53 protein-coding genes and 2 pseudogenes (1 of these 55 running past the window's edge) are annotated in these 54,704 nt (G+C 62.6%); 20 read left to right on the top strand and 35 right to left on the bottom strand.

Features of this window, described 5'->3' with window-relative positions:
- Positions 1–171: 171 nt before the first annotated feature.
- Positions 172–588, bottom strand: coding sequence for a hypothetical protein (locus VAR608DRAFT_RS02760; protein ID WP_088952679.1), 417 nt, complete (start codon positions 586–588; stop codon positions 172–174).
- A 243-nt stretch (positions 589–831) separates the two neighbouring features.
- Between VAR608DRAFT_RS02760 and VAR608DRAFT_RS36695 the strand changes: the two genes are divergently transcribed.
- Together VAR608DRAFT_RS36695 and VAR608DRAFT_RS02755 are read left to right on the top strand one after the other, a co-directional pair.
- Complete coding sequence (locus tag VAR608DRAFT_RS36695; RefSeq protein WP_157730574.1) at positions 832–996, top strand: hypothetical protein; 165 nt, start codon at positions 832–834, stop codon at positions 994–996.
- A 104-nt stretch (positions 997–1,100) separates the two neighbouring features.
- Entirely contained in the window at positions 1,101–2,243 is a 1,143-nt protein-coding gene (locus VAR608DRAFT_RS02755) for an ABC transporter substrate-binding protein (RefSeq protein ID WP_088952678.1), read from the top strand.
- Between the two features lie 224 nt (positions 2,244–2,467).
- Here VAR608DRAFT_RS02755 and VAR608DRAFT_RS02750 read toward each other — a convergent pair whose 3' ends face one another.
- Positions 2,468–3,232: a ParA family protein gene (locus tag VAR608DRAFT_RS02750; RefSeq protein ID WP_088952677.1), complete on the bottom strand. Its 765-nt coding sequence runs from the start codon at positions 3,230–3,232 to the stop codon at positions 2,468–2,470.
- Between the two features lie 208 nt (positions 3,233–3,440).
- Positions 3,441–4,724, bottom strand: a complete 1,284-nt coding sequence (locus VAR608DRAFT_RS02745; protein WP_088952676.1) for a site-specific integrase — start codon at positions 4,722–4,724, stop codon at positions 3,441–3,443.
- Positions 4,725–5,015: 291 nt separating this feature from the next.
- Here VAR608DRAFT_RS02745 and VAR608DRAFT_RS38440 point away from each other — a divergent pair, with 291 nt between their 5' ends.
- Complete coding sequence (locus tag VAR608DRAFT_RS38440) at positions 5,016–5,363, top strand: DNA-binding protein (protein WP_088952675.1); 348 nt, start codon at positions 5,016–5,018, stop codon at positions 5,361–5,363.
- A gap of 230 nt (positions 5,364–5,593) precedes the next feature.
- Positions 5,594–6,676, top strand: coding sequence for a DNA-binding protein (locus VAR608DRAFT_RS02735; protein WP_088952674.1), 1,083 nt, complete (start codon positions 5,594–5,596; stop codon positions 6,674–6,676).
- A 188-nt stretch (positions 6,677–6,864) separates the two neighbouring features.
- On the opposite strand, the gene VAR608DRAFT_RS02730 is transcribed toward VAR608DRAFT_RS02735, so the two are convergent.
- The 10 genes from VAR608DRAFT_RS02730 to VAR608DRAFT_RS02680 all read right to left on the bottom strand — a co-directional run bounded on the left by VAR608DRAFT_RS02730 (position 6,865) and on the right by VAR608DRAFT_RS02680 (position 12,684).
- The gene (locus VAR608DRAFT_RS02730; protein WP_088952673.1) at positions 6,865–7,392 is read right to left on the bottom strand and encodes a hypothetical protein; all 528 of its coding nucleotides are present in this window, start codon (positions 7,390–7,392) and stop codon (positions 6,865–6,867) included.
- Complete coding sequence (locus VAR608DRAFT_RS02725) at positions 7,389–7,778, bottom strand: nucleotidyltransferase domain-containing protein (RefSeq protein ID WP_157730573.1); 390 nt, start codon at positions 7,776–7,778, stop codon at positions 7,389–7,391. The genes VAR608DRAFT_RS02730 and VAR608DRAFT_RS02725 overlap by 4 nt, the downstream gene beginning before the upstream one ends.
- 38 nt (positions 7,779–7,816) lie before the next feature.
- Complete coding sequence (locus VAR608DRAFT_RS02720; protein WP_088952671.1) at positions 7,817–8,065, bottom strand: hypothetical protein; 249 nt, start codon at positions 8,063–8,065, stop codon at positions 7,817–7,819.
- Between the two features lie 398 nt (positions 8,066–8,463).
- A complete protein-coding gene (locus VAR608DRAFT_RS02710; protein ID WP_088952669.1) occupies positions 8,464–8,868 on the bottom strand; it encodes a metallophosphoesterase in 405 nt (134 codons plus the stop codon).
- A gap of 3 nt (positions 8,869–8,871) precedes the next feature.
- Positions 8,872–9,702 (bottom strand): metallophosphoesterase, encoded by an 831-nt coding sequence (locus VAR608DRAFT_RS02705; protein WP_088952668.1) that lies wholly within the window; start codon positions 9,700–9,702, stop codon positions 8,872–8,874.
- A 14-nt stretch (positions 9,703–9,716) separates the two neighbouring features.
- A complete protein-coding gene (locus VAR608DRAFT_RS02700; protein WP_088952667.1) occupies positions 9,717–10,118 on the bottom strand; it encodes a hypothetical protein in 402 nt (133 codons plus the stop codon).
- Complete coding sequence (locus VAR608DRAFT_RS02695) at positions 10,115–10,981, bottom strand: metallophosphoesterase (protein ID WP_088952666.1); 867 nt, start codon at positions 10,979–10,981, stop codon at positions 10,115–10,117. The genes VAR608DRAFT_RS02700 and VAR608DRAFT_RS02695 overlap by 4 nt, the downstream gene beginning before the upstream one ends.
- 19 nt (positions 10,982–11,000) lie before the next feature.
- Positions 11,001–11,618: an HAD domain-containing protein gene (locus VAR608DRAFT_RS02690; RefSeq protein WP_088952665.1), complete on the bottom strand. Its 618-nt coding sequence runs from the start codon at positions 11,616–11,618 to the stop codon at positions 11,001–11,003.
- A 6-nt stretch (positions 11,619–11,624) separates the two neighbouring features.
- Positions 11,625–12,080, bottom strand: a complete 456-nt coding sequence (locus VAR608DRAFT_RS02685) for an HAD domain-containing protein (RefSeq protein ID WP_088952664.1) — start codon at positions 12,078–12,080, stop codon at positions 11,625–11,627.
- The gene (locus VAR608DRAFT_RS02680; protein WP_088952663.1) at positions 12,064–12,684 is read right to left on the bottom strand and encodes a hypothetical protein; all 621 of its coding nucleotides are present in this window, start codon (positions 12,682–12,684) and stop codon (positions 12,064–12,066) included. Before VAR608DRAFT_RS02680 ends, VAR608DRAFT_RS02685 begins: the two co-directional genes overlap by 17 nt.
- A gap of 276 nt (positions 12,685–12,960) precedes the next feature.
- Here VAR608DRAFT_RS02680 and VAR608DRAFT_RS38435 point away from each other — a divergent pair, with 276 nt between their 5' ends.
- From VAR608DRAFT_RS38435 to VAR608DRAFT_RS02650, 6 genes are all read left to right on the top strand, one after another.
- Positions 12,961–13,179: a Wadjet anti-phage system protein JetD domain-containing protein gene (locus VAR608DRAFT_RS38435; protein WP_088952662.1), complete on the top strand. Its 219-nt coding sequence runs from the start codon at positions 12,961–12,963 to the stop codon at positions 13,177–13,179.
- A 473-nt stretch (positions 13,180–13,652) separates the two neighbouring features.
- Entirely contained in the window at positions 13,653–14,801 is a 1,149-nt protein-coding gene (locus VAR608DRAFT_RS02670) for a hypothetical protein (RefSeq protein ID WP_231973170.1), read from the top strand.
- Positions 14,801–17,065, top strand: coding sequence for a Mov34/MPN/PAD-1 family protein (locus VAR608DRAFT_RS02665; RefSeq protein ID WP_088952660.1), 2,265 nt, complete (start codon positions 14,801–14,803; stop codon positions 17,063–17,065). The genes VAR608DRAFT_RS02670 and VAR608DRAFT_RS02665 overlap by 1 nt, the downstream gene beginning before the upstream one ends.
- Positions 17,062–18,174, top strand: a complete 1,113-nt coding sequence (locus VAR608DRAFT_RS02660) for a patatin-like phospholipase family protein (protein WP_088952659.1) — start codon at positions 17,062–17,064, stop codon at positions 18,172–18,174. The genes VAR608DRAFT_RS02665 and VAR608DRAFT_RS02660 overlap by 4 nt, the downstream gene beginning before the upstream one ends.
- On the top strand, positions 18,171–19,130 hold the full coding sequence (locus VAR608DRAFT_RS37760) for a ComEC/Rec2 family competence protein (protein ID WP_231973168.1): 960 nt from the start codon (positions 18,171–18,173) through the stop codon (positions 19,128–19,130). The genes VAR608DRAFT_RS02660 and VAR608DRAFT_RS37760 overlap by 4 nt, the downstream gene beginning before the upstream one ends.
- 55 nt (positions 19,131–19,185) lie before the next feature.
- Positions 19,186–20,199 (top strand): hypothetical protein, encoded by a 1,014-nt coding sequence (locus VAR608DRAFT_RS02650; protein ID WP_088952657.1) that lies wholly within the window; start codon positions 19,186–19,188, stop codon positions 20,197–20,199.
- Positions 20,200–20,332: 133 nt separating this feature from the next.
- On the opposite strand, the pseudogene VAR608DRAFT_RS38430 reads toward VAR608DRAFT_RS02650, so the two are convergent.
- Positions 20,333–20,530: pseudogene (locus tag VAR608DRAFT_RS38430) on the bottom strand (hypothetical protein); the annotation flags it as partial.
- Positions 20,531–20,682: 152 nt separating this feature from the next.
- On the opposite strand from VAR608DRAFT_RS38430, the gene VAR608DRAFT_RS02640 reads away from it, so the two are divergent.
- From VAR608DRAFT_RS02640 to VAR608DRAFT_RS02630, 3 genes are read left to right on the top strand one after another with little or no spacing between them, the layout of a single operon-like run.
- Complete coding sequence (locus VAR608DRAFT_RS02640) at positions 20,683–21,921, top strand: site-specific integrase (RefSeq protein WP_088952656.1); 1,239 nt, start codon at positions 20,683–20,685, stop codon at positions 21,919–21,921.
- Positions 21,918–22,859, top strand: coding sequence for a tyrosine-type recombinase/integrase (locus tag VAR608DRAFT_RS02635; protein WP_088958558.1), 942 nt, complete (start codon positions 21,918–21,920; stop codon positions 22,857–22,859). Before VAR608DRAFT_RS02640 ends, VAR608DRAFT_RS02635 begins: the two co-directional genes overlap by 4 nt.
- Positions 22,856–23,854 (top strand): site-specific integrase, encoded by a 999-nt coding sequence (locus VAR608DRAFT_RS02630; RefSeq protein ID WP_088952655.1) that lies wholly within the window; start codon positions 22,856–22,858, stop codon positions 23,852–23,854. Before VAR608DRAFT_RS02635 ends, VAR608DRAFT_RS02630 begins: the two co-directional genes overlap by 4 nt.
- Here VAR608DRAFT_RS02630 and VAR608DRAFT_RS02625 read toward each other — a convergent pair.
- The 4 genes from VAR608DRAFT_RS02625 to VAR608DRAFT_RS02610 form a co-directional block, all read right to left on the bottom strand.
- Entirely contained in the window at positions 23,841–25,514 is a 1,674-nt protein-coding gene (locus tag VAR608DRAFT_RS02625) for a phage integrase family protein (protein ID WP_088952654.1), read from the bottom strand. The genes VAR608DRAFT_RS02630 and VAR608DRAFT_RS02625 overlap by 14 nt on opposite strands.
- Positions 25,515–25,572: 58 nt before the next feature.
- Positions 25,573–26,622, bottom strand: coding sequence for an IS1595 family transposase (locus VAR608DRAFT_RS02620; protein ID WP_443082912.1), 1,050 nt, complete (start codon positions 26,620–26,622; stop codon positions 25,573–25,575).
- Positions 26,623–26,937: 315 nt separating this feature from the next.
- The gene (locus VAR608DRAFT_RS02615) at positions 26,938–28,641 is read right to left on the bottom strand and encodes a tannase/feruloyl esterase family alpha/beta hydrolase (protein ID WP_088952653.1); all 1,704 of its coding nucleotides are present in this window, start codon (positions 28,639–28,641) and stop codon (positions 26,938–26,940) included.
- An 876-nt stretch (positions 28,642–29,517) separates the two neighbouring features.
- Entirely contained in the window at positions 29,518–29,976 is a 459-nt protein-coding gene (locus VAR608DRAFT_RS02610; protein ID WP_231973166.1) for a hypothetical protein, read from the bottom strand.
- Positions 29,977–29,982: 6 nt separating this feature from the next.
- Here VAR608DRAFT_RS02610 and VAR608DRAFT_RS02605 point away from each other — a divergent pair, with 6 nt between their 5' ends.
- The 4 genes from VAR608DRAFT_RS02605 to VAR608DRAFT_RS02590 all read left to right on the top strand — a co-directional run bounded on the left by VAR608DRAFT_RS02605 (position 29,983) and on the right by VAR608DRAFT_RS02590 (position 33,001).
- On the top strand, positions 29,983–30,474 hold the full coding sequence (locus VAR608DRAFT_RS02605; RefSeq protein WP_157730572.1) for a hypothetical protein: 492 nt from the start codon (positions 29,983–29,985) through the stop codon (positions 30,472–30,474).
- Complete coding sequence (tnpB, locus tag VAR608DRAFT_RS02600; RefSeq protein WP_088952650.1) at positions 30,471–30,818, top strand: IS66 family insertion sequence element accessory protein TnpB; 348 nt, start codon at positions 30,471–30,473, stop codon at positions 30,816–30,818. Before VAR608DRAFT_RS02605 ends, tnpB (VAR608DRAFT_RS02600) begins: the two co-directional genes overlap by 4 nt.
- A gap of 84 nt (positions 30,819–30,902) precedes the next feature.
- A complete protein-coding gene (tnpC, locus tag VAR608DRAFT_RS02595) occupies positions 30,903–32,471 on the top strand; it encodes an IS66 family transposase (protein ID WP_197700458.1) in 1,569 nt (522 codons plus the stop codon).
- Positions 32,468–33,001, top strand: a complete 534-nt coding sequence (locus VAR608DRAFT_RS02590) for a hypothetical protein (RefSeq protein WP_231973164.1) — start codon at positions 32,468–32,470, stop codon at positions 32,999–33,001. Before tnpC (VAR608DRAFT_RS02595) ends, VAR608DRAFT_RS02590 begins: the two co-directional genes overlap by 4 nt.
- A gap of 152 nt (positions 33,002–33,153) precedes the next feature.
- Here VAR608DRAFT_RS02590 and VAR608DRAFT_RS02585 read toward each other — a convergent pair.
- The 4 genes and pseudogenes from VAR608DRAFT_RS02585 to VAR608DRAFT_RS02570 all read right to left on the bottom strand — a co-directional run.
- Positions 33,154–33,750: pseudogene (locus VAR608DRAFT_RS02585) on the bottom strand (IS66 family transposase); the annotation flags it as partial.
- Between the two features lie 122 nt (positions 33,751–33,872).
- Positions 33,873–34,889, bottom strand: a complete 1,017-nt coding sequence (locus VAR608DRAFT_RS02580) for a site-specific integrase (protein WP_088952648.1) — start codon at positions 34,887–34,889, stop codon at positions 33,873–33,875.
- Entirely contained in the window at positions 34,886–35,845 is a 960-nt protein-coding gene (locus tag VAR608DRAFT_RS02575; protein WP_231973162.1) for a tyrosine-type recombinase/integrase, read from the bottom strand. Before VAR608DRAFT_RS02575 ends, VAR608DRAFT_RS02580 begins: the two co-directional genes overlap by 4 nt.
- 8 nt (positions 35,846–35,853) lie before the next feature.
- Positions 35,854–37,089 (bottom strand): site-specific integrase, encoded by a 1,236-nt coding sequence (locus tag VAR608DRAFT_RS02570; RefSeq protein ID WP_088952646.1) that lies wholly within the window; start codon positions 37,087–37,089, stop codon positions 35,854–35,856.
- Positions 37,090–37,091: 2 nt separating this feature from the next.
- Here VAR608DRAFT_RS02570 and VAR608DRAFT_RS37385 point away from each other — a divergent pair, with 2 nt between their 5' ends.
- On the top strand, positions 37,092–37,277 hold the full coding sequence (locus VAR608DRAFT_RS37385; RefSeq protein WP_231973160.1) for a hypothetical protein: 186 nt from the start codon (positions 37,092–37,094) through the stop codon (positions 37,275–37,277).
- 400 nt (positions 37,278–37,677) lie between these two features.
- On the opposite strand, the gene tnpC (VAR608DRAFT_RS02560) is transcribed toward VAR608DRAFT_RS37385, so the two are convergent.
- From tnpC (VAR608DRAFT_RS02560) to VAR608DRAFT_RS02510, 11 genes are all read right to left on the bottom strand, one after another.
- Positions 37,678–38,913, bottom strand: coding sequence for an IS66 family transposase (tnpC, locus tag VAR608DRAFT_RS02560; protein WP_231973158.1), 1,236 nt, complete (start codon positions 38,911–38,913; stop codon positions 37,678–37,680).
- Between the two features lie 68 nt (positions 38,914–38,981).
- A complete protein-coding gene (gene tnpB, locus VAR608DRAFT_RS02555) occupies positions 38,982–39,329 on the bottom strand; it encodes an IS66 family insertion sequence element accessory protein TnpB (RefSeq protein ID WP_088952644.1) in 348 nt (115 codons plus the stop codon).
- Positions 39,326–39,742: an IS66-like element accessory protein TnpA gene (gene tnpA / locus VAR608DRAFT_RS02550; protein WP_088952643.1), complete on the bottom strand. Its 417-nt coding sequence runs from the start codon at positions 39,740–39,742 to the stop codon at positions 39,326–39,328. The genes tnpB (VAR608DRAFT_RS02555) and tnpA overlap by 4 nt, the downstream gene beginning before the upstream one ends.
- Before the next feature lie 261 nt (positions 39,743–40,003).
- Entirely contained in the window at positions 40,004–41,788 is a 1,785-nt protein-coding gene (locus VAR608DRAFT_RS02545) for an IlvD/Edd family dehydratase (protein ID WP_088952642.1), read from the bottom strand.
- Complete coding sequence (locus VAR608DRAFT_RS02540) at positions 41,785–42,678, bottom strand: SMP-30/gluconolactonase/LRE family protein (protein WP_088952641.1); 894 nt, start codon at positions 42,676–42,678, stop codon at positions 41,785–41,787. Before VAR608DRAFT_RS02540 ends, VAR608DRAFT_RS02545 begins: the two co-directional genes overlap by 4 nt.
- Entirely contained in the window at positions 42,675–43,439 is a 765-nt protein-coding gene (locus VAR608DRAFT_RS02535) for an SDR family NAD(P)-dependent oxidoreductase (protein ID WP_088952640.1), read from the bottom strand. The genes VAR608DRAFT_RS02540 and VAR608DRAFT_RS02535 overlap by 4 nt, the downstream gene beginning before the upstream one ends.
- A gap of 30 nt (positions 43,440–43,469) precedes the next feature.
- Positions 43,470–44,654 carry a fumarylacetoacetate hydrolase family protein gene (locus VAR608DRAFT_RS02530; RefSeq protein WP_088952639.1) on the bottom strand — a complete coding sequence of 395 codons (1,185 nt, stop codon included), beginning with the start codon at positions 44,652–44,654 and terminating at the stop codon, positions 43,470–43,472.
- A gap of 146 nt (positions 44,655–44,800) precedes the next feature.
- Positions 44,801–45,862, bottom strand: coding sequence for an ABC transporter ATP-binding protein (locus VAR608DRAFT_RS02525; protein ID WP_088952638.1), 1,062 nt, complete (start codon positions 45,860–45,862; stop codon positions 44,801–44,803).
- Positions 45,863–45,910: 48 nt separating this feature from the next.
- On the bottom strand, positions 45,911–46,723 hold the full coding sequence (locus VAR608DRAFT_RS02520; protein WP_197700457.1) for a carbohydrate ABC transporter permease: 813 nt from the start codon (positions 46,721–46,723) through the stop codon (positions 45,911–45,913).
- 31 nt (positions 46,724–46,754) lie between these two features.
- Entirely contained in the window at positions 46,755–47,699 is a 945-nt protein-coding gene (locus VAR608DRAFT_RS02515) for a carbohydrate ABC transporter permease (protein WP_088952636.1), read from the bottom strand.
- 29 nt (positions 47,700–47,728) lie between these two features.
- On the bottom strand, positions 47,729–49,006 hold the full coding sequence (locus VAR608DRAFT_RS02510) for an ABC transporter substrate-binding protein (RefSeq protein WP_088952635.1): 1,278 nt from the start codon (positions 49,004–49,006) through the stop codon (positions 47,729–47,731).
- A 147-nt stretch (positions 49,007–49,153) separates the two neighbouring features.
- On the opposite strand from VAR608DRAFT_RS02510, the gene VAR608DRAFT_RS02505 reads away from it, so the two are divergent.
- Both VAR608DRAFT_RS02505 and VAR608DRAFT_RS02500 read left to right on the top strand, forming a co-directional pair.
- On the top strand, positions 49,154–50,473 hold the full coding sequence (locus VAR608DRAFT_RS02505) for an ROK family transcriptional regulator (protein WP_088952634.1): 1,320 nt from the start codon (positions 49,154–49,156) through the stop codon (positions 50,471–50,473).
- A 169-nt stretch (positions 50,474–50,642) separates the two neighbouring features.
- On the top strand, positions 50,643–51,698 hold the full coding sequence (locus VAR608DRAFT_RS02500) for a Gfo/Idh/MocA family protein (RefSeq protein WP_088952633.1): 1,056 nt from the start codon (positions 50,643–50,645) through the stop codon (positions 51,696–51,698).
- Between the two features lie 52 nt (positions 51,699–51,750).
- Here VAR608DRAFT_RS02500 and VAR608DRAFT_RS02495 read toward each other — a convergent pair whose 3' ends face one another.
- Both VAR608DRAFT_RS02495 and VAR608DRAFT_RS02490 read right to left on the bottom strand, forming a co-directional pair.
- Positions 51,751–53,232 (bottom strand): NAD-dependent succinate-semialdehyde dehydrogenase, encoded by a 1,482-nt coding sequence (locus VAR608DRAFT_RS02495; RefSeq protein ID WP_088952632.1) that lies wholly within the window; start codon positions 53,230–53,232, stop codon positions 51,751–51,753.
- Between the two features lie 79 nt (positions 53,233–53,311).
- Positions 53,312–54,704, bottom strand: the 3' portion of a protein-coding gene (locus tag VAR608DRAFT_RS02490; protein ID WP_088952631.1) for a glycoside hydrolase family 5 protein. It continues 71 nt past the right edge of the window; only the last 1,393 of its 1,464 coding nucleotides appear in the window; its start codon lies off the right edge, out of view — the gene reads right to left on this strand; its stop codon occupies positions 53,312–53,314.

The following is a 54,704-nucleotide window of genomic DNA, read 5'->3' as shown; positions in this document are numbered from 1 at the left end:
CGGTCCCCCGCGATTGACGGGCTGGAGGACCGCTTACGCTGCGCGGCGGCCTGAGGCGTCAGGCCGCCGGTAGGCCGCAGTCGGTGGCTCACGCATCGCACCAAAGCTTTGGACAGCAGCAGGCGCGCTCTGTCGCTTCCTTCAGCCGCTCACAGGGCCGCACGCTCCAGGTCAGTCGCGATCGCCCCAACCACGGCGACCCTCGTAGCGCTCATGCTCCCATTCACGACGATACCCATCACGGCGATCCCAGCGATGGCCACCATCCCACTCGGCGCGATAGAACCCTCGCCCCTCTGAGCGGTACGGCTCGTAATACGCGCGGCCCGGTACATAGGCCACGGGCGGGGCAGGGTGGCGGTAGACCGGCGCAGGTTGGTAGTACACGTGGGCCGACGGCGAATAACCCGGTGCTGGCGCGTAATAGATGGGAGGTGCAGGCTCGGCTACTCCGATCGCCACGCCCGGCGCTGCGATGCCGACTGACCAACTTGCTCCAGCGTTCGCGCAGACGGCGACGGTAAGTGCCGACACGGCTACGAGGCCGGCAGCAGCCAGTTTGACAAACGAAGAGCGATCTTGGCGCATGTTTGAAATCTCCTGTTTGAGGCAAGTTGCGCCCCGTGCAGATCAAACGCCCGTGCCAGAAGCCTCGTGCACGGAGTGATTGCAAAGATCGCGTAAACACGAGCAACCGGCTGGAAGAGCCCCCTTACCACACGATCATTGGCAAAAAAGGGAACTGCGTCACAGATCGCGCCGTTCGTTTGGAGGATTCACAAGCCCGACTGCGCCCCGCAAAGTACCGCCTTCACGATTCAGGAGCGGGCAATGGAATCAGCGATCATGAGTCTTGGCGTACTGGCTGTCCTGGTGACGGTCGGCTGGGTCATCGAGCTTCTCGTGCACCGGCAGCCACCAACGCGAATGGAGCGACTAATCGCTTCGCAGATCCAGCGTTCGGCGGCCGTGATTCGTGGCGGTCGGGAAGTCTAACGGGCACATACAACGGAGTGAAGCGCTCCGAATTCAGGAAATGCCGCTGGGTGGGAGGCCAAGGCAGCATCGGCTGATTCACCACCGCGCACAGGGAAATAGACATGACAAACTCCATCGCTCGAGGGCTGCGCGGGCTGCTTCGCCTGTGCATGCTCAGCCTCGGATTGCTGGGCTGTGCCCAAGCCCAGACCATTGTGATCGGGCAGTCAGCACCGCTGTCGGGCGTGCTGGCGGAAACCGGCAAGGACCTGGTCGTGGGCGGACGCATCTATTTCGAGTACATCAACAGCCAGGGCGGTGTCAACGGCCGCAAGATTCAGCATGAGGTGATCGACGATGGTTACGACGTCGAGCGCACCGTCAGCAACACGAAGGAGTTGCTGGACAAGGATGGCGCGGTCGCCTTGTTCGGCTACGCCGGCACCGGCAATATCCAGCGGCTGCTGGCGGACAAGGTGCTCGCCCATGCGGGGGTGGCCATGGTCGGCCCCTACACCGGTGGCGAGTCGCTTCGCACACCCTATAACCCGTACATCTTCCACGTCCGCGCCGGCTATGCCGATGAAGCGGCCGTGATGGTGAAGCTGCTGACCGCCGTCGGCATCAATCGCATCGGCGTGATGTACCAGGACGATGCCTTTGGAATGGCTGGGCTGCAAGGCGTCATTGACGCGCTTAATCCCTTGGGGTTCGAACTCACGGTGTCGGCTTCCTACGCGAAGAATACCGACGATGTCCAGACTGCCGTCCAGACTATCGCGGCCAAGCAGCCGCAGGCGGTGATCCTGATCTCGGTGAACAAGTCATCGGCGGCGTTTTTGAGCAAGTACCGCGTGCTGTCCCCGAGTGCGCAGATCCTCAACGTCTCGGTGGTCAACCCCAAGGTGATCGCCAGCATCGCAGGCAATGTGGACACCCGGGGATTCTCCATAGCCCAAGTGGTGCCCGACCCCATGTCCAACGCTCTGCCGGCGGCGCGCGAATACCGCGCCCTACTGGCACGCTATGGCAATGGTGCCGAGCCGTCTTACACCAGCTTCGAGGCGTTCCTCGCCGCCAAGACGCTCGTGGAAGGCCTGAAGCGCGCCAAGGCTCCAACGCGTGCCGCGCTGATGGCCGCCTTGGAATCCCTCGAGAAACTCGATCTAGGTGGCTACACCGTGAGCTTCGGCCCGAACAACCGGCGCGGCTCGAAACTGGTGGAGATCGTGGCGGTCAGCAAGGATGGCAAAGTGATCCACTGAGACTCTTCTGGTCTGGAGCTTTACGCGCGCCACGTCCCTCCGGCAGCGAGCCGAAGCGGGCTGCATGACACTCATGGTGCGGCCGATCGACTGACCTCTGCCCTGTGCGGCAATGCGTGGCTCGTCCAGGTTCATTCGATGTATCGTCGGCGCCCAGCAGAAGTGATTGCGGAATCGTGGGGCCAAGTGCCGGCTGGCGGTCTATGGCGAGGCCCTCGGCGGGGCTAGGCGTTGAGCTCGTCGTGCAGCGCGACGAATTCCTGCGCCAGCTTGTGGCGTGGCTCCAGATAGATCATCGGCGTGGCGTGTTGATGGCTCTCACGAATCTTTACGGATTGCGAGAGATAGGAATCCAGGACCGGATGCCCCTCCTCGATCAGTTCGTTCACGAGCTGCTGAGGGAGCGCAGCGCGGGACTGGAACTGGTTGATGACGATTCCTTCCACCGTGAGGCCCCGATTGTGGTCGTGCTTGATCTCCTTCACGTTGTCGAGCACTGAATACAGCGCGCGGCGCGAGAAATCGTCGCAGTCGAAGGGGATCAAGCAGCGTGCGGCCGCGATGAGTGCCGAGCGCGTGAAGAAGTTCATGGCCGGCGGTGTATCGATATACACGGCGTCGTACCCGCCGAGCTCCTTAAGTGCATCGCGCAGCTTGTAGATCTTGTGGCGGGACTCGAGCTTGCTCGTCAACGCGTCAAGATCAGCATGCGACGGGACAATGTCGAGGTTCTCAAACTCTGTGGCATGGATGAACGATTCGAACTTCGGCTCCTTGAAGCTGTAGTTCAGGGCCGACTCGAAGAAGGTCGCAATATTGGGCTTTGCATCCTGGGCCTGCGCGCCCAAGAGATACTGGCTTGAATTTCCCTGCGGGTCGAGGTCGACCACGAGCGTGCGCAATCCTTGGGAGGCGCTCACGCCGGCGAGATTGCACACGATCGTGGATTTGCCCACGCCACCCTTTTGGTTGAACACCACGCGCAACATCAGTTTGTCCTTCGGAATGAAGCCCGCAAGTCTATCGGACCCGGGGGTGCGTGCCGTGCGAAAGCGACAGGGACAGATCCGTTCGCCGGAGGGCTACTTCGTATGGGGGAGGGCAAGCCCATACCCGTGAAAGGCGCGCATATCTCGACAACGGGACGTTATCGCGCAAGTCATCGCGCAAGTCATCGCGCAAGAGGCGGCCGATCTCCTAGTCATCCAGCATCCCCCCGGCCTCGCTATCCAGCGGATCCTCGGCGCGGTAGTAGCCCATGAAACTCTCGTAGCTGCGATGGCCCGTGAGCGCCATGGCCTCGGGCGCGGAGACCTTGCGGCGCCCGGCCTCGGTCACGAACCCAGACCTCAGCGAGTGCGCCGAAAATTTCTCCGCATCGAGCCCCGCCTTCAGGCACCGCTCCTTGACGATCAGGCGCACCGCGCGCGGCTCGAGCGCCTCGGCGGTCACGACGCCGCCGCGCAAGAGGCGCCGGAAGATCGGCCCTTCCAGAATGCCGCTCACGGTGAGCCACTCGTCCAGCGCCTGCGCGGCCACGCCCTTGATCGGCTTGTCGCTCGTGTGATCGAGGCGCCCCTCCTGGTTCGACTTGGACCGCCCGAGCGTGTAGAGGTACCCGCGTCCTGGGATCTTGCGCAGGTTCTCCATCGTGGCGCCCGCCACCTCCGAGCGCCGGCGCCCACCGCTGGACCAGGCGAACAGGAGGAGGGCGCGGTCGCGCTTGCCGCGGGGCGACTCGTCGCAGGTGTCCAGGAGGGCCTGCAGCGGCTCCTTGGTGAGCGCGGCCTGCTTGTGGGGGCGCACGTTGCGCTTGGCATGGCCCGCGCGCACGCGTTTCAAGAGTTCGCGCACCTGCGTGTGGCCACAGGGGTTGTCGAGGTCGAGGTTCTGGTGCGCCTTGGAGATGACGGCCACGCGATGCTCGAGCGTCGCGAGCGCCATGGGCCCGAGTTTTCCCTTGTAGCCCTGGGCGTTCAGAAGCTGGTCGATCGCCGGCGGCAGGTCCCAGACGAGTTTCATCTCTTGGGTTCCGGCGCCTGCAGTACGCGATCCATTGCCCGCAGCGGCCATCGGACTGGGCGTCACGGCGTCCTTTTGCGTGGCCGTGCGGTCGACGTCAGCGATGTCAGCGGTGTCCTCGTGCTCGCCGGTGCCCGCGTCATTGTTTTCGTCCTCGATCCGCGCCGCATGGTCGACGATGAACTGGACCACCACCGGCACGGGCACCGGCAGCGCGAAGGCGCTTCCGTAACGCGCCGCATACCAGGCGGCCCAGTAGCGCATCGCCGCCCGGTAGGACGCACGCGTGTTGGCCGATTCGCCCTGGCGCATGAGCGCGCGCGCCGATTCTTCCGTCGCGCGCGAGAGCTGCGCCGGATCGAGCACCGGGAATTCCAGCGGCACGGCCGGCAGGGCCCCGGCCATCGTGGCCGGCGGCTCTTCGGGCGATTCCGGATCGATCTGCGGTTCGACGGCCATCTCAATTCCTTCGAAATCAGATCATCTTATGTATGATGTCTCACGCAATTATAACATCAACTCCCCATAAACTGACTTATCGGCACTAAACAAGAGATCGGAGCAGCGCCCATGGCCACAGAAATCTCTCGCGATACCCAGGCGACATGAATTTCCAACATTCGTGACGTGAACGTCCGACATCCGGGGATTTCGGCCAGGCCAGCAGAAATGTTGGCCACTTACGTCCGGGATTCGGTGTTGGATGCGCCTCGGGACGTTCTCCCGGGGCTTTGAAGGTGTGAGCCCAATATGACTACGACTGACAACACCCAGGTTTCCGTTACTTCACCGGCGGCCGCAAGTTCGACGCAGCGCTTCGCGCGCCGGCCCGGCCCGCGTGGCGTTCAGCTGGAAGACGTGCTCACCGCGGCCGACGAGATCGTGGCCAAGGGCCAGAAGCCCACGATCGAGCGCGTGCGCCAGCATCTGGGCGGCGGGTCACCCAACACCGTGAGCCCCATGCTCGACGTCTGGTTCGAGCGCCTGCCGCAGCGCCTCGTCGGCGTGGCCGCACCCGAATCGCGGAGTTCGGCGACAACTTTCCCTGTCCAATTTGGCTCCAAATTGCGACAGCATTGGCTGCAACTGAGCCCTTGAAGGAAAACACAGCTAATGCTGTCGAGCTACAGAAAGAACAGCCCTTCACGACGTGCCGGACTGAATGAGCCGGAAGGACAAAATTCCCTGCTTAACCGCCACTCCGAAAAGAAAGCGGTTCTTGTCCGTTTCGCGAAAAGACAGACATTTCTGTGTGACGAATTGGCAATTCGCGACAGTGCTTATGCGACCAACATTTGCCAGAATTGCGTAATAGGAGTTCGCAACTGATGACGGAAAACGTTCACCTGATCCGAATCGGCAGGGGCGTCCAAGAGGCGCAAGTCTGGGAAGCGGCCGACGCTCTGTTACAGGAGGGAATGCGTCCGACTATCGAGCGCGTACGACACAGGCTAGGCGGCGGGTCACCGAACACCGTCTCCCCCATGCTTGAGCGCTGGTTCGCTACGCTTGGTAGGCGTTTGGGAAAACCTGACGAAACCTTGGCAGACAGCGAGGCGAGGCAATTGCCGCTGGCAATTGTTCATGCGGCACAGCAAATCTGGGAGGCCGCTCGCCGGGAAGCCGAGCAAGTCCAAATTCAACGATCGGAAGCGAGCAGACGCGAGTTGGAGCTTGAACGAGCAACCCTACTCCAACGAGAGGCCGAACTCCGTCAGCGCGAGGCCTCGCTCGAAGAGTCGCGATCTACACTGGAGGAAGCACTCGCGGCGTCGCGCCGAGCGGTCGAAGCCATGCAGGTTCAGATGCATACACAGCAGCAGGAGTCCGCGCGCCTTTTGAGCGAATCGGCACTGCAGGTGCAGCGACTGCGCTCAGATCTCCACGAAGCTGCGGCCAGTAAGGAGGCCTTGCGAGAAAAGGCACAGACGGACCTAGAGAATAGGCAACGTCAAGTAGAGGAAGCAGAACAGCGCCGCATTACTCATGAGCGCCGACTCCTTTCTGAGATCGATCGTGAGCGCGAGGCTGTCCGACATGCCGCAGAGGAGCTCGCAAAAGAACGTCAGGCGCGGGTGGATGAACGCGAAGTCTCGCTGCGGACTCAAGACGGTTTGAAGCAAGCCCTCGAGGACCTGAGGTCGTCCCATTGGGAGGTGGCTCAGGCAACGGCTCGGGATTACCAAGAAATCAGGATCGAGCTTGCGGCGATGCGCGAGCGTGCCGCTGCGGCGGAATCTCGTGTGAGCGATCTCACCTCTCAACTACAACGACAGAGGGAAATTGAAGGAAGCCAGATTGGGCAGCTCAATGACACTCAAGCCGCTTTGGCACATGCTCTGCATCAGCTGAAGATGCACAGTGAGGAGCGTTCGCGGCCTAGCCGCGCGGGGAAATTCAAAGCTCCGTAGCGGGTTCCGGCGATATGGACTTGAACCCCGCCTGGGCGTTGCGATGGCCGCGGCACAGGTAAGATCCCGCGGTGCACGAAGTGACTAAAAAAGTTGTTACAAATCAACAACTTACGAGATGCAATCTTTCTTATGTCAAATTGACAGCGTTGCGGCGGGTCGCTGGGCGATTGGTGGCCGGCTTGACCCTATTTCGGCGCAGGCTCCGGCGGACGCGAGGCATTGTCGATACCCCAAACCAGACCATTGGCAAATTCGCTCAAGTCGCTGATGGTGCGTCCGATCGCAAGTCTTGTCTCGGGCAAGAACTCCAGAATGCGGGCTGGCTTGAGATCGCCTGCGTAGTTCGATCTGAACATATGGCGCATGCGGAGCATCGACGCTAGGCCCGAGAACGCCTCCTCGCTCAATATGGCGCTGCGAACGCCCGGCACCTCAGCGGCGGCAATCTCCAACAGTTGCTTCTGCCAGGCTTCCGTCTTGCGAAGTGCGTCGCCGAGCTGCTCCATCACTTGCTTCAGGAGGTTCTCTGCTTGCGAGTACAGACCCTGAATATGCGCGGCCATTGCGAGCGCATGGCTACGCTCCGAATAGAAGGACGCCGCTTCAACGCGAGTCCGCTCGAATCCACGATCATCCTCATCCATGGCCTTGAGTCCCGCGTCTAGACGGGCCACGGCTCTTCTGACGATCGCCGCGATGGCCTGCTCGCTCATTGGCGCACTCCGTGCCTCATGAATCCCAGCATCTCCGCGTCCAACGCGTTGGCGAATACGAGGTCCACTTCAGCGTCCCGGATCCATTCTCTTGCGATTCGCCAGATCTCCAGGTCGCTGCGCCCGCCGGAATCTTCCACTAGAAGATCGATGTCCGAGTTCGGATCGAAGTAGGCGTCAGGCTTTGCGAAGGAGCCGATCGCCTGGACTTTCATGCCGCGTGATCGCAACGCGCGAAGCGCCGCCTCAACCTGAGGTCGAAGCAGCGCCTCGCTGCCTTCCCTGCGAATATCTTTCATAGATCGATACAGGCCAAGCATGCTCCTTCGATCGTACGGCCAAGCGCGGGATTCGCGAAGCTCGCGTGCGCTGGTGTCCTCTGGCATTCCCGTCTTCCACCGGGGGTAGTTGTACTTGCTCTGCTTCATTCGTCACCGCGCAACGCGCGCTCGAAGAGAGCATCCTGCACGGGCCGGCGCTTCGGGGCGACCCGCGGCAGCGCCAAGCGACGTTTGCCCAGCTCGATGAGAATCTCGCCATATGCTAGGCCGGTCAAGCGCGAGAGTTCTCGCCAAGTCAGCGACCCCTTCGCATAGAGTTCCAGAAGCCGTGCGAGCTGAAGCCGATTGTGCGACTCAGGCTGCTTGCTGTTTGAGTTCGACGTGGCCGCCATGATTCTGCGCTCCTTGGATCAGACCTTGCAAAGAGTTTGGCTCCGAATATTCAGTGAATCTCGACGACGAGCGCTGGGTCGAAAGAGTCGTTCTCCGGCACTTGAATCCAGAGGCTCGGAACCTCAAAGAACTCCTCCGGTAACTCGCTCACGAAGGCACCCGATAACCAGTCGATCGCGTACGCCGAGGCCAAGGATCCACGGTGCGGACCATGGTGCGTGACGACGACTGTGGGCCCCTCGAACGGGACCCTCAGCTTTTCGGACAGCCAATCGCGATGTGCCCGGTGCAGTGCAACCGTGTCTTCCGGACGCAAGGCACGCTTGAAAGGCTTCTCCTTGGTCGGCGCCCCTTCCCTCCCCGTTCGAGGCTGCAAGATCCTGATCGCACGGTAATCCTACATCACGGTGCCGGCCTCGGCAGCCGCACGCTCGACGTCGCTCTTGGGACCGTCAGGCGTGTCAATGCGCAGCGCGAAGTCCGTCCACAACGTGCAGCCCAGGAAACGCACGCCGCCAATTGCCACCTCGTTGCAATCGAGCGCATGCACGTTCGTCCCCGCCGAGGCCTTCCGCATGTTCACTAAGCCGCTCGACAGTACGTCGGCATAGAACTCGTGGTTCCCCGGAACAAAGATCACAGGCGTGTGCTCGCCAAAGTTCGCATCTCGCCGCGCCCATTGAATCGCCTTCGTTGCCGGCACCGCGATGTCGCCCGCCAAAACCGCGACGTCGAATTCGACGTCGGGCACCTTGAACGCGCCGAACTCCAGATGCAGGTCGGAAAGAATCAGGAGCTTCATCGCTCAGACCTCGATCACCAAGCCGGGATTGAACCGCGCGTTCTCAAACTCCCCATGCCAGTTCATGTAGCCGCGAGGGTTGCTCACGACGCGGCAGCCGTCGACACGGTAGTCGAAGCTGTCATGCGTATGGCCGTGAATCCACAGCACCGGCACCTTGAAGAACTCGGGCGGCATCTCGTTGACGAAGCCGCCTGATGACCAGTCCTCCGCGTACCGGGGCGCCAGTGACTTTCGATGCGGTGCGTGGTGCGTCACGACCACCGTAGGTCCAGCGAAAGGCTCGGCGAGCTTCCTCCGCAGCCATGCGCGGTGCCGCCGGTGGATCAGCAGGGTGTCCATTGGAATGAGGCGCCGCGTGCCGCGCGAGTTCGAGGTACGTGGCTCCTCGATACGGATGGCGGTGTAGTCTGCGAGATACCGCGAGCTTTCCGTCATCGAGCGGTACCGATCAGACAACATCCGCACGGGCTGCCCAGGAAAGCCGGGGTCGTCGATCCGCAACCCGAAGTCGGTCCAGAGCGTGCAGCCCAGGAACCGCACCCCGCCCAGGACGACTTCATCGCAGTCAAGGAAATGCACGCCCTGCTCTTTTGCTTGGAGGCGCATCTCGGCTTCCTCCTGGTTCAGCACAGACTCGTAGTACTCATGGTTGCCAGCAATCTGCACAACCGGCTTGTCGCCAAACCGAACGGGGCTCCGGAGCCAGCTTGCGATCACGCGGCCAGGCGCGACGATGTCGCCGGCGAGGACGGCAACGTCATAGTCCAAGCTCTCAGGTGCCTCGAAAGGCTCGAACTCGGCATGGAGATCCGAAAGAATCAGAAGGCGCATATCTCGCATAGACCTCAGAAATCGTCGTCGAGGTCCGTGGTCACCCTGTACCTCGGATCGCCCTCGCGAAGGGACTCGCGGTAGCGCTGGAGTACCTCCGGCGGCAGACGGAGCCACGAGTCCAACGGGGCGTAGCTTTCGCCGCTTTCGATCATGCTCAGAAGGTCACCGGGTTGGGGAAAATTCGCCAACGCAGACCTTGCGAGTTGCTGGAAATGATCCGACAGGCGCGTGCCGAAGAGCTCATAGTGGTCGTAGGGTCGGAAGCCGATCGCAGCCAGCAGCTCGCCTGCTTCAAGCAATGCTCGATATCGGTCCTCCGGCGCAACTGTCCGACCGTTCAAGCGCACCCATTCACGGAGCTGCTGACGCTCCTCCTCAAGGAAGAATGGCGGGTCGGGTGTCGTTTCGCTCATCTCTTTTCTCCGTTGGGTTGAGGGGCTGGGCGCTTCAAGTCGACTATCAGGCTGGGATTGAAGGCCGGGTTCTCCATGGCACCGCCCCACCGCACGTAGCCGCGCGGGTTCGTGACCACCCGACAGGAGCCGACGCGGTAATCGAGGTTTTGGTGGATGTGCCCGTGAATCCATAGGGCCGGTACCTCGAACAGATCTTCCGCTAGCTCGCTTACGCGTGCGCGGAACACCCAGTCGCTAGCATGCCGAGCGGCAAGCGAACCGCGGTGCGGCGCGTGGTGCGTCACGACAACGGTGGGCCAGCTGAACTCCTCTTGAAGCATCCGGCTCAACCACTCGCGCTGCGAAAGATGGATCTGTCGGGTGTCGGCGGCCTGAAGTCGACGTCCTTGCTTGCTACGCCAGGTATCGGGCTCGGCTTCCTCGTCGGGTGTTCGGATCAAGGTGTAGTCGTTCAACGAGTTCGATGCGAGGCGCAGGGCTCGCTCCAGATCCATCACCGAACCACCGAGGGCCGGCGGTTGGATGTTGAGCTCGAAGTCCGTCCAAAGCGTTGCGCCGAGGAAGCGCACGCCATCGATCAGGACTTGGTCACCATCGAGAAAGTGGACACCGTTGACCCGTGCCGCGGCCCGCATCTCGGCGATCGCATGGTCCATACGTGTGTCATAGAACTCGTGGTTGCCGGGCACGTAGACCACGGGCTTGCCGCCGAACCGCGTGCCCTCACCTGCCCAACGGACGGCCTTCGCTGCAGGCGAGTGGATGTCCCCTGCCAAGACTACGACATCAAACTCCAGTCCTGCTGGCAGTTCGAACGGACTGAACTCCAGATGCGGGTCGGAAAGGATTAGGACTTTCATTTTGGAACTCTGTCGAGGTCTACTTCGGATCGTCCTCGCGAAGGCCCGACGGGACTGCTCGAGCAGCTCCAGGTATCGAGGTCACGGCCAACTTCTCTTTGAGATCAGCAAGGACGAGTGGATCCGACAGGCCCGTCGCTCCATCACAAGCGACCAAATTCGCCCGAAGATGGTCGGGCCAGTCAGCGACGTCATCATCGAGCGCCAGCCAAACACGCGGTTTGCGGCGTTCAACGTCAGCCAAGATTTGCTTCCACCTTGGCGCGGCGCGAAACGACTGAAGAATCCATTCGTCTGCACCGTGATGTCGCCTATGGAATGTGCCACCGATGAATCTCGAACGAAGAGGCTCGGGCAGATGCCGGAGCGCCTTGCCGTAACCCGGCTTGACACACCAGCTGCTGCTGAGAACCAGCGAAACGGCGGGGAACTCCGAGATAGCGGCTTCCAGATGGTGCGCCCATTCAAATAGTAATCGTCCGGGCGCCTCTATGGGGCTCATGTAGATGCCCCGCTTGCGGTGCCACATCACAGCCTGGTGCTGCAGCACTCCGTCGAAGTCCACGTAGAGAACAATGTCAGCGCTGGGCAAAGGCCCGGCAGGTAGATAAGGAGCGGCGAGGCTTTCGGACACCATATTGAGCTAAGGCCAGACGGCCCTTTCGAAGTGGGCGCGCAAGGCGGTCTCGGCCTTGTCGTCGACGCCGATGAACGAACCGCACGCGACAAGTTTGTCCATGTGATCGTCGAACTGCCACTCGGCGTCGTCGAGCGCCACCCATGGTTGCGCAACGCCGCCATTTGCCTCCAGCCAGGCGACGATCTCTCGCTCGCGACGGGCCGGAACGTAGCCGGCGGGGTCTCGACCTGGCCAAGGGGTCGTGCCAATGATCCGATGCCGCAATCCCTCGGAGAAAATCTCGCGTAGCTGCTCGAGGGACAGACGCTCGCGCCAAGCCGAGCTGATCACCACTTGCACGTCCGCGTACTCGCGCAGCAATGCTTCCAGTCGAGGCAAGAAGCAGAAAGGTGCCTCCACAGGGAGGTGGCCCTCCCCTTCCGGGTGCAGCACTCCGTCAAAATCAAGGAACAGGATCATTCGCGCCTCTATCGTCCGCTCGGGCAGACTCCCAAACCGAACCCATCGAGCCGTCCGGACCATCGTCTTCAGCGCGATGCGTGGGGCAGAGCGATGCCCAGGGCCCTCGGTCGTTGTTGATCACGGACGGCGCGCCACAGACGATGCAGCAAGATCTCAATTCGACTTCGAGCTGTAGGACCCGTTCATTGATCGCCAGCGCCACTGGCGCATGGCCCTCCACCGGCTCGCATGCGTGTCGAACCACCTCCGTCGGCCGATGGATGTTGATGGCGACTCGCGCCTTGCCTTCCATCTGATCGCCAAAGCTTGGTGAGCCGAACTTCTCGCGCAGCCGCGTCCAGTGAAAGCCGCGCTTGTCCGTGCCAAGGAGCTTGTCGATATCTTCGCAGGCCTTTGCCAGGGCCGGCATCCAGCCCCGATAGAACGCGTAGGCGCGGCGATGCTCCTGCCCTTCTAACGGGAACATGTAGGGGAAGCGCGCGTGCAGGGCGCTCGGCGTGATGCCCGGCCTGAGTGGAACTAGAGCGCCGACGTCACGGAGCACGTTGGCGTCGACGCCATATCCGCCGCCGGTGTTTATTCTTGAGATTCTGCTGACCATTCTGGGCTCCTGGATGGAGCCGAATCGATCAGCTCCTTAAGACGGGGAAGAGAGGGATTGCGCGTTCGCGGACTCGATCCGCGATGACAACATGCCGCAAATGGGCATGACCTCGCGCACGACCATCGGCACGTCGGTGCCGAAGTGTTTGGTGTTTGCAATCGAGGTGTTCAACATGTCTTAAGGAAAGAGGCGACTCCATATTAGCCTGCACGACGATGGCTGCGCAAGGGCAACTGCGCCCTGCCTCCATCCACGGTACTGGGCGTCGGATCCATGCCCAGTCAGGTGCTGACGATCGAGGACCAGACCACGTTTCATGTCTGGGCGCGGGAGCACTGCGACGCTGACGTTCTGTGCCTCTACACCGCTGGAATGCCCTCCCCTGCCTGGCGAGCTATGTATCTCCGGCTGCTCTCCGAGTTCACGGCCGCAACGCCGGTGCTTCACTGGGGCGACGTCGACGAGGCGGGTTCCGGATCGCAGCCTTCCTGAGCCGGTGTGCGGCCGAGGCCGGCCACGCCCTTCGGCCGTGGAGGATGCGTCCGGCGGACGTTCCTGAGTCGTTGCGCCGAGCGGCGCCGGCCCGCACCGTGGAGCGGATGGTCATGTTCGCCGGCGAGGCGAGGTGGAACGACATTGCGCAGGAGCTGGCGAAAGCCAAGTTCGTCGCCGAGCAAGAGGGCTGAGCTGCCGCATCGGCGAGCTCTGGGTGCGCAGGTGAAGGCTTTGTCGAGGCCTGGATTGAGAGGGAAGCCGACGGGGTTCCGCGAGCGACGGCAGGTGCCGAATGGTGCCGCATGCCGATGCGAGGTCGCAATTACCTGTTCATAGATACAGAACTGGATAAACACTCAGGTATACTGGCACTCGCCACTGATGAGTGCTGAAAAGGGACGCAATCGGCGGCAGCCCGTTCACGGCTTCGGTGGACAAGGTAGTGCTTGAGTCGAAAGGTTCGCGTGCCCATGCTTCACAAAGTTCTTTTCTATCCCGTCGGCAATGGCGACACGTCGCAGGTCGTTCTGAATAACGGCCGCCGAATCCTCTTCGACTTTTGCCATCGGCAGAAGTCCGAGAAGGAAGACACACCCGAGATCGATCTCAAAAAGCGCCTCAAGTCCGAGCTCAAGGACGCCGACAGGGATGACTTTGACGTTGTGGCATTCACCCACGCGGACATGGACCACATCCAGGGAAGCACTGAATTTTTCGAGTTACAGCACGCGGCCAAGTACCAAGGAGATGGCCGAATCAAGATTCGGGAGCTCTGGGTTCCTGCGGCCATGCTGCTCGAAGAAGCATCCAATGACCAGCAGAGCGACGAGTTCGTGCTCTGGCGGCAGGAGGCAAGGCATCGACTGCTTGAGGGCCATGACATCCTGGTGTTTTCACAGCCGCAGTTGCTGATGGATTGGCTGATCCCAAAGCTCAAGGAACGAGGCGAATCTGCGGATGCGCGAGACCACTTGTTCATCGATGCAGGGACACTGGTTCCGGGTTTCACGCTCGCGGTTGATGGCGCGGAGTTCTTCTGCCACTCGCCGTTTATCGAGCACTGTGATGAAGGAGATGTGATCCGCAATCGGGCGGCCCTCGTCTTCAACGTACGCCTGCGCGCTGACGGTTCAGATTTCGACTATCTCGAGGTGGGTGATGCGACATGGGAGGATCTTGAGGACATCGTCCGCACGACCCGCGCGCACAAGAACGACGACCGGCTGGCTTGGGACATCTTCAACATCCCCCACCACTGCAGCTATCTCGCGCTGAGCGATGAGAAGGGAGACAAGGAGACGACACCGAAGCCGTTGGTGAAGGACCTCTTGCTGATGGGCAAGAAAGACGGATACATCGTGAGCTGCAGCAACCCCGTGACCGACGTCAAGGAGTCGTACGAGCAGATTCAACCGCCGCACATCCAGGCCCGCAAGTGCTACGAGCGCTACAAGGATGAGGTCGGCGCTAGAAAGGTCCTCGTGACGATGGAAGAACCGAATGCGTCGAAACCCGAACCCCTGGCCTTCGAGATCCGAGGGAGCGGGCTTTCGTGGAAGCGCTCCACGAGCTTCGGTGCTGCGGCCATTGTGACAAGCCGACCTTCTCGTGCAGGCTAGTGGCTAACGATTTCCACAACCTCTGCAACGTCGTTGAGGTCACTGGCGACGATGGCCTCTTCATCCATCGGGCCCGCGCGCTGCTGGCTGCAATCAAGGTTGATCGAGACTACTCGCTGGTCCAGGTCCTCAAGACCAAGCCCGACGTTGACCCGAGGATGGAAATCCTCATCGTTGATGTCGAATGTGATGGGGTGCCTTCCAAGAACGCCGTTGGCATCGAGTTTCGCGAGCGAATTGCGTTGTGCGTTCCTGCGGACGACGAGAAGCTCGTCGAGATAGCGGCGATGCGCAAGGGCTTCCCAGTGCTCATGCATCAGAATCACGGGTCGCGCGAAGGGCCGGCAAGCCTCTGCTTGTACTTCGAGCCCGTGAAGTCGGTGCTGCGGACATGGACCCCGCAGCGATTCCTGCGCCGAATCCAATGGTGGCTCGAACAGAGCGCCAAGGGCGAGTTGCATGCGGCCGATCAGCCGGTCGAGCAGCTCTTTTTCGTCTCGAAGTACGAACTCGTGCTGCCGTGGAACATCGGTCAGCTTCGAGCCGACCCCAACCTGCGGCCCATCGTCCAACGAGGGCCACAGCGCTCTGATGGTGCGACCTGCTTCCTCCACTTCATCCCGAGGCAGGACAACTCTCCCCGAGGCACGGTGACCCACATCGAAATCGAATTGCCAGCGATCGTCCAGGGTTTCATCGAGCGCGATCCGACCACTTTCGGTGAGCTCGCTGATGCTCTGACCGGCCGTGGCATCGATCTGCTCGCTCCCCTGAAAGAGGCGCTCGCGGCTGGGGTTGGCGCCGGCGGGATTCCGGTGGAGAAGGCTGAATCCCTTCTGGTCGTAGCGTTGAACGTTCCGATAGCGCGCGACGCGACTTCGGAACCCACTCAAGTTTCTCAAAAGGCCTTCGTCATCGACGGCGACGTTCGCGAGCTTGGCGTTGCGACTGGAGCGCTCATGGTTCACGAGAAGCGCTACTTTCGTGATGAAGCCTCGGCAGCGCTCGGGGTGAAACCAAGCGATTCGTGGAGATCCAAAGCGCTCTTCCCGATGGAAGTTCTGCGCACCAATGACGCCGCGGCTTCGCGAAGGCAGTCGAGCGTCGACGATGAGGGGCCCACCGCAGTCTTGGTCGGCGCCGGCTCACTCGGAAGCAGTCTGTTGAACCTATGGGGGCGTTCTGGCTGGGGCCGTTGGACGGCGATCGACAAGGACCACATCAAGCCACACAACCTCGTGCGGCATGTCGCTTTCGCCCAGCATATCGGGCAGCTCAAAGTGGATGTTGTGGCCGAGCTTACCGGCGCCTTCAGCGACGGAGCTCTGGCCGTCAAACCGATTGGCGCCGACGCGACGAACAAGACCGATGAAGCAGTGACCCAAGCCTTGGAAGCGGCAGAGCTGGTCGTCGATGCTTCATCGGCCCTCGACTACCCGCGCCTCTCGAGCAACCTTGAGGGAGTCGGCCGCCACATCTCAGTTTTCTTGACCCCGAGCGGGAATGGCGCAGTCCTAATGGCTGAAGACGCGCAGAGGACGGTGCGGCTTCGCACGCTCGAGGCGCAGTATTACCGAGCGGCAATCCGCCAGCCGTGGGGCGAGCATCATCTCGACGGCAACCTGGCGACATTCTGGAGCGGTGCCAGCTGCCGCGACATCTCCGTGGCGCTGCCGTATTCACGCATTTCTGCGCACGCTGCGACGCTTGCCGAACAGACGATGGTCTCCTCGCGCAAGTCGGCCGCCGGGATTCGGGTGTGGCAGCGCGACGCAGAGTCAGGCGCCGTCACCGTCCATGATGTTGAGCCGATTGCAGAACGAAAGTTTGAGCTCGGCGACATGCCGATATTCTTGGACGAGGGCTTGATCAAGCTGCTGCAGGCCGCTCGCGAAGAGGCCCTCCCTGCCGAGACTGGCGGCGTACTGCTGGGCTATATCGACTTCAACGTCAACGCGATCGTCGTTGTGGACGCCCTGGCTGCTCCGCCAGACAGTGAAGGCACAACAATGTCCTTCGAGCGCGGAGTTGCCGGACTGTCCGCATTAGTCGAGGAAGCCAGCCGTCGAACCGCTGGCATCGTGGGCTACATCGGCGAGTGGCATAGCCACCCCCGCGGACACCCAGCATCGCCGAGCAGGGCCGACCTGATCCAACTGGCCGAACTGGCCTTGCGGATGGATGAAGACGGGCTGCCGGTACTACAACTCATTGTTGGCGACGGTGATGACCTCCAGCTCCTGCAAGGTGAGGTGCACAGATGAGCGAAGCATCGTCCATGCCCATCGCGCTGGCGCTATCCGGGGGGGGCGTCCGAGCAATGGTGTTTCATCTCGGTGTCCTGCGACGCTTGGCAGAGCGGGGGCTGCTCGAGCATGTGACGAAGGTCTCAACCGTTTCGGGCGGTAGCCTCCTCGTCGGTTTGATGCTGCAAGAAACGGAGATGGCCTGGCCCGGATCCGAGCAGTTCCTGCAGCGGACGCTGCCAGCGCTGCGAGAAAAGCTCTGCGCGACCAGTCTTCAGTGGGGTGCCCTTCGACAACTACGAAACCCATTGAACGTCCGGTACGTGCTCTCGCGATCGAACCTGCTCGCCCTGTGCTTGAAGAACGAGTGGGGAATCCATAGGGCCCTCTCGGCGCTTCCGGAGTCGCCCGAGTGGTCGATCAACGGGACCACTGCGGAGAACGGCAAGCGGTTCCGATTCAAGCGCAGTGACATCGGTGACTACAACTTGGGCTACGCAGGCGCTAGCCGGTTTCCCCTGGCAAGCGCGCTCGCCGTCTCCGCTGCGTTCCCCGGTGGGTTTGGCCCGTTGCGCCTTGACGCGAAGCGCTTCGAATGGCGCAAACGTCCTTGGGACGCGCCCGTGGGAAGCGAGCAGCCTGTGAAGATCGAATACGAGAGCCTCCACCTCTACGATGGTGGCGTGTACGACAACCTCGGCCTGGAGCCCTTCTTTGATGCTGGGCGCCAGCGGCCGAAGCTCGAAGGCCACTATCTGATCGCTTCGGACGCTGGTGCGCCGCTCGCGAAGGGATTCGATCACGCACAGCTCAGTGTTTTCCGACTCAAGCGGGTCGCTGACATCATGTCAGATCAGGCGCGCGCGCTACGAGTGCGAGGATTTGCCGGCTACCTTCGGACAACGCCCTCAGGTGGCGCTTACATCTATATCGATACGCCCGTGCGGGACAGCCGAGGCGAGGATTCGGCGCCGTACGTCGCGCGCTTTCCCACGACATTGCGCCGTCTTCAGCACTCCGAGTTCGATCGAATCTTCAATCACGGCTACAACGTGTCGCTTCGCGTCGAGCGAGAGTATGGGCTCTTCGACGCCGGCGTCAGCAACTCGGGAAAGGGATGGAAATGATGGACGCCCTGAAATCGGTTCGCACACGCTTTCGCGCCTACCAACTCGGTCAGGCCGGCGCGTCTTATTCATACTTTGCCAACCAGCACTTCACCCTCGTCGAGGGCATGGCAACAGACATCAATATCACGCAAGTGCGTCGCGAGATGGAGATCTGCGGAAAGGAGAGCGTTGACACGCTTCACATCACGAGTTGGGACAATGATCACTGCAGCAGTTCCGGTCTGAAGTGGATCCTGGAGGCGCTGAGACCGAGCCGCATCGAGTATCCGGGATATCCGCCGCATACCGATTCCGCGCGGAGCTGCCTGCAGGCGATCAGGTCCTACCAAGCAATTCGCCGCAACACCGGCGTCAAGGTGATCGCGCAGTGCATGGACCCGCCGTACCTTCAATCTTTGGAAAGCGGGAAAAAGCTGGGCTATCGCAACATCGTCTACCACCCCAAGGAACTGCGCGAATCCTCGAACGACAACTCCACCGTAAAGCTGTTTCGCGAGGGCAGCTTTAATGTTGCAAGCCTGGGGGATGTTGAAGATCCGGCCATTGCAGCGATGCTTCGGCGCTGCACCATCTTCAATCGAGAGACCGACGTTCTCATTCTTGCCCACCACGGGGCTGACAACGGGTTCACCACTCGGCGCTTCCTGAAAGAAGTCGAACCCCGTGTCGCGATCTGCACGAGCAACTATGACAACCATTTTGATCACCCTCGGCAGGAGATCAAGGACATGCTCTTCGAGCGGGGTATTAGGATCTTCACGACCAAGCACGGCGACGTGATCATCGAGTCTGTTCCGCCGCACACTGGAAAGTACAGAGTGGTGAATCTGAAGTCGAATTCGACGCAGATTTCTTCCGCCTATGAATATGAGGCGAAGAAGCGCAAGTTGTTGTCGATGAATGGCGACACTCTGCGTAACATCTACAAGCCTGGATTCAAGGGACTCAAGTAGCCTCGACCGATATCGAGTTGACTTTCATAGACCCCATTCGCGCGTCGATTCCGTTATGACTGAAGCCAACTCAACCACGGATCTGGATATCGGCACCCCGACGGCGCCCGCCTCGTTTATGGTGAGCGCGCGTGCGTTCGCAAGCGAGGAGCAAGCTCGCAGTCTTGCTGGAGCAGTCGGCGAGTCTGTGCGCCTTTTGAGCTGCAACTTTGATCTCAGTGGGCTTGACGGTGTCACGGTGGCCTACGACTATCCTCAGGCTCTCCTTGATCTCGATCGTGGCTATCAATCCAAACATCAATTGACGTCGAGCGACGGCCTGGCCGTAGGGGTCGCGATGACGCCGTCGGTTCTGCGAGCGGGTGCCCTAAAGAGCCACATCGTGTTCAATGCGGCCTTCGTCGCTGGCATTGAAGACGCGAAGCACGAGAACTACCGCTTTGCGCTGCACCTGATTGCTCATGAATGTGCGCACGCTGAAATCACGCGCAAGTTCGATGCCGCATTTCCAGGTGTCCTCTTACGCCAGAGCCATGCCGACAGTCGCACCCACTATCGATGGGACTGCATCCTCGCGTGCTGGGACGAGTATGCCGCCACACGTCTGAGCGCCGAGTTTGGCGAGGACCCCACGGATGGATACGAGAGGACCTTCCTAGGGCATCTGGCCCAGGCTCGGAATGTCGCCAATGATCGGATCAAGGCATATCGAATCCACCACAAACTTGATCAGGTGCTTGCGGAGGTCTATTCCGAGTACGGCAATTTGCTCAAGTTCGCGGCCTACCATTTGGGGAATCTCGACGGGCATGGCGTCGATCCAGGAGACCGCCCGGAGACTGCTGCCGCGCTGCGCGAACATTGGTTTGCCCCGTACTTCGAGCTCTTGCATACCCGATGCCGGGCCATCGCGGAGGGCTATGGAAGGTGGAATGACATGAGGTCGTTCGATCTCATCGGAGATCTTCTGGAAGACGTGCTTGCCGCCGGGGGCCTTCATTTTTCGCAGACGCCCGACGGCAGGTTGCAGGTCAACATCCCATTCACCGCTGAGACGATGCCCGGCTAACTTGCCCCGTTGACCATAGAGTTCATGTCGCGCATCACGGCCGACGGGAAACGTAGCCAGCGCGTGCCTTCATGCGCCACCTTTACCTTGGATACCTTGCGCAGTACCGCAGCACTGAAGGTGAGATCGCTTGTCAGAAGGTGTCGGTTGCGCGATTTGGGAAGATCGCTTGGAGTGGCGCTGGAAAGGCATCCCCGATCTGCCTGGCCCTCTTCACCTCGTCGGTGTGCAGGTAGACCGACGTCGTCGCGACCGAAGCGTGTCGCAGGTTGTCTCGCACCGTGGTCAGCTCGACCCCTCGCGCGAGCGCATGGGTTGCATGCGTGTGCCGCCTATCTCTTCAGCGACATAGGAGGCACTATCTACCCTTCCCGACTATGTCTTGCACCTTGCCGACAGCCTCGTGGCACGCCGGGTTGCGCTTGAGAAGCGCGACATAGTCTCGGACCCCTCAACACAGCCCGGTGGGGCAAGGGGTTCGCCATGAAGTTCGTCATCAGCAATCAGGTGGTTCTGTCGCGAGTTCCGGACGGGCCGATCGCGCCGTACCTGGGCGGATTTGCCGACTCGCTGATCGCAACGGGATACACGGCGTGGTGGATTCACCGCCAAGTCCTGCTCGGCGCCAGCTTCAGCCAATGGCTTGGCAGGAAGGCGGTGGCCCTGCAAGACCTGACCTCCGATCATCTGACGCGGTACTTGCAGCATCGAGCCCGACGCTTGCGGCCCAGGCGCGATGACCATGGGGCGCTCACGCACTTGTTGGGCTTTCTGCGACGCGAGGGAGTGGTTCCCGAAGAGACGACCGCGGTGCCCACGCCGTCCTCTGTTGATCAATGTGTCCTCGCCTACGAGGCGTATCTGCGCGAGCAGCGTGCCCTGACCACAGCCACGATCGTCAACTACGTTCCGTTCGTACACGCCTTCCTCGAGCATCGCTTCGGGGCGGGGGTGGTCAAGCTGTCGTGCTTGAGTGCCGCCGATGTCGTGAACTTCGTGCGGCATCAGGCGCCACGTCTGCACAGGAAGCGCGCCAAGCTCATGACCACCGCGCTGCGTTCGTTCCTGAACTACGCCCGGTTTTGCGGTGACGTCGATGTGGATTTGGCGGCCGCTGTTCCCGTCGTCCCCAACTGGTCGATGGCATCGATCCCGCGCGCAATCGGGCCGGCTCAGGTGCGTCAGTTGCTGGCCAGCATCGACCGGCGCACTGCGCTCGGGCGCCGCGACTATGCCATCGTGCTGCTGCTTGCCAGATTGGGGTTGCGTGCTGGTGAGGTGGCGTCCTTGCAGCTCGATGACATCGACTGGAAGGCGGGGCAGCTGAGCGTGCACGGCAAGAGTGGCTATCGCAACAAGTTGCCCCTGCCAGCCGACGTCGGCAGAGCGATCGCCGTCTATCTGAAGAGCGGTCGACCTCCGAGCACCAGTCGAAGCGTCTTTCTGCGCGCGCGAGCGCCGGTTTGCGGCTTCCAAGGGGGCTGCACCGTTGGGTCCATCGTGCGGCATCGCCTGCAGCGCAGCGATGTCGACGCCCCCACCTTCGGTGCGCATCAGTTTCGTCATGGACTGGCCACCGAGATGTTGCGCGGCGGCGCGTCGCTGGGCGAGATCGGTGAGCTCCTGGGGCATCGCCATCCACAGACAACGATGATCTACACGAAGGTCGACATCCAGGCTCTGCGCAAGCTGGCACTGCCGTGGCCGGGGGATGCGCGATGAACACACTACAACAAGCTGTCCAAGACTATCTGGCGATGCGGCGCGACCTGGGCTTCAAGCTCAGGGAAGCCGGCGACGGCCTGCTCGAGTTCGCCGCCTTCATGCGCCGACGCCACGCGGCCTACATCACTTCGGAGTTGGCTCTGGCATGGGCGCAGCAGCCCAGTGATGCGACGCCGACCCATTGGGCGCAACGACTGAGCTTCGTTCGCGGATTCGCCCGCTATCGCAGCGCGACAGATCCGCGCACGCAGATTCCGCCGCCAGGCTTGTTGCCATTTGAACCCCGGCGGGTACGCCCCTATCTGTATTCCGACGAAGAGATCAGCCGCTTGTTGCGTGCAGCGCTCGCCATGCGCTGCCGTTATCGGCGTGACGCACTCAGGCCGAGGTTATTCCACTGCCTGTTCGGACTCCTGAGCGTCACGGGCCTGCGACTCGGCGAGGCGCTCAACCTCAAGCTTTCAGACGTCGACCTGGATGCCGCGGTGCTGACCATCCGCGGTGCCAAGTGCGGCAAGGACCGCCTTGTGCCCTTGCACGCGTCCACCTGCCACGTGCTCAGACAGTACCTTGCCGAGCGTGAACTCATTTGGGCCCGTCCCGTGTCATCCTACGTGTTCGCCTCGAAGTGGGGTCATCGACTTGATACCGGGGATGTGCATCGGACTTTCTATGCGCTGTCGCGGCAGATCGGCCTGCGCGGCCCGTCCGACAGCCACGGGCCACGCCTGCATGACATGCGTCATCGCTTCGCGACGAATACGCTCGTGCGCTGGTACCAACGGGACCAGGACCCCGAGCGCCTTCTGCCGGTGCTGTCGGCCTATCTCGGACATGTCCACGTCGCCGATACGCAGTGGTATCTGAACGGGTCCCCCGAACTGATGCGTGAGGCCATGCGTCGCCTCGAACACTGCTGGGAGGGGCGGCCATGATCCAACTCGCCAGCCTTGCCTCGCTGCTGGAGCGCTTCTTCACACAGCGCTTGATGCTGCAGCGCCAGGCCAGTGCACACACCATCAGTTCCTATCGCGACACCTTCCGCCAGTTTTTGAATTTCGCCGAGAAGCGGCTGCACAAGCCGCCGTCACGCCTGAACTTCGAGGAGATCGATGCGCCCTTGATCGCAGCGTTCCTCGATGACCTGGAGAAGCGCCGTGGCATCAGCGTTCGCAGCCGCAATCTGCGACTCACAGCGATCCATTCCTTCTTTCGCTTTGCGGCGTTCGAAGCTCCGGCGCATTCCGCGCAGATCCAGCGCGTCCTGGCCATTCCGAGCAAGCGCTACACGCGCACCCTGGTCCCGTTCCTGACCCGCGCGGAAGTCGACGCCTTGCTGCTTGCTCCGGATCGACACACATGGTCGGGGCGGCGCGATCACGCATTCATACTGGTGGCGGTGCAGACCGGCTTGCGGCTGTCCGAGATGACCGCGCTCACGCGCGACGATCTTATCCTCGGGACAGGGGCGCATCTGCGCGTGATCGGCAAGGGCCGCAAGGAGCGATGTACGCCGTTGGCCAAGCCAACGCAGGCCGTCTTGACCGCCTGGTTGCGCGAGCGACAGCGCGGCGACGGGCAAGTCTTGTTTCCCAGTGCCAAGGGCGAGCGCCTGAGTGTTCATGGGGTGCAGTACCTGCTGAACAAACATCGATTTACGGCATCGAGCACCTGTCCGTCGCTGCGACAGAAACGCGTTACCGTCCACCGCTTGAGGCACACCATGGCCATGGACCTTCTGCAGTCCGGCGTGAGGCGCTCCGTGATTGCCCTTTGGCTCGGGCATGAGAGCGTGGAGACCACGCAGATCTATCTCGACGCATCCCTCGCGATGAAGGAACAGGCTCTGGCCAAGGCCACACCACTTCAGGGGCGATCGATTCGGTATCGGCCCAGCGATCAACTCATGGAGTTCCTCAACAGCCTGTAGGTCGCCGGACTATGTCGGGCAAGCGCGCGGCAGTTGCGCGGCGCAACCAACGAAACCGCGTCATACCGGTCCGTGCGCGTCTTTCACAAGACATAGTCGGGAAGGGTACATAGTGTCGCATCCAGTGCGGCGTTGCGCGCCGCAGCTTTTCGGCGGTGACAGGGCTGATTTCGCGAAGCGTATGAGCCACATGCAGGAAGAACCGCCGCATGATGGCCCAGAGGCGCGCCGCGGTGATCCCGCTAGCGTCTTCGGCGAGCCCGGCGACGAGCGCGGTTTTCGGATCCCAGCGCGATCGCGTGATGGGCAACCGTCGATGAGCGAGATAAAGATCAATCGCTCCGCGGGCAAGCAGCGGCAGCGCGACCTTGCCGTGCTTGCTGCCCTTGCCGACGACGTTGAGCCAGAGATCGTCCTGCGCGTCCTCTTCGATATCGCCCAGACGCGCGCCGACCATTTCGCTGGGACGAAGGCCCGTGGCGTACCAGAAGTCCAGAACGAACCGCAGGCGTTGGGCGCCCTCCTCGCTCCATCCGCCGATCCACTCGATGCCATCAGCGCACGAGCGGATCAACGTCCATTCGTGCTCCGTGAAAACACGCGACGAATCGAAGGCGCCCCCTCGCTGAGCCCCCTTCACCTTGACGCCGGCAAACGGATTGGCGAGGAGGTATCGCTGCTCGATCAGCCATCGATAGAGCGCCCCGAGGACGGACAGCGCATACGCGACCGAACGGCCGGAAAGCGGCCCCTGAAACGGGCGCCACTCGGGCGACGACCGCGGCCGGGCCGGCCCGACCCACCGATCGCGAGGTGTGGGCCGGCGAAGGAACGCGCGATACGCAATCGCATCTTCCGTGGTCAGCGACGACAACGCCTTGCCGCGCTCAAGAATCGCCCAAAGCATGAGGCGCTCCGCCTCCTTGCGGTAGGCGCGCTGAGTGGCGGCGGATTCCTGCAGTTCCAGCCAGGTTCGCACGGCTTCGTAGTCGTTCCGCGCGGAGAGCGTGCAGGTCGCCTGCGGTGCTCTGAATGCGCCTCGGGAGCCGTCGACCTCCGTCGGAGCGACAAAGCGCTCCCATGGTGGGGTTTCGGTGCGGGGAACAACAACCAGCGCCCTCGCCTGCTCGGTCAGCCTCGGGTGTGCTGCAAAGAACGCCTCGATCTGGCTCGCGCTGCGGGCGCCGAGTCCTGGAACGGTGGCCCACCAGCGGCGCCGATGCGGCACGCGCACGGTCAGGTCGGCCAGGGTCTTGATGCCGCAGGCCGTGATGGCCCGCGCGGCGCGCGCCGGCAGCCAACGCCCAACCTTGTCCGTCACGAGTGGCTCGGGCACGGACAGGTTGCGCAGGGTTTCGATCGCAGCCTTGACCGCGGAGGCGCGCGCGTCCCGCTCGGCCGCGGGATGCTCCATCAGTGCCGCGAGGTCGTCCCTGTGCCTGGCCCGTGCGTAGCCAGCCAAGCCACGGCGGATGGCGCCAAGCACCGCGCGGGAGGACTGCCCTGTTGCCTTGTCCTGACCAAGGTATCGCGCGACGGCTGCGCGAGCGTCCAAGCCCGCATACCAGGCACGTAGCGCCGCAAGCGCGTCGGCGCTCGGAAATTCATCCTGTGGCCTTCGTTTCGGAGCCGGCCTGGCGTCCGGAGCACTACTTTTCATGCATCCAGTTTAGGCGACCGAGATAGCTATTGCGATAAGAAGACTCTGGGCTATCCATTTAACCGGAGTTGTGCCGCCACGGCCGGTGCTGCCGAGGGCGCTCCAGGCTTGGCGGATGCCCGCGTTTGCCCGGCGGCTTGGGCTTCTTGGCTTTGGGGCCCTTGGTCCGCACGAGGTCCTTGTATCGGACAGGGTCATGTGCGACGGCGAGTTCCATGACCCTGTAGAACAGCATCCCGCGGCTGCGCGAGCGGCGGCGGTTGAAGCGGAAGACGAACTCGTTGAGGTAGCTGGGTAGGTGCGCGGCTTCCACCGCTCCTTGGTGGGTGCCGAGCAGCCAGCGTTTTGCCAGGGACGCGATCCGATGCACAGCTGGCAGTAGCGCACCAGGGTCTTCACCGCGTGCGCTGGCGGCCCGCTGGCTGCGACGGTCATGGACGTAGCCCTTCTTCTCCAATCCTCGGTAGCTCTGCCAGGCATCGGTGATCACCGTTGCCCCCGGCTCAACGTTCGCCGACACGAAGCCCAGCAGCGACTGCGCCGAACCATCGGCGACGGGCGCCATGCGACAGCGGCCGAATCCCTTGGGCTCCAGGATCTCGACTGCGACGCAAGTCAGAATCTTCTTCCCCTGCGCACGCCCGCCAGGCAACCCAGGATCGAGCCCACCGATGTAGGTTTCGTCCACTTCTACCTTGCCCCGCAGGAGTTCCCGATCGGGACGAACCAGGACCGATCGCAACCGGTGCAGCATGGCCCAGGCCGTCTGGTACGAGCCGATCTCCAAGGTGCGCTTCAGACTCAAGGCCGAGATGCCGTCTTTGCCGCAGGCGAAGTGCCAACAGGCCGCGAACCAGACCGTGAGCGGCGTACGGGTTCGGTCGAAGATGGTCCCCGCCGTCACGGACGTGCGGTCGCCACAGTCCGCGCACATGAATCTTCCGTCTCCCAGCCGCCATCCACCGGCGTGATCGCATGCCGGGCAGACAAACCCCGATGGCCAACGCAGCCACTCCAGATAGTCCAAGCAGTCGGCGTCGGACTGAAACCACGCCTGGAACTCGCCGAGGGAGCCGGGATAGTGAATGCCTGCGCTTGGAAGCTCCATCGCGGCAGTATGCGCCTAGCTCCGGTTAAATGGATAGCCCATAGAAGACTTATCGCGATGGCGGTACTCGAGCGAGCGCCGGATCGTGATTGACCTCGGGCGCGGATCGGGCGCCTGGCCGGGAAAAAACGTCTGGTGTGAGAGCATTCGCGTTTGAGCGCATCGACCAGGGGCTGCAACTGCACGCCGCACTGTCCAACCCAGGGGCCAGTGTCGATGATGCGCACCGGCGGACACGGGCAACCGGCTACTGGCAGCGGCTGCCCCGCCGCCGCCAGTGACACGGGGCCACAGCCAAGCCTTGACACACGCGCTTCAGTTCACGCAAGTGAAGCTCGTCGCGCTGTTGACGTTTCCTGACTGATACCTGGGGTACTGCGGGTATTCGCAAAGCGGCCGAGTGCGGCCTGGTACGGCGTAGGTGTCAGTAATGACCGGAGCGACTGGAGCCTGCCCTGTGGACACCCACGTGTCCAGCGCGCCCAGGACATCCCAGGTGGGCGTAAAGGACGTGCCCACGCCAGAATGTGCGGTACCCGGCAGCTCGTAGAACTTCATGAAGCTGTTCACGACCCCACTGCCCATCTTGGCGACTACACGCCTGTAGTAATCCTCGCTGGCTTCATAAGGGATGAGCTGGTCCGAATTGCCGTGCAGCAGGATGATCTTGCCACCGCGCATGTAGAACTCGCTCAGGTCGGTCTTGGGCTGGTCCAGCAAGGCGGTCAGCTGAGAGATACGGTCCACGTAGGGCACAGGATTCGCGGGGTCCACGGTGGCCCAGCTCGCATTGCTGTCGCGCGCTACGAAGTACTTGATGTACTGCTCCGTGATGATGTGCAGATAGGGCATATTTGCGGCAGCCGGATAGGTTGGCGCAATGCTGCCCAGCCCCTGCTGCGTGACGGTGGACGACACCGAATCCGATGTCTTCGCACCAAGGTCCATGCCCCAGACGCTGTAGCCAGGGAACTGTGTTTCGCCGCTGCCAAGCGGGTAGGAGAAGGTCATCGGCGTAGCCATGGTCTTGAGTGCCATGATTTGGGCATCCGACAGACAGCTGTCGCCTTCATCCGTGCCCGACGCGCAACGCACCGGCTTGCCGGCATAGTTGGCTGTGCTTGGGTCGAAGCTAGTCTGGCAGGCCTTTGGGTTGCTGATGAGGCCATCGGTAACGCCATCAAGGCCGTCGCATACGGACATCGCCGCATCCAACACCAGCTTGCGCTTGGCCATGGATAGATAGGCGCCTGGCTGTGCAAACGCCTTTGAGATGCGTGCCCATTGCACCTGGGCCGTACCGAACATCGTGGCTGGCCAAAAGATCATGGCTGCATCGATGTCGTTGGGATATCGCTGAATCATGGCCATGGCCTCTTTGCCGCCGTTAGAGCTGCCATGGAAATACAGCTTGTCGGGCGCTTTGCCGTAGCGCACGGACACCAGCTTGGTGGCTACGTCCTTGGTCTTCTTCAGCGCCTCGTACGCATAGTTGCGCAACATCTCATCGTTGCGCGCAAAGGTGCCGTCCGATGTGGTACCGCTGTGCCCGGAGTCGCTCCCGAAGGTGACGTAACCGCGGCCCAGGGGAATCGCTACGTTGGCGGGTTGGAGGCGGATGGTTCCTGCGGTGCTGAGGATGCTGCCATTGAGGCCACCGCCACCAAACATTAGCGCTTTGCCGTTCCAGGTCTCCGGCAAGTTGACTTCCATCTTGATGGGGGAGGCCGTCGTGTCCACCGGCGCAATCTCAGCCGTCACCCTACAGAACGCGCCTACCGCCGTCGACCCCGTGCCAGATGCGGCGATGGAGGTGGCTCCGGTCACCTTCGCGCCTTGAGTCGCCAAGCCGATATCGGATGCGCTGACCGTGAGGCCCGCCATCTCGGCGCAGCTGCGCCCCCCTACTACGGCAGCACTTCCACTGCCACCGCCCCCGCAACCCGCCACGCCCGCGCTGACGATCAGGCCGAACAATACCCTGACATCCCACCTCTGGCGGGAACGACGACTATTCATGCATGTCTCCTTATTTCTGTTGATTCATTCAAACTTCAGCAGGCGCGTTGGAGAGAGTTGCATCCCGATCCGGTAGGCTGGTCGCGATGCAACTCGTGTCTCCTGTGAGCGAACATGCTCAACGCCATCGCTCGCTCCAAGAGGCCTTGGCGCGCCGATTTCGCTTCGGATTGACTTCACGGATTTCAAGATGGTTGTACTAAGCGTGTGTCACACGCCCGTAAATCATGTGTTGTCGATGCCCCTGCGACAAGATAGATTTCGCAGCGTCATATAAGAGAACGCGATATCTTCACCGTTGACATTGAACTGCCTCCCCCATCGAACCATCCGTGCTGAAGCAACGCTCGCTCCGACGCGGTGGGCTCCAGTCGAGCCAGAACCCGTGTTCAACGGTCGAGCAGTCCGTGAGCTCTCGCATTGGCGCAGATAGCGTGGGCGAACTACCTCCCCCCATCGCCGTCCGCGACCGTCGCGCTTACGGCAAGGTGCCAAAGTGCGCCTTGCTAGGACGCTTTCGCCCGAGCATCGGTCGAGCGGGATCGATCTGTCGGGTCCTGAGCTTGAGGCCGGACTGATGAGCGCAATTCCCGCCTAGGCAATGACTTTGATGTGAATACCGCTCACAAAATGTGAACCCTCATCGTTTGTCATTCACGTCAGGTCGGTCGAACATTCGTCCACACCGGCGCAACTAGCATCCGCGCGTCTGGTCCTTAAGCCCACACAAGGAATTCGCCATGTCAACCGTTCTCGAACGCCCCATTCAGAATAAGCCCGCCTTGCCCTTGCTGCCTGACGGCCGTGTTTCGGTCTATCAGCGTAATAGTCCGGTCAGTACCGTTGTCGCTGCCGGCGGACCGGGTTTGCTGAGCGTCAGACGGGGACGTTGATGACGGGCTGGAGCAGCGCGAAGGCGATCCGCCAAGCGCGCCCGTCGGCATGGACGGTGGCCGTGCGCTGGTTGATGCGCGTGACCTGTCCAACGTGTCGCTGCAGGTTCTGGTCAACGAAGCTCACGCGCTGGCCGACATGGACGTTTTCGCGCCGCGAGACCTCTGGCGGCGGGCTGGGCTTTGGTTGGGTTGGGGCCGGGCCTTGCTCGCCCTTCGGCGTCGCGCTCGGATCCGTGGTCATGATGGCCGCGTACGGCAAGCTGAACTGTTTGGCGCTGGCCTCGTCGAGTACCGTCACTCGATCGTTCTTCATGGACACGACCCTTACCTTGCGCCACTTGCCATCACCCCAGTCCAGGTAGTGGACCTGCTGGCCGAGATGCAATTGGCTGCGCGCCTGGACGATGCGCCGCGGGTCGGCCAGCAGTTGCTCGATCACCCGTGAATGTCCGCGATCCCCCGTGATTGCGGGAAGTCATCGCAACAACGATCGTCGACTCCTTTGTTGAAGGAGATCTCGATGACGGAAGTGGTAGAGGAATCGGTGGGCGAATCCGAGCGCGGCGAGGCTGCAGTGCGGATCGACTGGAGAACTGGGCGGCCCATGATCCAGCACGACGATGCGTTCTGGTGCGGGCATGAACGGCGCCGCATAGAGCAGGGCTTGAGTGTGCCGCAATACTGCGCGGCCAACGCTCTGGCGCTGTCGACGTACCGGCATCGCGTCAGTGGCAAGAAGCGCGCGAGGGCGGCGTCGCTGGGGCCCTCGTCGTCACGCGATTGCGCTGAGACACCGGCATTCGTCGCTGTCACGCCACCGCGCCAGGCAGCATCGTCGGCTGCAGCGGTCGAGATCACCCTGGAAGGCATGACGCTGCGTCTTCATGGCGAGGCAGCCGATCGCGTGCTCGATCAGGTGATCGGGCGCCTCGCATGATCCTGTCCTCGGCGATCCGTGCCTATGTGTTCACCGAGGCGGTGGACATGCGCAAGTCCATCGACGGGCTGTCGCAGATCGTGGCGGCTGCGATGGGGATGAACCCCCTGTCGGGGCAGGTGTTCGTGTTCATCGGCCGGCGCCGGGATCGCGCGAAGCTCCTGGTATGGGATCGCCACGGCTTTTGGGTCCTCTATAAACGTCTCGAGGCGGGCCGCTTTACCGACCCCGCTCGGCTGGCCGGTGGCAGCATCGCGATGAGCGAACTGGTCGCCTGGCTCGAGGGCATCGACCTGAGTCGCGCACGGCGCCTGAAGACGTTGGAGGTCAGCGCCGTCGTTTGAATTTGCAGACCATCAAACTGGCAGCGGGCAATCGGCACTTCACCGGTTGCCCGTTGTGCTTGTGGGCTGCGAACATGCGTGTCCATGCAACTGCTGAACGCTCCCATCGATCGCGCGAACCTGCCCGACGATGTGGAGACGCTCAAGGAGCTGCTGGTGCAGGCCGGCGCGGCCTTCCAGGCGCTGCGGCAGCAGGCCAACGCACAGATGGTCTCGCTGGCGGCTCAGCTGGCCGAGTTCAAGCGCAAGGTCTTCGGTCCACGCGGCGAGGCGCTGGGCATGCTGCAGCCCGAGCTCTGGCACGAGGTCGTGCAGATCCCGGTTCCCCCTGAGGCCTTCGAGGAGGTCAAGGGCCACCGGCGCCGGCGCAATGGACGCCCGGCCATCGATGCACAGCTGCCGCGACAGCGCATCGAGCATGACCTCAGCGACGAGGACAAGGCAGGCTTCAAGCGCGTGATTCGCATCGGCGAGGAGATCAGCGAGACGCTGGAGTACACGCCCGCGAAGCTGGAGGTGCTGCAGCACGTGCGGCTGAAGTATCGCTGCGAGGACGAGACCGGCCGCAGCACGATCCGCACTGCCTTCGCACAGACCTCGCCGCTCGCGCGCAGCAACGCCGGCCCTGGCCTGCTCGCTCACGTGATGGTGTCGAAGTACGCCGACCACAATCCCCTGGCGCGCATCGAACGCATCCTCGCACGGCACGATGCCCGCGTGGCGCGCCAGACGCTGTGCGACTGGACGCTGGGAGCGGCCGAACTGCTGATGCCGCTGATGCCCGTGCTGCGGCGCTACGTGCTGGGCAGCGCGGTCATCTTCACCGACGACACGACGCTGGCGCTGAAGGCCGAGCGTGGCCACAGTCGCGGCAGGACCATCACCGCGCGGCTGTGGGTGTACCTGGCTGGCGGCTGGCTGCCAGACCCCGAGCAGCGCTGGCGCCGCGTCGCACCAGCGGCGCTGTACGACTTCACCATCGACCGCTCGGGCGGGCATGCGCGGCGCATGCTGGGCGCCTGGCGGGGGTTCCTGCAAGCCGATGACTTCGCGGGGTATGCACAATCCTGGCGCGACGGCGTGACCCACGCGGCATGCCTGGTTCACGCAAGGCGCCGGTTTGCGAAGATCGTCAAGGACGCGCCCAAGGGATCGCCGCCAGGGCTAGCGCATGAGGCGCTGAAGTTCTTTGCCGAGATCTACCGCATCGAGAGCGACATCCGCGATGTCGACCCGGACCGACGGTTTGAAGTGAGGCAGCTGCAGACCAAGCCCGTGATGCAGGATCTGCACGACTGGCTTGCAGGTCATGCACCCACAGTGCTGCCCAAGTCCCCCCTGGGCGAGGCCTTCGGCTATGCGTTGAGCAACTGGGCGGCGCTGAACACCTTCGTCGAGCATGGAATCCTGGAGGCAGACAACAACGTGAGCGAGCGCGCAATGAAACCTGTGGCTCTGTCGAGGAAGAACTGGCTCTTCGCGGGTTCCGAGCGCGGTGGGCATGCCGCGGCCGTGGCCTTCAGCCTCATTGAAACCTGCAAGCTGAATGGCATTGAACCCTACGCGTACCTGCGCGACGTGCTCCAGCGCATCAACGGTCATCGCCAGGATCGGCTGGAAGAGTTGCTGCCGATGAACTGGAGGCCGGCATGAATGCCCGCACCCCACCGATGCAGGACGCGGCGTTGATCGAGGCGCTGAATCAAGCGACGAGTCTCGAGTTGTACCAACTCAGCGCGCTCGTGGAGCGACTGATGACCGACCCGCGACGCATCGTGGCCGTGCGCAAGGACCTGCACCTTGGGCAGGTCGTGCGCTTCTACGATGAGCGCCGCGACACGATGCGCGAAGGCCGGATCGTCGAAATGCGCGATGCGCAGGTGACGCTACACGACACGCAGCAACGAGTGCAGTGGAAGTTGCCCTACGCCGCCATCGAGCCCCCGCCGCCCGACGCACAGCCGCGGCCGCAAACACCGCCAGCTTCACCACCGCCTGCAACCTCCCCGAAACCCACGCGCGCCGACTTCGCACGCGGTGACAAGGTCTCCTTCACCGATCGCCATCTGCAGACGCACGTTGGCGTCATCACCCGCAGCAACCCCAAAACAGCCACTGTCGATACCGGCGAGGCGTCCTGGAGCGTGCCCTACGGCGGCCTCAGGCGCGTGCTCGACATCTGACAGTCCCGGCACCGTCTCCGTCAAGCGACGGGTAAGACCGGACACTCACGATCACCCAGCTGAGGTGGTACAGCTCGGCGCTGGTGGCCATGGGCAAGTCTTCGATCCGCGAGATGCTCAGCATGGGCGTCATTTTGCCCGGCGCGCCGGACTCAGGCGGCTTGAGCGAGGTCCTCGTGCCGGGCGGGGCGCGCCTGCTGGAGCTGCGGCGCCACGATCCAGGGCAGCAACTCGTCGATGCGGTTGACTGGATGATCGGCGATTCGATCGAGCACGTGACGCAGATACGCCTGTGGGTCGATCCCGCTTAACTTTGCCGAGCCGATCAAGGTGTAAATCACCGCGGCGCTGTGACCGCCGGTGTCCGATCCCAGATGCAAGTAATTTTTTCTTCCGATCGCAACGCCTCGCAACGCACGCTCGGCGGCATTGTTATGTGCCTCGATGCGCCCGTCATCCAGGAAGCGCGTGAGTGCCGTCCAGTTGCCAAGCGTGTAGCCGATCGCCAGCGCCATGGGCGCTTTCGCCGAGAGCTGCGCCAAGGCGTCGTTCAGCCAGAGCTTCAGATCGTCGAGCATCGGGCGCGTACGCGCCTGCCGCACCCGCAGGCGCTCCTCAGGGGGCTTGCCGTTGATCTCGGCCTCCACCTTGAAGAGCTTGCCGATGCGCAGCAGCGCCTGGTGCGCCAACGTGCCGGCCAGCTTATGCTGGCGTTCGTGGATGTCCCACACCTTACGGCGCGCGTGGGCCTTATCCAGAGATCGGGATAAGAGCCATTATCTCGACTGCCGTTTTATCCGGGGCAACCGGGCCAATGGGCAGATCTGGCGCGGGCTGCGTATGGTCCTGGCCCCGCATAAATCCGGCGTGGTCAAAGCGATTGCAAGAACGCGAGCAGGTCAGGCTTCGGTTTCCACGGCTTGGCGCTCGAGCGTTCGAGCCCGGCATGATGCCAGAAGGCCTGCATTGCCTCACGCTTCATCTGCAGGTTTGTCGTTATGTATCGACCGGTGGTAGCGACGCTCGCATGGCCGAGGTAGTCGCGGATCACTGTCACGTCGGTTCCCGACTGCAGCAACGCGACGGCACAGCTGTGGCGTAGTACGTGTGGGGTGATCTTCTTGCGTGATAGCGCCGGGCGCTCGCTTACGACGGCTGAAGCATACTTGTGCAGGATGTAGTCGATTCCGTCGCGCGTCAATGGTTGGCCTCTGCGGTTGAGGAAGACATGCTGCTGGTCATGAGTTCCCGCCATCCCACTCAGTCGATGCAATGCGTCGGCGGTCTCCCGCCATAGCGGCAACAATCGCTCCTTCTGGCCTTTGCCACGCAGGCGAACCTGTCGCGGCGCGGTTAGGTGGAGATCGCTCCAGCAAACGTCGATGGCCTCGTTCACTCGAGCGCCGCAGTTGTAGAGAAATAGCAAAAGCGTGTAGTCGCGCCAGCCATCAGCGGTGCGCCGATCGGGCTTACCGATGATCGCACGTACGTCGTCGGCCTCGAGGTAAGTGGCAGGGCGCTGGCGAGCCTTCTTGGAGGGAATGGCCAGCACTCGTGTGTACTGCTGGGAGTGCGTGAGGTCGTTGCGGATCAAGTGCTTGAAGAAACCACGGATGGCGGACCGTCGACAGTTCCGTGTGGCAGCCGAGTTCGAGCGCGCGGCCTCAATATGATCAAGAAAGCGCCCGATCGTGTCGGCGTCGAGATCGCTTAGTTCGACAGAGGCGACATTGCGTCGCTTGCGTTGGGCAACAAACTCGAACAACAACTTCAGGGCATCCCGGTAGGCGCGCACCGTATGAACGCTGGCGCCGCGTTGACACGGAAGATACTCGGTGAAGAACGACTCGACGAGGGCGAACAGAGTCCGAGAAGCTGCCTTGCTCATCTCGGCCGCCTCGCATGATGCAGGTGCTCCTCGAAGCGACTGCTGGCCAAATCCAGCAATTGCGGCGTTGCCTTGAGATAGACCTCGGTGCCGAGCACGTTCAGGTGCCCCAGGTACGCGGACAACCACGGTAGCCTGGCGTGCACATCAACCCCTTCGACTGACCATGCCGTGAGTCGATGGACAGCGAAGGCATGACGCAACTCATACGGCCGTGCACCGACTCGTCCGCTCTGCGGCTTCATGCCAAACTTGCGTAGCAATACCCGCAATGCCTCCGAGGCGGACTTGACCGTCAATGGAGAAGAATCCTTGCGCAGAAACAGTACCGCCGGATCGGGTCGATGGGTGTTGCCCAACAATTGCTGACGCGCTTCGATGTAGTGCAGGAGTTCCCTTACCAGGTCGTCACGAATTGCCACGATGCGAGAGCGCCCCTTGCTGTGCTGAACGAGCAACGTTCCTCGCTTGAGATCGACATCGACCATCCGCAATCGCACGGCTTCGCCCAACCGCATGCCCGTGCAGTAAAGCACCAAAACCAAGGCGCGGAACATGGGACTCCAGATGAAGCGCCCGTTGTGGTTGGTCGCGGCGGCTAGCAACTGACGAACCTCGTCATGCGAGAAAATGTACGGCTGGAAGTGCGACTCCTTGACCGGCGCCAGCGCATGCTCCGGAACATAGCTCGACGGATCGTGACGCCGACGATACAGGCAGAGTTGGCGAACGACGCCGAACTCAAGACCCACGGTAACCGCCTTGCGTCCCGCGATACGTGCGGTCCAGCGTGCCACAGCAACATCGAGTCTCACTCCGCCGTCGCGGCCCCAATGCGAGGCAACGAATTGAATGAAGCCGCCGATGACGAACTCGCCACGGAGGTAGCTCTGCCCCATCGCGCGTTTGAAACGCAGGAAATCCTGCGCGTCGCGGGCGAGTTCTGAGGCGGTCACGATCGTTGTCATGTTGGTACGGGCAGCGAGACTTCTCGCAGCGACTCGGTCGCGATGCGTACATACGCAGACACCGATTCGGAATCGCGGTGGCCGAGCAAGTCGGAGAGCACGCGTGGGCGTGTACCCACGTCAAGGTGACGCGCGGCATTTGAATAGCGTAGGGCGTGACTGCCGAGAAATTCTGCGTCGATTCCGGCTGCATGGGCATGCTTGACGAGCACGTGGCGGACAGCGGAGGAAGCCGTCAGGGGGCCATAGGGCATCTTCATCTGCACGAACAAATGCCGGGTCGATGCGTACGATGGTCGTCCGTGCAGCAGGTAGCGTGCCAGAACCTTGGCAACGGCGGGAAGCAGTGGCAACGTAAAGGAGACGCCTGTCTTCGGCCGCACGACCTTAAGCGTGTTGGCCTCCCAGTTGATGTCCTCAAGTTGCAACCGGATGACCTCGCCGGCGCCGAACCCGTATGTGCTCATCATCAGCAATAGCGCGTGATCGCGCAGCCCTCGAGCCGACGACCTATCGATGGCTCTGAGAAGGTGTTGCACGTCTTCCCATGGCAACGCGCGCCGCGGGCGGTCATACCTGGGTTGAACCGGCGAGATCACGGCTTCGGCCAGATCGACCGATATGCGTCCCGTGGCAAGCAGGAAGCGCGCGAAGGACCGAATGCCGCCAGCAATATCGGCTGTCGTCGACCGCGCGTATCGTTGTGCGAACTCGATTAGAAACTCATCGATGTCGCGCAGCGACATCGTTCTCCAGGTCTTGCCTTGCCGTGCAAGGAACTCCAATACTTTGCTGACCTGATCTAACCGCTTGCGCACGGTCACTTCCGGATTGCCGCGCTGATGCGCGAGGTGATCGCTGTAATCCCGTAGCACTGCCGAGGACGGCGGTCGAACGTTCGCTGCTGGCTGCCAATTGGGGAGTGGGATCTTCATCACCATGTACACGCGGGTCAGCGCGTAGAGCGCGGAGCGTGCGCCGCTCAGTCGATCGGCATCAAGCTCTCGCTGGCGACCATACCAAGCGATAAAGCGGCGCGTTCCGCGCAACGTTAGCTCGACACGCTCATCCAACCCGCGTTGAGCACAATAGGCGCGGAATCGCGTCACCCACGCCAGGTACAGGCCGGCAGTGCTGTCTTGCACGCAATGGTTGGCACGCCAGACTCGGCGCATGTCCGCGGTCGTCGGAATGCTGATTGCTGACTTCGAATTGACGGATTCGTATCGCATGGTTGATGCTTGGCATCGGTGGCGACAACGTAGCGCAAATCGAATTCCTCGTCAGTCCCCATCTTGTGTTGGTTGCTCGCATGCAAACGCTCTCCACCCTGAACCGAAAGGAAGCCCAATGGCGCCAATATGCATTGCAAAAACTGCGGAGCGAGCGCGCCACGCAGCAAGAAGAGTACGTTCCCTGAGATTGGCTGAGTCGGTGGCGTGACACATGACGAAAAGGCAGTGAGAGGCGCGATCGAAGTCAAGCGCAGAACGGCGTCGAGTGCGATGTGAACCGTCCTGACTCGACGGCGAAGCCAGCGCAGTGCGCTCGGCAGCGTCACATCCAGGCCGCGCAACGCGCAAGCGGTGACCTCCATGCTCTTGCTCGATGCCGCCATGTTGACGGCAGCTTCGACATCCGCAAGAAGGCCCGGCATCCTCGCTGCAAGAAAATCGGGAAGCAGACTGAATGTTCGGTGGCCCTGAGGGCAGTACCAACGGGCGATGCGAACCCCTTGCGGTGTCCCCCTTGCGTAGCTGCCATGGCGAGCCAGACCGCACCCGCCGCTCGGATGAAGTGGACAAACGGGAACGAGAGCATCACGCCACTCTCGGCCGGCGACGTATGCCTCGGGACTCGACCGTGTATGCAGCGGAATCTGCAAATCTGTGCCTCACCGCGTCAACGCTTCTCGACGCTAACCGTAAATTATCTGGAGTTCGAAGACCCGGTCTCCTCAAGGGTAGAGACAGGGGCTGAAGGCTTCTACCCCGGATAAAACGGCAGTCGAGATAATGACTCCAGCATGCAGCCTCGATGACCTGGCCGTTCTCGTAGAGGGGGTGATAGCCGGCGAAGGCGTCCGCTTGCAGGATGCCTCGGAAGCTCTCCAGGTGGCGCACGGGATGTTCGCCCTTGCGGTTCGCCGAGTACTGGAACCAAACCGCTGGAGCGGCCGACTCGCCACTAGGTCGATCATCGCGCACGTAGACCCACAGCCGCCCGGTGCGCGCCTGGCTTCCTTTGCCGCCGAGCACCCGGATGGGCGTGTCGTCGCCGTGGATCTTCCCGGCGCGTAGAACATACCGGCCCACCGCGTCGGCCAGAGGCGTCATCAAACGTGCCGCCTGGCCAACCCAATCCGTCAGCGTGGAGCGAGACAACTCCACACCGTCCCGGGCATAGATCTGACACAGCCGATACAGGGGTGTGTGATCGGAGAACTTGCTCGTCAGCATGTGGGCGAGCAGGCCGCTACCGGCCAGGCCGCGTGCAATGGGGCGGCTCGCGGCCGGCGCCTGTGAGATCGTGCGGCAGCCGCCACAGGCCAACTTGGGGCGAACATGCCGCACCACATGGAAGGTGCCGGGCTCGTAGTCGAGAACCTCCGAGACGTCCTGTCCAATCTCGCGCAGCCCACCGCCGCAGGTTTCGCACTTGCAACCGTCGGCTTGGTTGGGCATGTGCATCACGGTGCGCCGCGGCAGATGATCGGGCAGTCCACGCGCGGCGGCTTGCTGGCGGGCCTTGCGCTTGTCGCGAGCGTCCTGCAGCGAGTTGATGTTGGACGTACCTTGCGCACCGTCCTGGGCGTTCTCGGTGTCGATCGCCGGAGCAGTTTCCAACGGCACGGCCGGCGATGCCTGCCCACCCACCAGTTCGAGTTGAGCGTGCTCGAGCTGCTCGCTGGAGCGGCCGTACTTCATGCGACGCAGATAGGCCAGTTCAACCTTCAGCTTGTCGATCGTCAGCAGCGCGATCTTCAACGCCTCTTGCGAACGCAGCACCTCGCCGCTGAGGGCGGCGTTGCTGGCGAGCAGTTCTTCGGCAGTCACGGCATGACTGTTCCAGGCACACGCGGCACCACCAACGGGAGTTGCCCTGTCAACGATCGATGTGTCGGCTATGCAGCGGCGCGTGGCCGCCAGGTCCGTTCAGGTCGGCGCCAATCGATGCCCTCCAGCAGCATCGACAGCTGTGCCGCGCTCAGCGCAATCGAACCGGATTCGGCCTGCGGCCAGATGAAGCGGCCGCGCTCCAGCCGCCGGGCCAGCAGGTACATGCCGTCTCCATCGCTCCACAGCAGCTTGACCAGATCCCCGCGGCGGCCGCGGAAGACGAAGACATGACCACCGTAAGGATCTTCAGTGAGCACCGTCTGCACTTTGACGGCGAGTGAGTCCATGCCGCAGCGCATGTCGGTGACCCCCGCAGCCAGCCAGATCCGGGTGCCCGCGCGTGGGCCGATCATGCCGATTGGCGCAGCGCGCGCAAGACGCTGCACAGACTGGCTTCGTCGACGGTACCGCGCAGGCGAAGGTGGGCTCCGGCGAGCTCCAGTTCGATGACGCCTGGACGCGACGAGCGATTCGTCGCCGGCGCCGACCCGGACGACTCCTGCACGCCTTGCTCTGCGAGCATCTCCTCAGCGGGGCCAGCAAGCCGCACAGGCAACAACACCGCGGATTCCGAAGACCTGGCCACGATCCCCGCGCGCGCGTGCTCGCGCCGCCAGGTGAACAACATGTTGGCATTGATGCCATGCTCCCGCGCAACGGCCGATGCCGACGCCCCGGGTTGCATGCTCTGCTCGACGAGCTTGGCCTTGAACGCTCGATCGTGATGCCGCCGTCTCGGCTCCGCCTCACTCTTCATGATGTACATGCACTCCTGTTGATGGACACCTATTGGTGCGCCATTTCTTCAGGTCACATGCTGTCTGGCCTCGCCAAGTTAAACAAGAACGGCCTACGTCGGACTATTACCTATCAGCCGCAGCAGAAGGGGTTGATCTACCCCGAGCTCGCCGCCTTCTCGACCTATGAGGAAGAGCGCCAGCATCTCAAGCAGCGATTGGTCGCGGCCTGCCGTGCATTCGCCCTGGAATGGGCTGCGAAAGGCGGATGGTGCGTCGTGATGGAGGCATCAATGATTGTGACGAGGCGGGTCGCCGGCCACGCCGCGGTACTTGATCGCCAGTTCCATGCACGCGCCCGAGTCGAGTTGTCCGACGGTCGCGCGATAGACCTCCTGCCACGGCGTCTGGCTCGGCCGGATCGCCGGCGGCCCTTCACTCTTGCGGCGCGCGATCTCCTCGTCGGACACCAGCGCGTTGCATTGCCCGGCGTTCAGGTCGATGCGGATGACATCGCCCGTGCGCAGCCAGGCCAGCCCGCCGCCGATGGCGCTCTCGGGCGAGGCGTTGAGGATCGACGGACTGTCCGAGGTCCCCGACTGCCGCCCGTCTCCCAGGGTGGGGAGACTGGTGATCCCGCGCTTGAGCAGCGCATCCGGCGGCTGCATGTTCACGACTTCCGCGGACCCGGGCCAGCCGACGGGACCCGCACCGCGTATCACGAGGATGCAGTTCTCGTCGATGGCGAGCGCCGGGTCGTTGATGCGTGCGTGATAGTCGTCGGAATCCTCGAAGACGATCGCCCGGCACTCGAACTGTCCCTCGGCGCCCGGCCGGCTCAGGTTGCGCTCACGAAACTCGGCGGAGATCACGCTGGTCTTCAGGATCGCGAAGTCGAACAAGTTGCCGCGGAGGACGAGGAAGCCCGCGCGATCCCTGAGAGGGTGCGCGAACTCGCGGATCACCTCGCGGTTCACGCTTTCCCGGCCTTGGAGGTTCTCTTCCATCGTCTTGCCGGTGACCGTCGGCCGTGCGCTGCGCAACAGGCCCGCCTGCTGGAGTTCCCACATGACCGCCGGCACACCTCCCGCGCGATGAAAGGCCTCGCCCAGGTACTTGCCCGCCGGCTGCATGTTCAGCAGCAACGGCACATCGAAGCCGAACTCGGTCCAGTCGCTCGGACGCAGATCCACGCCCGCATGGCGCGCCATGGCCATCAGATGCGGCTGCGCGTTGGTGGAGCCGCCGATCGCGGCGTTGACGACGATGGCATCGAGGAAGGCATCCCGCGTGAGGATCGACGAGGGCCGCCGGTCCTCGCAGGCCAGCTCGACGATGCGGCGCCCGGTTTCGTAGGCGATCTGCCCGCGTTCCCGGTAGGGCGCGGGGATCGCGGCGCAGCCCGTCAACGACAGGCCCAGCGCCTCGGCGAGGGCGTTCATGGTCGAGGCCGTTCCCATGGTGTTGCAGTGCCCCACCGAAGGCGCCGATGCGGTCGCGATGTCCATGAACTTGGCTTCGTCGATCCGGCCCGCCGCCAGAAGCCGCCGGCTCTTCCAGATCGCCGCCCCGGAGCCGACGAGTTCTCCTTCGAACCAGCCGTCCAGCATCGGGCCGCCCGACAGCACGATCGTGGGGATGTCCACGGTTGCCGCGGCCATGACCTGCGAGGGCGTCGACTTGTCGCAGCCCGTGGTCAGCACCACGGCGTCGATCGGGTAGCCGTGCAGGATCTCGACCAGCGCCATGTAGGCCAGGTTGCGGTCGATGGCCGCGGTGGGCCGCCTGCAATTCTCGAAGGTCGGATGCACGGGGAATTCCATCGGAATGCCTCCGGCGTCGCGGATGCCGTCGCGCACGCGCTTCGCCAGTTCCAGATGGACCCGGTTGCACGGATTGAGGTCGCTCCCGGATTGGGCGATCCCGATGATGGGTTTGCCGGAGCGCAGTTCCGCCGGCGTGATGCCGTAGTTCATGAAGCGCTCCAGATAGAGCGCCGTCATGTCGATGTGGTCGGGATTGGCGAACCAGTCCTGCGATCGAAACCGGCGAGTGGTGCGGGTACCTTCTGTCATGCAGCCATCCTTGTGTGCAAGCGGTTCTGAGGCAGACCGCTGATAGGTGAGCGGAAAGAGAACAAGCCGCCCGCCAGCGGCTGACGCCGAAGATCGTCCCGCGACAGTCCCTTGGTGGCGGTCGTCACGAAAACGGTGCGCAGGTCATCGACGCCGAAGGCCAGCTTGGTTATGTTGGCGCAAGGAAAGCGAACGCTTTCCAGGTATTCGCCCTGCGGCGAAAATCGGTCGATGCGCCAGCCTCCGAACATGGCGACCCACAGGCAACCTGTGGAATCCACCGCCATGCCGTCGGGGTATCCATCAGGCTCGACTTGCAGGAACTTCCGCTTGTGGGCCAGATGTCCATCGTCACCCACGTCGAAGGTGTAGATGCAACGCGCGAGCGTATCGGTGTGATAGAGCGTGCGGCCATCAGGGCTCATCGTCGGGCCGTTGGTGATGACATAGCCTGCGTCGTGGGACACGAGTCCGCCACCAGCGGCCAGGCTGTACAGCGCTCCAGACTGCTCCAACTCGCTGTCATCCATCGATCCGAACCACACTCGCCCCTGGATGTCCACGTAACCATCGTTCAGGCGATTTCCGGGAAGCTCCGGCTCGACTTCCACCAAAGGCGTAAACCGCTGGCTTGCAGGTCTGGACGGCTCGAAGAAGTAGAGTCCATCGTTCAGGCCGCAGATGAACTGCTCGTCGTCGATCGGAACCAGGAACCCCGGTTGTCCCGGAGTCGGCCAGCTGTCACGCCGACCGGAGTCCACCGACCATCGATGTATTCGGCGGCCCTTGATGTCGACGAAATACACCGCACGTTCGGAGGCTTGCCAGATTGGGCCTTCGCCGAGTTGTGCACCCAGTGGCCAGACGCAATGCGGATCGATGCCGTTCATCCGCCGTACCAGCCAGCGTCCACGAAGTACTCGCGCCCGGAGCATCGGGCCGCATCGTCCGACGCCAGAAAGAGCGCCATCGCCGCGACATGTGCCGGGTCGACGCGTTGCTGCAGGCACTGCGCGGCCACCACTTTCGCCTCGCTCTCGGGTGTTTGCCACAGCTGCATCTGGCGCGGCGTGCGCACCGCACCCGGAACGATGCAGTTGACGCGGATGTCGTATCTGCCGAGGTCGCGCGCCAATCCCTTGGTCAGTCCTTCGATGCCTGCCTTGGCGGTCATGTAGATCGACAGGTTGGCCAGCGCAAGATGCCAGGAGATGGAGCCGAGGTTCAGGATCACGCCGCCGCCCGCCGCCTTCATTCCGCTCGAAACAGCTTGTGCGCAGAAGAACTGGTGCCGCAGGTTGACGGCGATCCGCTGGTCCCAGTAGTCCGTCGTGACGGCGTCGACTTCATGTCGATCGTCATTGGCTGCGTTGTTGACGAGGACGTTGATCGGTCCACCCGATGCCTCGATCGCTGCGAAGGTCGCCTGGACAGCCTGGATGTCGGTCAGGTCACAGCGATGGAAGACAGGCGGGTGCGCGCTGTCGCGGAGCTTCGATTGGAGCGCCCGGCCTTCCAAGTCGGCGATGTCCAGGAAGAACACCTTGGCGCCTTGCCGGGCGAAGGCTTCGACCATGGCCGCGCCGATGCCGGAGGCCCCTCCCGTGATGACGACGCGCTTGCCCGCAAGGCTCGGATAGATGGCAGACATGGATGAGTCCCTTCTGTTGATCGGTTCGCCTCAGGAAGCGGCAATGCCGCGCAAGGACAGATTTCGGTAAAGAGCCCGGACGCCGAAGGTCCAGGGGGCGATGGCATCGGAGCGCTGCACGTGATTGACCAGGGCGCCCAGCGACGGCGTCGAGATCGTCACGCGGTCACCGAGGCGGTGCGTGAAGCCCTTGCCTTCGGCCCCGCGGTCCTCGATCGGGGAGAACATCGTGCCGAGGAAGAGGAAGAAGCCGTCCGGATACTGGTGATGTGGACCGCAGGTCTGGCGCACCAGGTCGGCGGGGTCGCGGCTGATCTCGGCCATGCGGCTTGCGCCTTCCAGCCGGAAGCCGTCGTCCTGCCCCTCGATGGTCAGGCTCACGGTGGCCGCGCGGATGGTGTCCAGCGTGAAGTCCTCGTCAAACAGGCGCAGAAACGGCCCGATGGCGCAGGAGCCGTTGTTGTCCTTGGCTTTGCCCAGCAGGAGGGCGCTGCGGCCTTCGATGTCGCGGAGGTTGACATCGTTGCCCAGCGTCGCGCCGACGATCTGCGAGCGACTGGTGACGGCCAGCACGATCTCGGGCTCAGGGTTGTTCCACGACGAGCCGGGGTGCAATCCGACGTCCGCGCCGAATCCGACCGCCGACATGGGCTGCGCCTTCGAGAACACTTCGGCATCGGGGCCGATGCCGACTTCCATGTACTGCGACCATGTACCCTGGCGGATGAGTTCACGCTTGAGCGTTTCCGCTTCGGGCGAGCCGGGTCGGATGGCCGACAGGTCCGTCCCGATGGTGCGTTGCAGCTCAGTGCGGATCTGCACGGCCTTGGTCGCATCGCCGCCGGCCTGCTCCTCGATGACGCGCTCCAGCAGGCTCACGGCGAAGGTGACGCCGCATGCCTTGATGGCCTGCAGGTCGCAAGGGGCCAGGAGCTTCTCGGCGCCAGCTTCTCCCGAGGCCTTCATGGTCTTGTTCAGCCACCCGGCCACTTCACCCAGAGGCTCCCCCGGGCAGTTGCGGATGAATTCAAGAAGGTCCTGGCGCTCGAGAAGGTCGGAGACCGTGGGCGCCGAGGCGGTGATGTCCACGACTCGACCGTCTCGAACCAGCACCACGCAAGGTCCGTTGACGGGGCCTGAACGCCAGACCCGGCCGACGAGCAAGGCGCCGGAAACGTCGGCAGGAAGAAACGATGGATGGAGGTTCGATTGCATTGCAAGATCTACAGGGGTGATGCCGGGGACCTGGTACGCGAAAGGTCACCCGCCGATAGGTCCTTCATCACGGGATCATCCGGTTGCGCGATGCTGGCGCGGAAGTCGATGACTCTCAGAAAATCCATTGACCAGCTCCTGCTCTTTCAGTTGATTCGTTGCTCGGTCGCCGCGTCGAACAGGTGCGCGTGTTCGCTCTGCACGGCGATCCGGATGACCTCGCCGGGACCGGCGGTGATGCGTTCACGGAAGACCGCGGTGATCTCCTGCCCACCGATGTGCGCCATCACCTGGGTCTCCGACCCGGTCGGCTCGACCACCTCGACCGTGACGGGAAGCCCTGCGGCGTCGAGCGAAAAGTGCTCGGGCCGGATACCGTAGACCGCAGGTAGCCCCGGGCTCGCCGTCGGCGCATTGGAAAACGGGAGCGTCAGGCCGCTGGCGCCGTCGACTGCAAAGCCGTCTCGCTCCACCTTCCCCTCGATGAGGTTCATCGCGGGGCTGCCGATGAAACCGGCAACGAACAAGTTAGCCGGACGGTCGTACAGCTCAAGTGGTGCTCCAACTTGTTCGACGATGCCACCATGCAGGACCACGATCTTGTCGGCCATCGTCATGGCCTCGACCTGGTCGTGGGTCACGTAGACGATGGTGGTTCCCAGGCGCTGGTGCAGGGCCTTGATCTCGGTGCGCATCTGCACGCGCAGCTTGGCGTCGAGGTTGGACAGCGGCTCGTCGAACAGGAACACCTTCGGATCGCGGACGATCGCCCGGCCCATCGCGACGCGCTGGCGCTGGCCTCCGGAGAGCTCCTTCGGCAGGCGACCGAGCAGCGGTTCGCGGCTCAGGATCTTGGCCGCACGCGCGACCTTCGGGTCGATCTCGCTCTTCTTCGCGCCGCCCATCTTGAGCGAGAACGCCATGTTGTCCTCGACCGTCATGTGCGGATAGAGCGCGTAGCTCTGGAACACCATGGCGATGTCGCGCTCCTTCGGCTCGACATCGTTGACGACTCTCTCACCGATGCGAATCTCGCCCGCCGAAATGTCCTCAAGTCCGGCAATCATCCTCAGCAGCGTCGACTTTCCACAGCCGGAGGGTCCGACCAGGATCACGAACTCGCCATCGTCAATTTCGACATTGACGTCGCGGATGATTTGAACCGCGCCATAGTTCTTCTGAACTCTCCGGATGCTGACTGCAGACATGCTTGATCCTTGTGATTGCCTGGTTGTGGGGCGTACGAGCGACGGGCGTCAACCCTTTACAGAGCCGGAGGTCAGGCCGGCGACGATGTGCTTCTGGGCGGCAAAGAACATGATCACGGCCGGAAGGATCGTGAGCGTGATGAATGCCAGCACCAGGTTCCAGTCGGTCGAGAACTCGCCCTGGTAGGCCATGATCCCGAGCGGCCAGGTGTAGAGCGTCTCGCGGTTGAAGACCACCAGCGGCAGCAGGTAGGAGTTCCAGCTGTGCACGAAGACGATCACCGCCACGGTGGCCAAGATGGGGCGCGACAGCGGCAGCACGATGTGCCAGAAGAACCTGAAGTAGCCGCAGCCGTCGATCAAGGCCGCCTCGAACAATTCCGCCGGCAGTTGCTTGAAGTAGTTGCGAAACAGCAGGATGCTCGACGCCAGGCCGAAGGCCACCTGTGGCAGCACGACGCCCCAGTAGTTGTCGAGCAGGCCCAGGTCCCGGATCTGGATGAAGAGCGGCAAGATGGCGGTCGCCGCCGGGAACATCAAGCCGAGAAGCAGGTAGTTGATGAGGAAGGTCGAGCCGAAGAACTTGATGTGCACGAACACGAAGGCCGCCATCGCCGAGACCATCACCGTCAGGATGACCGTCAGCACCGCGATCACCGCGGAATTGCCCATCAGCTGCCAGTAGCGGCTCCCGCCCAGGATGTCCCAGTAGTTGCGCCATTCCCATTGGGCCGGAAATCCGAACGGGTTGACCCGCAGGTCGCCGAGCGTCTTGAATCCGCCCAGCACGGTGGCGACCAACGGGATCAGCACCAGGCCGGCAACGAGGAACAGCGCTGCGTAGCGAACGACCGGCGACATCGACGCCGACTTCGAAGGGGTTGTATCGTGACTAGTCATGGCGCATCAGGATCCGTTTGTAGCCAAAGGCGAAGACCACGCAGATCAGGAACAGGACGACACCGACGGCGCTGCCGAATCCGATCTCCATGCGAGTCACCCCGTAGCTGTAGAGGAAGGTCACCATGGTCTGCGTGCTGTCGGACGGACCGCCCTTGGTCAGCGGCATGATGAGATCGAAGAGCTGGATCGATCCGAGGATCGCGAAGAACACCGACAGCCTGATCGTCGAGCCCAGCAAGGGCACCGTGATGCGGGTGAAGATCTGCCAGCGCGACGCGCCGTCGATGCGAGCAGCTTCATAGAGGCTTCGATCGATCTGCTGCAGTCCGGCGATGTACAGGATCATGTGGAAGCCGAAGTACTTCCAGATCACGACGACCAGGATGGCGTACATGGCGAGGTCCGGTTCGGACAGCACATAGGGCGCGCTCGCTCCGAACGCTTCCCAGACCTTGGCCAGGAGGCCGTAGTCGCCGTCGTAGACGAAGCGCCAGATGAGGCCGGCCGCGATCTCCGCCAGGATGTAGGGCAGGAAGAAGATCAGCCTGAAGGTGGTGGTGCCGCGCACCTTGTCGGCCAGCAGCACCGCCATCGCCAGGGCCAATGGCAACTGCACCGCCAGGGACCCCACGATGATCAGCAGGTTGTTGCCGAGGGCCGTGTGGAACGCGGGGTTGCGGAACAGGTCCACGAAGTTCCGCAGGCCGATGAAATTGGTGGGGACACCGTAGCCGTTCCAGCTGAAGAAGCTGTACCAGCCGGCCGCCCCCATCGGGAAGGCAACGAACAAGGTGAACAGCAGGATCGCCGGCGGCAGAAAGAACAGCACCACCGTCGTCGTGCCGCCGACTCGTTTGGATGGCTTGCGGCGCCAGGCCCGCGACCAGCCTGTCGGGGCGGCGGGCATGGCAGCGCCCGCACTGTGATCGATCATCGTCACGTTGGATCCTTCCCGCGGATCGCTCAGTTGGTGCCGTTGGCGCGCTGCCAGGCGGCCTGCACGGCAGCCGCGGCGTCCGCCGGCTTCATCTTCCCGGTGGCGAGATCGACCGACACGTCGTTGACGACCGCACCGACCGACGGGCCAAGCATCTGGTCGTAGTAGATCTGGTGGTAGTGCGACTTCGAGACGTTCTCTGCCAACTGGCGAAGGATCGGGTTCGCGATGGCATCCTGCGTTCCGTTCACCACCGGGATGTAGGAGCCGCGCTCAGCCGGGATGCGCTGGTTCTTCGCCTCCGAGAAGAAGCGCAGGAATTCGACGGCCTCCTTCGGCGAGCCCTTGGTGACCAGCCAGCCGTTCATGCCGCCCAGGGTGTCGCTCGGGTCGCCCTTGCCGCCCGCCACGGCCGGGAAGGGGAACCATCCCAGCTTGTCCTCGGGAATGCCGAGCTTGTTCGCGGAGTTCGCCTTCATCGAGCCGAGCATCGAGTTCAGCTGCAGCACCATGGCCCCCTTGCCGTCGCCGAACTGGCCCGAAGACTGGGGAAACGTGGCGCCGAGGTAGCCCGGCTGGAACGGCTTCAGGTCGGTGAGTTGCTGGAACAAGGTGCCCGCCTGGACGAAGGTGTCGCTCGCAAAGCCCTTGCCTTCGCCTTGCATGGCGGAGTCGAAGGCGGCCTTGCCGCCGATCCGCAGGGCCAGGTGCGACCAGTAGAAGTGCAGCGGCCACTTGTCACCGCCGCCGACGATGATCGGCGTGGTCCCCGAGTCCTTGATCTTCTTCACGGCGCCGAGCAGGTCGTCCCAGGTCTTGATCGAACCGGCGTCCACCCCGGCCTTCGCGAACAGGTCCTTGTTGTAGAAGAACCCGACCTGGCCCAGCTGCAGCGGTACGCCGTAGACCTTGCCGTTGACGGTAAAGGCCTGCAGCGCAGCCGGCATGAAGCTCTCGCGCCACTTCGCGTCCATGGGCGCCGAGATGTCCTCGACGACGCCGGCCTTGATCTGGTCCCGCATCGTCCCGCCGCCCCAGCTGTACAGGATGTTGGGCCGGTCGGGCGACTGCAGCAGCGTGGTCAGCTTCTTCTTGTACGACTCGTTCTCGAGGTACTGGATCTCGACCTTCACGCCGGGGTGCGTCGATTCGAAACGGCGCGCAACGTCGTTGTAGAAGGCGCCGGTCTCGGGGTTCTGGTCCACATGCATCAGACGAACCGTCGTGTCGGCCAGGGCACCGGCAGAGGACAGCCACATCCCCGCGGCGAACAACGCAGAAGAAACCAACTTGATGCTTCTCATCGTGTCTCCAATTTGTTTGATGGGCGAACAAATGTGCCATGAGGGAGCGGCATGATCACTAGGGAATACACTGATAGTGCAAAATTTCGCGATTGAAGCTAGCCTTTTACAGGCTCCAATCTCGGCAGCGAACCAATAGAATCGCTTATGACCCACCCATCAGATCGAAGCGCGAGACCATTAGTTCGACTAACAGGCATAAAGCACGTGCGAGAGCAAAGGAAGAAGATTTCCACGCCATCTCCGGTCACGGGAGACCAGGCCTATGTCAAAAGCATCAATCGCATTGCCCTGCTTCGCCTGCTTCGCGAGCACGCTGGCATCTCCCGCGCTGACCTGTCTGAGCGCAGCGGCTTGACGCGATCCACCGTCAGTCTGCTCATCAAGGAACTCATCGATGAAGGATGGCTGGTCGAAGCCGATGCGTTCGTCACCGGCACAGCCGGACGCCGGCCCACGCCTTTGAAGCTCGCAGGAAAGGACATGGTCCTGCTCGGCGTCGACCTTGGACCGGATGCAATCCGGGTCGTGGCGACTTCGATCCACGGGGAAATCCTCGAGGCGAGCCAGGCTGCGCTCCGGTCGAAGGACCCGGACGAGGCCTGTCACCAACTCGTCGAGATGGCCACCGCGCTTTCCGCCAAGATGGCACGCGGCGGTTCGCGCCTGCTGGGCATCGGTGTCGGGCTGCATGGCCCGGTCGACAAGCGTTCGGGCATGCTGGAATTCGCGCCGAACATCGGCTGGCGCCATGTCGAGATCGGCCGCCGGCTGGGCGCCGAACTGGCACAGGCGGGCCTGGCGGACGTCCCTGTCTACTATCACAACGAAGCCGACCTGGCGGCCGTCGGCGAGACCGAGTTTTGCGAGAGACCGGTCGACGATCCGCTGGTCTACGTGAGCTGCGGCGTTGGCGTCGGCGCGGGCATCATCCTCAACCACGCGCTGTTCACGGGTGCCAGCGGTTCAGCGGGCGAGATCGGCCACACCACGCTCGTGATCGAAGGGCAGCCCTGCTCGTGCGGTCGGCTCGGATGTGCGGAGGCGTACATCGGGCTCAAGGCCATCGCGGCCGCGGCGGGTTGCTTTCAGGACGACGTCATCGACCGGCGTGCGCTGCGCGCGCGCATGAGCAGCCGCAATCCGGCGACCCGGGCCGCTTTCGCGAGAGCGGGTGCCTATCTCGGCGTGCTGCTCCAGAACGTCTGGACCACCTTCAACCCGCAGGTGATCGTGTTGGGCGGCGAGACGGTGACCTTCGGCGGAGACACGCTTCTCGATGCAGCGTCCGAAGTACTCTCCCGGTACGCAGAAAGGGCCGGTCTGATAGCCCCGGTGGTGAAAACGGCCCGGCACTCGGATCTGGCTACCGCCGTTGGCGGTGCCGCATTCGTTTTACACGCGATGTTCAACCCCCACCAGCCTGCCCTTCACTCGCAATACGTGCCGGCCCCGGATTCTGTTTGAAACGCGCTCAGTGCATGCGGCGGATGCCCCCAGGAGACCGGCCTTTTCACGGATCCGTCCACTTGCCAGCGACGTCAAATCATCCTCTTTTTCGCCTGACCAACCGGTGGTGGTCGTCTAGAGCTTTCACCACTCGTTCGCCACTTGACCTAAATCGCCGAACTACATCATGACCCCTACCCCTACTAGAGCTACCTCACCTCTTCGCATCGGCATCCTGGGTTGCGCCAATATCGCCAAGCAGTTCTCGCGCGACGTGGCGCCGAGCCAGCAAGCGCGCGTCGTTGCCGTCGCAAGCCGCAGTCCAGACACAGCAGCTGCCTTCGCTGTGGCCCAAGGCATCGGCCGCCATTACGGCAGCTACGAGGCATTGCTCTCCGACGACGAGATCGACGCGGTCTACGTGCCACTTCCCAATAGCTTGCATGCCGAATGGGCGATCAAGGCCGCCGAGGCCGGCAAGCACGTGCTGTGTGAGAAGCCACTGGCCTTGCGTCGCGATGAAGCAGGGGCCATGTTCGATGCCGCAAAGCGGCACGGCGTCATGCTGCTCGAGGCCTTTCCCTACTACTTTCAGCCGCAAACCGGCGCAATGCTTGACCTGTTGCGCCAGGGCGCGATTGGAAGGGTCCGCTCAATCCAGGCGAGCTTTGGTTTCACCCTATCCAGCCCGCAAGGCAACATCAGGATGAATCCCGAACTGGGCGGCGGCGCACTGTTGGACGCCGGCAGCTATCCGCTGAGCCTGATCCGACTGGTCATGGGCTGTGCACCGCAGCGCGTGCAAGCTGATGCCTCGTGGGACGAGTCCGGTGTTGACATGAGCCTGGCGGCCACCCTCTACTATGCTGACGGCGCTCGCGCCCAGCTCTCATGCGCGATGGACACAGCGAATCATCGACTGGCCCATATCGTGGGCACGCAAGGCTCAATCACAACAGAATTCTTGAACCATACGAGTGTGAATGCCGGCGGCCACCCCTTCGGGTACCTCCCCAGCCAACTGCGCGTTCGCCGCGGCACGCCTCTGGCGATTCCGTTTGAGGACATTCGTTGTGGCGCCGGGAGCGGCTTTCGTTTCGCCGCAGAGGCGTTCGCAAAGGTCATTGCGGAGCGCGACTTCGACGCCATCGAACGTGCAGCAAAGGCCAGTCTGGACAACGCGGCTACCCTGGATGCCATCGCGCAAAGTGCAAAGGAAAGGCGCGCCTGCAACGTGCAATGAGATAGGCCGTAGCGCGGCGGGCCCCTCCACGCCGTCTTCCCCTGCGAGGGATTCAGACGGCCATGATCGACACGGCCTTGGTCACCAGATAAGCCTCCATGGCTTCCGGGCCGCCTTCGGAGCCGTAGCCCGAATCCTTCACGCCGCCGAACGGCATCTCGGGCGAGGGCGCGGCCGGTTGGTTGATCCACAGCATGCCAACTTCCACCGATTGCGACAGCAGGTGCGCGTTCTTGATGGACTGCGTGAAGGCGTAGCCGGCCAGGCCGAAAGGCAGGCGATTGGCTTCAGCAATCGCTTCTTCCAGCGTGTCGAAGCCGCGGATGGCGGCGATGGGGCCAAAGGGCTCGTTGTTGAACACATCGGCCTGCAGCGACACCTCGTCCAGTACCGTGGGCGCGAAAAAGTTGCCTTCGCTGCCCACGCGCCCGCCGCCGGTCAGCACCTTGGCGCCGGTGGCGCGGGCGTCCTGCAGGATCTTGTCCATGGCGGTGATGCGGCGCGCGTTGGCCAGGGGGCCGAGCGTGGTGCCTTCGGCCAGGCCGTCGCCGATCTTGAGCTGTTCGGTCTGCGCCGTCAGCGCCTTGGCGAACTCGGCACGGATGCTGTTGTGCACCAGGAAGCGGGTGGGCGAAATGCAGACTTGGCCCGCATTGCGGAACTTGGCCGCGCCGGCAGCCTTCACCGCAAGGGCGATGTCGGCATCGGCCGCCACGATCACGGGGGCGTGGCCGCCCAATTCCATGGTGGCGCGCTTCATGTGCTGGCCGGCAATGGCGGCCAGTTGCTTGCCCACCGGCGTGGAGCCGGTGAAGGTCACCTTGCGGATGACGGGCTGCGGAATCAGGTAGCTGGAGATTTCAGCCGGGTCGCCATAGACCAGGCCAATCACGCCGGCCGGGATGCCGGCGTCCACGAAGCACTGAAGGAGCGCAGCGGGCGAGGCCGGGGTTTCTTCCGGGGCCTTACATAGGAAGGAGCAGCCGCTGGCCAGCGCCGCGCCGAGCTTGCGCACGATCTGATTGATGGGGAAGTTCCAGGGCGTGAAGGCGGCCACGGGGCCCACCGGCTCCTTGATCACCAGCTGCTGGGCCGCCAGGTTGCGCGACGGCACGATGCGGCCATACACGCGACGGCCTTCGTCGGCAAACCATTCAATGATGTCAGCACCGGCGATGCATTCTGCGCGAGCCTCGACAAAGGGCTTGCCCTGCTCCTGGGTGAGGATGCGACCAATGTCCGCGGCGCGCTCACGCAGCAAGGCAGCGGCCTTGCGCATGATGGCGGCACGCTCGGTCGCCGGGGTCCTGCGCCAGATCTCGAAGCCCTTCTGGGCGGCCTCCAGCGCGCGGTTCAGGTCGGCAATGCCGGCACGGGCCACCTTGCCAATCGCCTTGCCAGTTGCGGGGTTGTATACGTCCAGCGTCTTGCCGCCGTCCGCGTCGCACCATTCGTTGTTGATCAGAAGACGCGTATCGGGGTAGCTGGCGGTGGCGGTGACGTGGCCGCAGGGGGTGGCGGTCGCTGTTGTCATATGGTGATCTCCAAGGTTGATCCGAAGACGGTCAGGCCCCCGAGGGGCGACCGCCGTCAACGGATCAGTTCTCCCTTTGTCAGGCAGCGCAGTGCTTCTTCACGATAGCCGTGAGGCGCTCATCTACGCGGCAGTTCTTTAGCGAGAAAGAACTCAGGATTCGATCGATCTCCGCCTCGGATGAATTCTTGAACAGCCGCGCGTAGGTTCGCTGCATCAAAGCACTGGTATAGAAGCAAAGCACGGCCGCACTAAAGCATGTCTGGCTGAAGTCTCGCTCTATCTCGTCGTCTCCGATGACATCGTAGATCTGCTGAGCCAGACGCGCGGTTGCCTGCTTCACCGGCGTCGGGGGCATCCATGCCATCCAATCATCTGCTCCAAGTTGTTCCTTCTTCTTGATGAAGTCGCCAACCCGCGCGCGGTATTCAGACTCGGGGTCGAGAACCACCAGACCCATCACTCCAACGTCTTTGTAGGTCCAGGTAGTCCAATGGGCATCATGACGCTCGAAGATCGCAATCTGGTCATCCATCGCTCGAAGTCGATCCGGCACTTCCGACGCAAGTCCGTTATAGACCGATCCGAACTCTCCGACCCAAAGCGGTACGTTGTGCTTCTTTGTGTACACCGTACCCTCTTGATTCAGAAATGTGCTCTCTTGCCTTTCAAAGTCCCAATGTTCTGGGCCGGAGCTTCGTGGGGGACCGGCGTTGATCGTTCCGGGGTACTGACCTGGACCAAAACCTGCAACTGTGTAGTTGTGGCTGCTGTAGACAAGGTTTTCCGCAAACGGCGCTTCAAGGCCCGCGAACTGGATCGAATATCGGTCGCCCTCCAGAAAGATGATGTGCTTCGCATCGACTTCCCTGATTGCGCCAACGACCCGCCTGTGCACCGCATTCATGAGATCCCAGGCGGGACGATAGTTTTTGTAGATGTTCCAAGGCAGGTCGCCGGAACGATTGTTGACGCAAGGCTCGTTCATCACATTGAATCCCGCAACAACCGCGTCGTTCTGGTAGCGGGTCGCAATTTCCTTCCAGAGGGCGACGAACCTGTCTTGGAAGTTAGCGTTGCTCCAGAAGAGGCCGTGTCTGTTGGCGTTATCCGAATGCCAGTGCACGTTCTGGGAACCCTGGACCGCGTGGAGGTCGAGTATCGCGTAGAGGCCATGCTTCTCGCACCAGCGCAATACTTGGGTCAACCTTTGGAAACCACTCTCTTTGTAGACGAAGGGATGCATATCGTCCTCAAAGTGCCGATAGTTCAGCGGCAACCTGACGACCGTCATGCCCAGGCGCCGCATGTACTCGATGTCGGACTCATTGAAGAAGTGGTCGTGAAAACGCTCGAAGAAGAACTCGGCTTTCGAGGGTCCCAGAACCTCAGCCATCTCGACTCTGAGCGTGTGCTCCGCACCAGAGTAGCCGTTGATGAAGTCCTCCATGTTCATCCAGCCACCGACACAG

The organism is Variovorax sp. HW608 (assembly GCF_900090195.1).
In the GTDB taxonomy this organism is placed as follows: Bacteria; Pseudomonadota; Gammaproteobacteria; order Burkholderiales; family Burkholderiaceae_C; genus Variovorax.
The sequence above is the reverse complement of the archived record's forward strand: the minus strand, read 5'-3'. Positions and strand labels throughout refer to the sequence as shown.

What these genes read in the sequence shown, in the direction of transcription:
- VAR608DRAFT_RS02760 (WP_088952679.1), bottom strand. Translation starts at nt 588, where the DNA reads ATGCGCCAAGATCGCTCTTCGTTTGTCAAACTGGCTGCTGCCGGCCTC.
- VAR608DRAFT_RS36695 (WP_157730574.1), top strand. Translation starts at nt 832, where the DNA reads ATGGAATCAGCGATCATGAGTCTTGGCGTACTGGCTGTCCTGGTGACG.
- VAR608DRAFT_RS02755 (WP_088952678.1), top strand. Translation starts at nt 1,101, where the DNA reads ATGACAAACTCCATCGCTCGAGGGCTGCGCGGGCTGCTTCGCCTGTGC.
- VAR608DRAFT_RS02750 (WP_088952677.1), bottom strand. Translation starts at nt 3,232, where the DNA reads ATGTTGCGCGTGGTGTTCAACCAAAAGGGTGGCGTGGGCAAATCCACG.
- VAR608DRAFT_RS02745 (WP_088952676.1), bottom strand. Translation starts at nt 4,724, where the DNA reads ATGGCCGTCGAACCGCAGATCGATCCGGAATCGCCCGAAGAGCCGCCG.
- VAR608DRAFT_RS38440 (WP_088952675.1), top strand. Translation starts at nt 5,016, where the DNA reads ATGACTACGACTGACAACACCCAGGTTTCCGTTACTTCACCGGCGGCC.
- VAR608DRAFT_RS02735 (WP_088952674.1), top strand. Translation starts at nt 5,594, where the DNA reads ATGACGGAAAACGTTCACCTGATCCGAATCGGCAGGGGCGTCCAAGAG.
- VAR608DRAFT_RS02730 (WP_088952673.1), bottom strand. Translation starts at nt 7,392, where the DNA reads ATGAGCGAGCAGGCCATCGCGGCGATCGTCAGAAGAGCCGTGGCCCGT.
- VAR608DRAFT_RS02725 (WP_157730573.1), bottom strand. Translation starts at nt 7,778, where the DNA reads ATGCCAGAGGACACCAGCGCACGCGAGCTTCGCGAATCCCGCGCTTGG.
- VAR608DRAFT_RS02720 (WP_088952671.1), bottom strand. Translation starts at nt 8,065, where the DNA reads ATGGCGGCCACGTCGAACTCAAACAGCAAGCAGCCTGAGTCGCACAAT.
- VAR608DRAFT_RS02710 (WP_088952669.1), bottom strand. Translation starts at nt 8,868, where the DNA reads ATGAAGCTCCTGATTCTTTCCGACCTGCATCTGGAGTTCGGCGCGTTC.
- VAR608DRAFT_RS02705 (WP_088952668.1), bottom strand. Translation starts at nt 9,702, where the DNA reads ATGCGCCTTCTGATTCTTTCGGATCTCCATGCCGAGTTCGAGCCTTTC.
- VAR608DRAFT_RS02700 (WP_088952667.1), bottom strand. Translation starts at nt 10,118, where the DNA reads ATGAGCGAAACGACACCCGACCCGCCATTCTTCCTTGAGGAGGAGCGT.
- VAR608DRAFT_RS02695 (WP_088952666.1), bottom strand. Translation starts at nt 10,981, where the DNA reads ATGAAAGTCCTAATCCTTTCCGACCCGCATCTGGAGTTCAGTCCGTTC.
- VAR608DRAFT_RS02690 (WP_088952665.1), bottom strand. Translation starts at nt 11,618, where the DNA reads ATGGTGTCCGAAAGCCTCGCCGCTCCTTATCTACCTGCCGGGCCTTTG.
- VAR608DRAFT_RS02685 (WP_088952664.1), bottom strand. Translation starts at nt 12,080, where the DNA reads ATGATCCTGTTCCTTGATTTTGACGGAGTGCTGCACCCGGAAGGGGAG.
- VAR608DRAFT_RS02680 (WP_088952663.1), bottom strand. Translation starts at nt 12,684, where the DNA reads ATGGTCAGCAGAATCTCAAGAATAAACACCGGCGGCGGATATGGCGTC.
- VAR608DRAFT_RS38435 (WP_088952662.1), top strand. Translation starts at nt 12,961, where the DNA reads ATGCCCAGTCAGGTGCTGACGATCGAGGACCAGACCACGTTTCATGTC.
- VAR608DRAFT_RS02670 (WP_231973170.1), top strand. Translation starts at nt 13,653, where the DNA reads ATGCTTCACAAAGTTCTTTTCTATCCCGTCGGCAATGGCGACACGTCG.
- VAR608DRAFT_RS02660 (WP_088952659.1), top strand. Translation starts at nt 17,062, where the DNA reads ATGAGCGAAGCATCGTCCATGCCCATCGCGCTGGCGCTATCCGGGGGG.
- VAR608DRAFT_RS37760 (WP_231973168.1), top strand. Translation starts at nt 18,171, where the DNA reads ATGATGGACGCCCTGAAATCGGTTCGCACACGCTTTCGCGCCTACCAA.
- VAR608DRAFT_RS02650 (WP_088952657.1), top strand. Translation starts at nt 19,186, where the DNA reads ATGACTGAAGCCAACTCAACCACGGATCTGGATATCGGCACCCCGACG.
- VAR608DRAFT_RS02640 (WP_088952656.1), top strand. Translation starts at nt 20,683, where the DNA reads ATGAAGTTCGTCATCAGCAATCAGGTGGTTCTGTCGCGAGTTCCGGAC.
- VAR608DRAFT_RS02635 (WP_088958558.1), top strand. Translation starts at nt 21,918, where the DNA reads ATGAACACACTACAACAAGCTGTCCAAGACTATCTGGCGATGCGGCGC.
- VAR608DRAFT_RS02630 (WP_088952655.1), top strand. Translation starts at nt 22,856, where the DNA reads ATGATCCAACTCGCCAGCCTTGCCTCGCTGCTGGAGCGCTTCTTCACA.
- VAR608DRAFT_RS02625 (WP_088952654.1), bottom strand. Translation starts at nt 25,514, where the DNA reads ATGAAAAGTAGTGCTCCGGACGCCAGGCCGGCTCCGAAACGAAGGCCA.
- VAR608DRAFT_RS02620 (WP_443082912.1), bottom strand. Translation starts at nt 26,622, where the DNA reads ATGGAGCTTCCAAGCGCAGGCATTCACTATCCCGGCTCCCTCGGCGAG.
- VAR608DRAFT_RS02615 (WP_088952653.1), bottom strand. Translation starts at nt 28,641, where the DNA reads ATGAATAGTCGTCGTTCCCGCCAGAGGTGGGATGTCAGGGTATTGTTC.
- VAR608DRAFT_RS02605 (WP_157730572.1), top strand. Translation starts at nt 29,983, where the DNA reads ATGTCCGCGATCCCCCGTGATTGCGGGAAGTCATCGCAACAACGATCG.
- tnpB (WP_088952650.1), top strand. Translation starts at nt 30,471, where the DNA reads ATGATCCTGTCCTCGGCGATCCGTGCCTATGTGTTCACCGAGGCGGTG.
- tnpC (WP_197700458.1), top strand. Translation starts at nt 30,903, where the DNA reads ATGCAACTGCTGAACGCTCCCATCGATCGCGCGAACCTGCCCGACGAT.
- VAR608DRAFT_RS02590 (WP_231973164.1), top strand. Translation starts at nt 32,468, where the DNA reads ATGAATGCCCGCACCCCACCGATGCAGGACGCGGCGTTGATCGAGGCG.
- VAR608DRAFT_RS02580 (WP_088952648.1), bottom strand. Translation starts at nt 34,889, where the DNA reads ATGAGCAAGGCAGCTTCTCGGACTCTGTTCGCCCTCGTCGAGTCGTTC.
- VAR608DRAFT_RS02570 (WP_088952646.1), bottom strand. Translation starts at nt 37,089, where the DNA reads ATGCGATACGAATCCGTCAATTCGAAGTCAGCAATCAGCATTCCGACG.
- tnpB (WP_088952644.1), bottom strand. Translation starts at nt 39,329, where the DNA reads ATGATCGGCCCACGCGCGGGCACCCGGATCTGGCTGGCTGCGGGGGTC.
- tnpA (WP_088952643.1), bottom strand. Translation starts at nt 39,742, where the DNA reads ATGTACATCATGAAGAGTGAGGCGGAGCCGAGACGGCGGCATCACGAT.
- VAR608DRAFT_RS02545 (WP_088952642.1), bottom strand. Translation starts at nt 41,788, where the DNA reads ATGACAGAAGGTACCCGCACCACTCGCCGGTTTCGATCGCAGGACTGG.
- VAR608DRAFT_RS02540 (WP_088952641.1), bottom strand. Translation starts at nt 42,678, where the DNA reads ATGAACGGCATCGATCCGCATTGCGTCTGGCCACTGGGTGCACAACTC.
- VAR608DRAFT_RS02535 (WP_088952640.1), bottom strand. Translation starts at nt 43,439, where the DNA reads ATGTCTGCCATCTATCCGAGCCTTGCGGGCAAGCGCGTCGTCATCACG.
- VAR608DRAFT_RS02530 (WP_088952639.1), bottom strand. Translation starts at nt 44,654, where the DNA reads ATGCAATCGAACCTCCATCCATCGTTTCTTCCTGCCGACGTTTCCGGC.
- VAR608DRAFT_RS02525 (WP_088952638.1), bottom strand. Translation starts at nt 45,862, where the DNA reads ATGTCTGCAGTCAGCATCCGGAGAGTTCAGAAGAACTATGGCGCGGTT.
- VAR608DRAFT_RS02520 (WP_197700457.1), bottom strand. Translation starts at nt 46,723, where the DNA reads ATGTCGCCGGTCGTTCGCTACGCAGCGCTGTTCCTCGTTGCCGGCCTG.
- VAR608DRAFT_RS02515 (WP_088952636.1), bottom strand. Translation starts at nt 47,699, where the DNA reads ATGATCGATCACAGTGCGGGCGCTGCCATGCCCGCCGCCCCGACAGGC.
- VAR608DRAFT_RS02510 (WP_088952635.1), bottom strand. Translation starts at nt 49,006, where the DNA reads ATGAGAAGCATCAAGTTGGTTTCTTCTGCGTTGTTCGCCGCGGGGATG.
- VAR608DRAFT_RS02505 (WP_088952634.1), top strand. Translation starts at nt 49,154, where the DNA reads ATGACCCACCCATCAGATCGAAGCGCGAGACCATTAGTTCGACTAACA.
- VAR608DRAFT_RS02500 (WP_088952633.1), top strand. Translation starts at nt 50,643, where the DNA reads ATGACCCCTACCCCTACTAGAGCTACCTCACCTCTTCGCATCGGCATC.
- VAR608DRAFT_RS02495 (WP_088952632.1), bottom strand. Translation starts at nt 53,232, where the DNA reads ATGACAACAGCGACCGCCACCCCCTGCGGCCACGTCACCGCCACCGCC.